Raw genomic sequence first — 57,671 nt, 5'->3', positions numbered from 1 at the left:
ATCAGTCAGTTAGAAAAAGTGATGGATAATGAAATTGCCTTTGATGGTTCATCAATTGATGGATTTGTAGATATAGATCAAAGTGATATGAAACTTCATCCAGACCTAGATACATGGTTAGTTTTTCCGTGGGAACTTGAAACTGTAAAGGGAACCATCGCTAGATTTATCTGTGATGTCTATAATCCGGACGGAACGCCGTTTGCTGGTGATCCAAGAAGTAACCTTCGTCGAGTGTTGAAAGAAATGAATGAGGCTGGATTTACAAAGTTCAATCTAGGACCAGAGCCTGAATTCTTCTTATTTAAACTAGATGAAAACGGGAAACCTAGTAAAACTTTAAATGACAATGGTGGATATTTTGATTTAGCACCAACTGACTTAGCAGAAAATTGTCGTAGAGACATTGTTTTAGAATTAGAGGCGCTTGGCTTTGAAATTGAAGCTAGTCATCATGAGGTCGCTCCTGGTCAACACGAAATCGACTGGAAATACGCAGATGCAATAGAAGCTTGCGATAATATTCAAACATTTAAACTGATTGTCAAAACGGTAGCGCGTAAACATGGCTTACACGCTACTTTCATGCCTAAACCAACAGCAAATATTAGTGGTTCAGGAATGCATTTTAATATGTCTTTATTTACCGAAGAAGGTAATGCGTTCTTTGATGAAGCTAACGTCGATCAATTAAGTAATACTGCCTATCAATTTATCGCTGGTATACTGGATCACGCCAAGTCGTATACAGCTATCTGTAATCCAATCGTTAATTCATATAAACGATTAACGCCCGGATTTGAAGCGCCTGTATATGTAGCTTGGTCTGGTACGAATCGTACACCGTTAGTACGAGTGCCTGCTTCTAGAGGCATGTCTACACGAGTAGAATTGAGAAGTGTCGATCCTAGTGCGAATCCTTATCTTGCTCTGGCTGTGTTACTCAAAGCTGGATTAAAAGGAATTAGCGAAGCGAAAACGGCTCCGGAACCAGTCAATAGAGATATTTTCAACATGGATCAAATCGAGAGAAATGAAAATAACATTGAATCTCTGCCTAGAACGCTATACGAAGCTGTTCAGAACCTCAAAGCAGACGAAACGATTAAAGATGCTTTAGGGCAACATATCTTTGAGCGTTTTGTCTCTGCAAAAGAGTATGATTGGTCTAACTACTCACTTGCAGTATCAGAGTGGGAAACAGAACGATATTTTGAGTTATACTAAGTTTTGAATCAAGATCATTAGTTAAATAAAAAGAGCGATATATTGGCTTGAGTGGTTTATAAACGAAATCACTTTAAGTTCTGATATATCGATTTTTTTGTATGTGATACAAAAAATGGTATAGTTCAATTTGGTTAATTATCGAAATTTGATAAGGCTTTCATATTTGGAATAAAAAGTAAATGACTCTTTCCCTTTTACTTATTCAGTAGCGGTTGTTTCACTAACCGTTCAATGCTATTCTTCGTAAGTAATATTTGATAGCCAAAAGAGATAAACGAACCATCTAACTATTAGGAGGAAATAAATTGACAACTATTACTAGAGAATACATAAAAGATCAGGTTAAAGAAAAAAATGTTCGTTTTTTAAGACTAATGTTTACAGATATTTTGGGAATCATTAAAAATGTAGAAGTACCAATCAGTCAGCTTGATAAGGTATTGGATGGTCAAATGATGTTTGATGGTTCATCTATTGAAGGATTTGTTAGAATTCAAGAATCTGATATGTACTTAAGTCCAGATTTGAATACATGGCTGGTCTTTTCTTGGGAAACAGATTCTTCTAAAAAAGGAAAAGTTGCTAGATTGATATGCGATATCAAAAATCCTGATGGAACATCTTTCAGTGGAGATCCTCGTACAAACTTAAAACGCATTTTAAAAGAAGCAGAAGATATGGGCTTTACAGAATTCAACTTAGGACCTGAGCCTGAATTTTTCTTATTCAAATTAAATGAAAACGATGAAGTAACAGAAAACTTAAATGACAACGGCGGATACTTTGACCTTGCACCTAATGATCTTGCAGAGAACTGCCGTAGAGATATTGTATTAGAATTAGAAGATCTAGGCTTTGAGATTGAAGCTAGTCACCACGAAGTTGCTCCAGGTCAACACGAAATTGACTGGAAATACGCAAATGCGGTAGAAGCATGTGATAATATCCAGACTTTCAAACTAATTGTTAAAACAGTTGCTAGAAAATATGGTTTACATGCAACCTTTATGGCTAAACCGATTTTTGGAATCAATGGATCTGGTATGCACTGTAACATGTCATTATTCAACGAAAATGGAAATGCCTTCTTTGATGAGAATGGTCCCATGCAATTAAGCGATACAGCGTACAAATTTATGGCTGGTCTAATGGAACATGCTTCAGCTTTCACTGCCGTTACAAATCCAACAGTGAACTCATACAAGCGTTTAGTTCCAGGATACGAAGCACCTGTATACATTGCATGGTCTGGAAGAAACAGAACACCAATGATTCGTGTTCCAGAATCAAGAGGATTGTCTACTCGTTTAGAGGTACGTTCAGTGGATCCTACGACTAACCCATACCTTGCGTTAGCTGTCATGTTAAAAGCTGGCTTAGATGGTATTAGACGCGATTTGAAAGCTGTCGATCCAACAACGGATAATATCTATGAAATGGATACTACAGAACTGGATGATAAAGGGATTGAATCTTTACCAGGCAGTCTACATGAAGCTGTACAAAACCTTAAAAAAGATCCAGTGATTATCGAAGCATTAGGTGAGCACATCTTTAACAACTTTGTAGCGACTAAAACAGTAGAGTGGGATCAATACAAAGCCACAGTAAGCCAATGGGAAAAAGAACAATATTTGAACCTATATTAATTGAAGAGTTCTGATGGGAAAGAGGATGCTGAAAAGCATCCTCTTTTTGCGATGAATTAAAATCCAAATATAGAAAGTTTGTGGATACGTAAAAGTTTCTAAATAGATAATACCCTCAACGGATTTAGAAATAGTTTAAAGTTTAAGCATAGTATATAGATAGGAAATGACTATAAGTTGAAAGAAGGTTAGGAAAGTGAAAATGGATATTGAGAAACTGTTCAGTATATGTCTAATAACTTCACTTCTGAGTATAATGATTGGCTATTTCCTGTGGAGTATTTTGATACCGATTCAGGATTATAACCTATCTACAGATGAGCAATTGAGAGAGGCGCAAAAAGAAGCTGCGATAAATGCTCCTTTAGGGAAGCTTCTTCTGTTTTTAGGATTTATTGGATTAGCTTTTACAATTTTAGGATACATATGGATGTACATACATATGTATAAAAGCAGACATAGATAGTATAACTTATGTTTGGGACAGTGAAAGATAAGGTTACAATTTATTTTAAATTTTATAAAAATAAAAAAAGTCTACTACTTTTTAAAAGTAATAGACTTTTTTATACAATTATTTATACATAAACAATTATCGAGTAAATCTTACGTTCTGAGAGGGATTCGAACCCCCGACCGTTCGCTTAGAAGGCGAATGCTCTATCCAGCTGAGCTATCAGAACAATAACAGCAACAGAGATTATTATATAAGGTAATTGGATAAAAGTCAACAGATATTCAATAATTTTATTTTATTATACAAGCCTTCTTGTTTGTTGGACTAAAATTACTTTGATACTATTGGATTAATAACAGTATTAGGAGGAAACAATATGAAAATCATTTCAACATTTCAACTAGAAGAAGATGTTTCTAAAAAAATCAATGATCTTGAAATTGAAAATCAACTGATCCAAAAACATTTAACTGTATATACAAAAGAAGAACAAGTTCAATCTTTAAGTGAAGAATTAGAAGTCAAAGTAGAGGGCATCAATGAAAATGAAGTGTCCGTTGCCAATGCATCGGATGTTTATGAGCTGAATGATTCAGATGCAACACTATTTGCAGACACGATCCAACGTGGCGGATATGTGATTCTTCAAGATGATTCGAATAAGAACACAAAAAGTCATAATGACAAAAAAGAGCCTGCTAGAGAAGATGAAGACGAAAAAGGCGATTTCGAAAAATCAATCGATGATCATCTTTCAGCACCTGGTTTCGGAGTCGATTTCAAAGAACCAGGAACGGATGCTGAAACACATGAGGATAACTTTAATCCTGACAATCACAGCCAAGATCTGAAGCCAGAAAACTAAGACCAGCTCATTTCGATCTGAATGAGCAACATTTTTGAAGAAGGATTTAGTATAGTAGTAGAAAAGAAGGATCCAAGTGCGGGTTCTTCTTTTTTCTATTTTCATAAAAAGAGGTGAAGGATTAGTATGAAAATCGACAGAGGAGACTGGCTAAAAATTCCTAATCTATTATCTTACTTTAGAGTGTTACTGATTCCAGTATTCAGCTATATTTATTTAACAGCTATTACGATCGAAGATTATATGATAGCAGCAGGAATTTTATTTATATCGGGTTTAACAGATGCTCTTGATGGATATATTGCACGCCATTTCGATCAAGGAACGCAGCTTGGAAAACTTATAGATCCAGTTGCAGATAAACTCACTCAGTTGGCTGTAGCAACTATGTTGTTTATCAAATGGCCTATTGTAATGTACTTACTTTTATTATTCATCATAAAGGAATTCAGTATATTTTTAATGAGTTATCTACTATTCAAAAAGAGAAAGATCATAGACGGAGCAAAATGGTTTGGGAAAATTGGTACAATTGTTTTCTATAGTTGTATGTTCATACTCGTTATCATGCCAGAAATGTCAGAAAGAAATATCATCGCATTGATTCTACTAACTAGTATTTTTCAAGTCATTGCATTTATAGGATATATCAATCTATTTTTCAGTATGCATAAACAGGTGCAATAAAAACTGCTCAGGGTTATACTTTTATAAATTTTACAATGAATGATATAATGTAGGCGATTAAAAGAGGAGGAATTTTTTTGTTAAAGATTGGTATAGTGACAGGAACCATCAGAGAAAATCGAGTAAACTTAGATGTTGCAAAGTGGGTGAAACAATTAGCTGTAGAGCAAGATGATGCGGAATTCGAAATTGTAGATATAAAAGACTATGACCTACCTGTATTTGCAGAACCAACTTCTCCGGCTTTTACTGATGAATTAGTCGAACGTGAAAAGCAACTTCCATGGTCTAGGAAAATGGAAGAAAAAGATGGTTATATTTTTATCACACCAGAATATAATCATGGTATTCCAAGTGCTTTGAAAAATGCACTGGACTTTCTATATGAAGAGTTAAACGATAAAGCAGCTGGAATTGTGAGTTATGGATCATCTGGTGGGGTTCGCTCTGCAGAGCAGCTAAGAACAGTTCTATCAGAGTTTCAAGTAGCGCATGTTCGAACGAATCCAGCTTTATCCATTTTTTACGATTTCGATTATCCGAAACTCAATCCGACCGAAGCACAAACAAAAACAGTAAAAACGATGATTGAACAGTTATTACCCTGGACAGAGGCTATGAGAGGTGTCCGAGATAAGAAACATGCATAATTTAAAAAGCATAAGGTAAAGCCGAAATAAATGTTGTGAAGTAATACGAATTCATATATTATTAAGAATAAACAAGTAGGTGATGATATGACAAGAAATGAAGACTCGTTAAAAGCATTAACAACGATATTAAGAGCAGCTTCGAGTGTAGAGAGAGTTGTGAAAGAAGACATGGTATCTTATGGATTGAACGCAACTGAATTTACAGTTATGGAGTATCTTTACAACCGTGGTAAACAGCCGATTCAAATGATCGGGAAGAAAATTTTATTGGCTTCAAGCAGTATCACTTACGTTATTGATAGACTTGAGGAAAAAGGACTTGTGCAACGAGTCGCCGATGTGAAAGATAGAAGAGTCACTTTTGCTGAATTGACAGATGAAGGTCAACAGAAAATGACAGAAATTTTTCCACAGCATGCTGAAACAATCGAAAAGCTATTCAAAGAACTGTCTGATAGTGATTTGAACAAGTTGAGAGCATTACTTAAAGAAGTAGGATACAAAGCAACCAAGTTAATCAAATAAGTAGTGAGAGGATTATTTTAATGTCTATGTATTCTTTTAAACATATATACAACGAACCATTGATGGGAAATAAAACCATTTTCTTACTTTTGCATGGTACCGGTGGAGATGAGAACGACTTAGTTCAACTTGCAAAACTCATTGATCCTCAAGCAGGTATTTTAAGCCCTAGGGGAAATATCGACGAAAATGGTATGAACCGATTCTTTAAAAGAAAAGCAATGGGTGTTTTAGATGAAGACAGCTTAAAAGAAGAAACGGTTAAGATGTATGATTTTTTAAATACTGCTTCAAAAGAATATGATTTTAATAAAAAACAATTAGTCATCCTGGGTTATTCTAATGGTGCAAATATTGCTGGAAGTTTGCTATTTCATTATAGTGATGCTTTTTATCAAGGTATGTTACTACATCCAATGGTGCCATTAAGATCTGTTCAATTACCAGATTTATCCAACCAGAGAATTTTTATTGGTGCTGGTGAAAATGATCCGATTTGTTCGCCGGAAGAAACAAAAGAGCTTGAGCAATTATTGAAACAAGCGAATGCAAGTGTACAAATGTATTGGGGGAGAGACGGACACAGTCTTTCTAATGCAGAACTTGAAGCAGCTTCAATGTGGTATGAAAACCTGTAAGGCATCTTAAAACAGCTGATTCATGCTTTAGAATGACATTAATCGATTAAATGACGAATTTATGTTATAATAGATTAGAAACATTTAATATAGATCTGAAATTCTAAGACTAAGGAGATTTTTATGGCTAAAGAAAAAATTACCGATGAAGTTCAAATTTTAGTTGAAACCGAACTTCGAAAAGGTGCCAGCAACTCCCGAATTGCTAATTTACTGGATTTGCCTTATAAAGAAGCTGTCGAGATTATTGAATCGATAAAAGAAGATCTGAGACCGGATATTGGAGACGAAATCGTCTTTTTCTTTAGAGATGAACCAATGGAAGGTGTCATCGAAAAGTTGCTTATGAATAGCGCAATTGTTAAAATCAACTGGGATCAGTCAGCAGAAAGAATGCATGACTTGATGGAAGAAAAAACAGTTGTAAACTTCAAGGATATTGAAGGATTTAAAAAGCAAGTAAGCGATGAAACAGAAGAATTAGATTAAATAGTGTAATCAAATAACTTGAAGACCTACTCATATAGAGCCGGTCTTCAAGTTATTTTGTTTATTAAATTAAAATATTCTTATTTTAAATTTTAGTAAAGCTTGATATTACGGGATATGCGTGAGCAAAACTTAAGAAATAAATTTTTTCTTGACACTAATTCAAATGTATATTATATTTTGATAGTCAAATAATTTGATAATCAAAGTATATTGACTGAGTGAAGAAATGGAGGAGTTGGTGTGGACCCATTAGTTAATGAAATCAATAAATATCTCGTTACGATATTCAATGATGTATTGATGATTGAAGAGAAAACACTACAATCCAGTAGGTTTAAAGATGTTTCTATCAAAGAGATGCACACGATTGAGGCAATAGGCATGTACGAGCAACTTACAACCAGTGAAGTAGCAAAAAAACTGGGTGTAACAGCTGGGACATTAACCGTTTCGGTCAATAATCTAGTGCGAAAAAATTACGTAGAAAGAGTACGTACGGATCACGATAGAAGAGTTGTAAAACTATCTCTTAGCCCTACAGGACGTTTACTGTATAGACTTCATGATAAGTTCCATAGAGATATGGTAAAGGAAACCATTGCAGAGATGGACAAGGATCAATCAGAAATTCTAATGCTAGGCTTGAAAAATTTACATGATTTCTTAGAGCGTACAAAGGAGCAGTTACCGAAGTGAGTAATCAAGCGAAAGTTAAAATTTGTTCAGTTGGAAAATATATTCCTGAAAAGATTCTTACAAATGAGGATCTGACAGAGTGGTTGGATACTTCTGACGAATGGATTAGTTCACGTACAGGTATAAAGCAAAGACATATTAGCACAACTGAGAATACCTCTGATCTAGGCACAAAAGCAGCTGAGAATGCATTAGCTAATAGTGGTGTAGACGTAAGTGAAATTGGATTGATTATTGTCGCAACAATGTCACCTGATTCACAGTCACCGTCAGTAGCGTGCAAGATACAAGCAAACATTCAGGCTACAAATGCAATAGCATTTGACTTGAACGCTGCTTGTTCTGGATTTGTGTATGCCAGTTCGGTTGCTGAGAAAATGTTATCGGTTGGTTCTTATCGTTACGCGCTAGTTATTGGTGCAGAAGTGATGTCTAAAGTAGTGAATTGGTCGGATCGTTCTACCGCAGTACTTTTCGGAGATGGAGCAGGAGCTATGTTACTTGAAAGAAACGAACATACTCAAAGCTTTATCAATGAAGACATTCATGCTGACGGATCTAGGGGAAGCGCGCTTACTTCTGGAGAAAGTTCGGTTCAGAATCCGCTGACTCCTGAAAAAGAAACGGATGCTCACCTGAAAATGAGCGGACGTGACATTTTCGATTTTGTTGTCAGATCTGTTCCAAAGAGTATTAGCGATGTAGTTGAAAATAGTCAACTTCAACTTGAAGACGTCGATTACTTTTTATTACATCAGGCGAACGCTCGATTGATCAAAGCAGTGTCTAAGAAATTAAAACAGCCATTAGAGAAGTTTCCTCAAAATATCCAGCACTATGGAAATACATCGGCGGCTAGTATACCGATATTATTGGAAGAATTAATAGAAAATGGAGACATCCAGCTCGGAAATAATCAAACTATCGTGCTGACCGGCTTTGGTGGCGGGTTAGCATGGGGATCACTGTTAATCAAACTATAAAAAAATTTGGAGGAACAAATAATGTCAACTTTCGAAACTATTCAAGAAATCATCGTGGATCAATTAGATAAAGAAAAAGAAGAAGTACAATTAAACACAAACTTCCGTGAGGAATTAGAAGCAGACAGCTTAGACTTATTCCAAATCATTAACGATATCGAAGATGAATTTGATATCAAAATTGAAACTGAAGAAGGATTAAACACTGTTCAAGATATCGTTAAATATGTAGATGAGCAACTAGCTTAATCAATATTTAGAAGGGAGCTCCTATATGAATCAAGCACTAATGGAAAAAATTGGAATCAACTATCCTATTATCCAAGGAGCAATGTCATGGGTGGGAACACCTAGCTTAGCGGCTGGGGTCTCCAATGCTGGTGGATTAGGCATGATAGGGGCTGGTCATGAACCGGGAGAATTCGTACGTAAACTAATCCGTGAAACTAAAGAAATGACAGATAAACCCTTTGGAGTAAACGTTCTTCTTCTATCACCTTATGTTGATGAAGTGGTTGAAGTCGTTTGCCAAGAAAAAGTTAAAGTCATTTCCACAGGTGCGGGTAGCCCGGGTAAATACATGAAAAAGTTCAAAGAAGCTGGTATCGTGGTCATTCCAGTTGTTGCTTCGGTTGCTCTTGCAAAACGAATGCAAAATGAGGGCGCGGACGCAATTATCTGTGAAGGAATGGAAGCCGGTGGACATATCGGTAAATCTACAACTATGACACTTGTTCCTCAAGTGGTTGATGCAGTTACGATTCCTGTAATCGCTGCAGGCGGTATTGCGGACGGAAGAGGCGTTGCAGCTGCCATCATGTTAGGAGCTTCAGCTGTCCAGCTAGGTACTAGATTCGTTGTAGCTACTGAAAGTATCGCCCATGAGAACTTCAAGAAGAGAGTCATAAAAGCTAGAGATATCGACACTGTTGTAACAGGTCTCATCACCGGTCACCCAGTTCGTGTTTTAAGAAATAAACTAACACGAGAATATCTGCAAGTCGAAAAAGAAATCACAAGTGACGAGAATCCAGATTTTTCTAGGTTAGAAGAATTAGGAAAAGGCGCACTTAGACGAGCAGTTGTTGAAGGGGATAAGGATACAGGTTCTTTCATGGCAGGACAGAGTGCTGGACTAGTCAAAAAAGAACAGTCGTGTAAAGAAATTGTAGAAGAACTCATGCAAGAATACAAAGAGTTAACATCCAATCCTGTAGTATTTGCATAACAAAAAAAGACCATCTATACTTTGAAAAATTCAAAGTATAGCGGTCTTTTGATTATAAGGGGAATGTAGAGTGTATAAGCAGGATTAATGCTTTATGACATTCCCTGGAAATAATCAATAAAAGAACGATAAAGCTTCGTAGTAGAAAGGATATCTGTAATATGTCTACAGCATTTTTATTTAGCGGGCAAGGCGCTCAATACGATGGTATGGGTAAAGAATTATATGATCAATATGGAATTGTAAAGCAAACCTTTGATAAAGCAAGTGAAGCACTATCGATAAATATAGCTGAATTAGCTTTTAATCAGAATGAGAAATTACATTGGACACCATTGACGCAGCCAGCCATTTTAACGTTAAGTCATGCGATTGAACAATTGATGCAAGAAGCCGGAATCAAACCCGATATGGTAGCAGGATTGAGTTTAGGTGAATATACTGCACTGGTTTCCTCAGAGGTTTTTACATTTGAAGATGCAGTAAAGCTTGTTCATAAAAGAGGACAGTTTATGGACGAAGCCGTCCCAGAAGGTGTCGGTGCAATGGCCGCAGTTATGGGATTAGAATCTGAAGTCGTTGAAAAAATATGTGACGAGATCAGTGAGACGCATTATGTTCAAGTAGCAAATTATAATATGCCAGGTCAAATTGTTGTAGCTGGAATACAAGCTGGTGTCACTCAAGCCATTAAAGAGCTTGAAGAGGCAGGTGCTAAAAAAGTGATTCCGCTTAACGTAAGTGGCCCATTCCACACAAAATTACTTGAGCCCGCAGCGAAAAATTTGGAAGTAGAGCTAAAAAATATTAGAACAAAAGAATTTCTCTATCCTGTATACAGCAATACGAATGCGAGAGCTTATGAAAATATAGATGAAGTTATACCGACACTAGTTCAACAAGTAATGTCTCCAGTAAGGTTCGAACAGATGATTCGTCAGATGATCAAAGACGGAGCGGATACTTTTGTAGAATTAGGACCAGGCAAAACGTTGAAAACATTTGTCAAGAAAATAGATCGTAGTGTTTCAGTTATGAATGTAGAGAATGACAAGCAATTGCATAAAGCAATTGAAGCGCTTGCGCGTACCAACTAATAATTAGAGGTGAAAAAGTGGTAGATAAGATTAAAACGGTTATCGTTACGGGAAGTTCACGAGGCATTGGAAAAGCGATTGCTTATGCTTTTGCTAAAGAAGGCCACAATATTGTATTGAACGGCCGTAAAGAAATTTCAGAAGAACAAATTTCTGAATTAAGTGCGTTCGGCGGAGAGATCTTTGCTTGCGCTGGAGATATTAGTGATCCTGAGTTTGCAACAAAACTTATTAAAGACACGAAGAAAAAATTTGGTAGTGTGGATGTTTTAGTCAATAATGCAGGCATTACGAGAGATAACTTACTTTTAAGAATGACCGAAGAAGAATTTGATCAAACGATTGATATTAACTTAAAGGGTACATTCTATACAACTAAAGCCGCTTCAAGATTTATGCTTAAGCAAAAAAGCGGAAGTATTATTAATCTAGCGAGTGTTGTAGGACAAACTGGGAATGCTGGACAAGCTAATTATGCTGCAAGTAAAGCAGGCATTATTGGTTTCACTAAATCCGTAGCTAGAGAATTAGCGCCAAGAGGGATTACAGTCAATGCAATCGCTCCGGGGTTTGTTGAATCTGACATGACCGATGTATTAGCAGATACGGTTAAAGATACGATTATGACTCAAATTCCACTACAAAGATTAGGTCAACCAGAAGAAGTGGCAGAAGCTGCTTTGTTCTTAAGTAAACAAAACTATATTACCGGACAAGTCATCAATGTTGATGGCGGAATGGTAATGAACGGATAATTAGGAGGATATTAAAATGCGTAGAGTCGTTATAACAGGTTTAGGTGCAGTAACACCTTTAGGAAACAACGTCAATGAATTTTGGGATGGTTTGAAGACAGGTAAAAACGGAATCGGACCTTTAACAAAATTTGACGGAACACCAATCAATGTCCATGTCGCTGGAGAAGTTAAAGATTTCAAAGCGAAAGATAGAATGGATGGCAAACTGGCTAAGAGAATGGATGTATTTTCTCAATATGGTGTAGTAGCAGCTCTTGAAGCGATGGAAGATTCTAAGTTAGACGTTGATTCTATTGATGTAAGTCGTCTTGGCGTAATGGTAGGCTCTGGTATCGGTGGATTGAATGCGATGCAAAACCAAATCATTAAAATGCATGAAAAAGGATTAGACCGTGTAGCACCTTTCTTTGTACCAATGGCAATTGGTAACATGGTAGCAGGAAATATTTCAATTGCTACTGGTGCCAAAGGACCAAACTTATCGATTGTTACAGCATGTGCTTCTGGAAACAATTCTATTGGTGAAGCCTTTAGAAATATCAAACATGGCTACGCAGATTATATGCTTGCGGGTGGTGCTGAAGCGAGTATCAACGAAATCGGAATGTCAGGTTTTGCTGCCTTAACTGCCTTATCAAATGCTGAAGATCCAGATAGAGCTTCAATGCCATTTGATAAAGATCGTCAAGGATTTGTTATGGGTGAAGGTGCTGCGGTACTATTGCTTGAAAATCTAGAGAGCGCTCAAGAGCGTGGCGCAAAAATCTATGCTGAAATTGTAGGTTATGGCGCAACTGGAGACAGCTATCACATGACTGCTCCGACACCAACTGGTGAAGGTGCTGCTAATGCGATGATTCATGCAATGAAAGAAGCGAATATTGAGCCTGCTCAAGTAGGATATATCAACGCTCACGGAACATCTACTCCTGCAAATGATTCTTCTGAAACAGTAGCACTTAAAAGAGCGCTTGGAGAAGAAGTAGCATACAATGTACCGATTTCAAGTACAAAAGGTAGTACAGGTCACCTTTTAGGTGGAGCGGGAGCCATTGAAGCAGTAGCTTGTATTAAAGCATTGCAAGAAGGTATACTTCCTCCAACAATTGGTCTTGAAACAGCAGATGAAGATTGTGATCTAGATTATATTCCCAAAGAAGCAAGACATAAAGAGATCATGTATGCTTTAAATAACTCATTAGGCTTCGGAGGGCATAATGCAGTTACTCTTTTCAAGAAATGGGAGGATGCTTAACACATGGACTTTGGACAAATCAAAGAACTTATTGAAAAAATAGATGCTTCAAGTTTGAAAATCTTTGAATTATCGAACGAAGCGGTATCCATCAAGATGAGTAAGAATGATACAGCAGCAGTTTCTAATGAAGCGCCGCGACCAGCAGAAGTTGTTGCGCCTAAACCAGTGAGCAACGCATCAAACGCGACTGACACCGTTTCGACAGTTAAAGAAGAAGTTACACCAGTCAGTGAAGATTTAGAAGGCGTTCATGAAGTAACAGCCCCTATCGTGGGGACGTCTTATCTTGCTTCTTCTCCAGACAAGCCTGCTTTTGTTAAGGCTGGAGATATTATCGAAAAAGGCCAGCCTTTAGTCATCATTGAAGCGATGAAAGTCATGAATGAAATTAAAAGTGATGTGAGTGGGACAGTCTACAAAGTCTTAGTCGAAGATGGTCAGCCAATCGAATTTGGTCAACCGCTCGTTCAAATTAAAGACGTAAAATAGAAACACTTATGTAAAAAACAATCCAAACTAACTATTCGAGGAGCACTTATAAATGACTACTATGAACATCAAAGAAATCCAAGAACTAATTCCAAACCGTTATCCAATTTACTTTATTGATAAAGTAACTGAAATGATTCCTGGTGAACACGTTACAGCAATCAAAAATGTTACAATCAATGAAGAATTTTTCCAAGGACATTTCCCTGGCGAACCTGTAATGCCAGGTGTCCTAATTGTTGAGAGTCTAGCTCAAGCTGGATCTATTCCTTTACTTAAATTAGATCAATTCAAAGGTCAAACAGCTTATCTTGGTGGACTAAACAAAGTTAAGTTCAGAAAAAAAGTTGTTCCAGGTGACATCTTGGAATTAAAAGTAGACATCGTTAAACTTAAACAATATGCTGGTATCGGAAAAGGTGTTGCATATGTTGATGGGAAAAAAGTTTGTGAAGTTGAAATGACGTTCATTATTGGCCGTTAAGAAACTTTGTTTAAAACACCTTACAATCTATTTTATATAGATGTACAATTTTGATTTTAAGGAAGGTCATATAATGTTTCAAAAGATATTGATTGCCAATCGAGGAGAAATAGCCGTTCGAATTATCAGAGCCTGTCAAGAAATGGGCATTCAAACTGTTGCTGTTTATTCAGAAGCAGATGAAGATGCACTTCACATGCAACTGGCTGATGAAGCAGTTTGTATAGGACCAGCAAAAGCAAGCGACTCTTATTTGAATATGCAAAACATTTTAAGTGCTGCTGTGATTACTGGAGCACAAGCCATTCACCCGGGATTTGGATTTCTTTCTGAAAATAGTACCTTCGCAGCCATGTGTGAAGAAGTCAATATTGTTTTTATTGGCCCTGATAAAGAAACCATTGATCAAATGGGGAACAAGGCAAATGCACGAGAAATGATGCGTAAAGCAAATGTACCGATTGTACCTGGTAGTGATGGATTCTTGGTCACTGACGAAGAAGTTCTTGAAACAGCAGAGGAGATTGGGTATCCTGTTATCGTTAAAGCCGTAGCCGGCGGTGGCGGTAAGGGTATGCGTGTTGTCGAATCTGAAGCACAATTGATCCAAGCTTTCAATCATGCTAAATCTGAAGCGAAAGCTGCTTTCGGTGATGACCGTATGTATATGGAAAAAATCATTTCTCCTGCTAAGCACATTGAAATTCAATTACTTGGCGACCATCATGGTCATGTGATTCACATTGGAGAAAGAGATTGTTCAATGCAGCGTAACCACCAGAAAATTCTTGAAGAAGCACCTTCTCATGTACTTACAGAAGAACAAAGACAAGAAATTGGTGCAGCTGCGGTAAGGGCTGCTGAATATGTAGGATACAAAAATGCTGGTACAGTAGAGTTTCTAATGGATGATAGTGGGGCTTTTTATTTCATGGAAATGAACACTAGAATTCAAGTAGAGCACCCAATCACCGAAATGATTTCAAATTTCGATATCGTACAAGAACAGATAAAAATAGCAAATAACGAACCATTGTCAATAGATCAGGATACACTTCAGTTAAGCGGTCATGCATTAGAGTGCCGTATCAACGCTGAAAATCCTGCGTTCAACTTCGCACCCTCACCAGGTGTTATAAGCTACTTAAACCTGCCTTCTGGAGGGAATGGATTAAGAGTTGACACTGCTTTATTTGCTGGTGGAGAGATCCCACCTTATTATGACGCTATGATCGCTAAAGTCATCACGCACGGTAAGACAAGAGAAATTGCCATTGCTAAGATGAAAAGAGCTCTAAAAGAAATGATCGTTGAGGGAATACAGACCAATTTACAATTCCAGCTTGATCTGCTTGATGACGAAACATTTTTAAGTGGTAAGTATGATACAGAGTATCTTGAAAAAAGTTTTATTCCTAAATGGCAGAATGAGTTAGAGGAGGGATAAGTATGCGCCTTTTTAAAAAGCGTCCTTACATTTCTATACAAAAAGCAACACAGGACTCTGAAAGAGCGCCATTTGTTCCTGATGGTATGTTCGTTAAATGTCCCAACTGTAAACAATCCATCTATTCAAAAGATCTAGGAAACGAAAGAATTTGCCCTAACTGTCAGTATGCTTTTAGAATCAGTGCACAGGAGAGAGTAAACCTGACAATTGATGAAGGAACTTTTGTGGAGTGGGATGAAGATATCGTTTCGATAGATCCACTGAATTTCCCAGGTTATGAAGAAAAGCTGAAGAAAGTTCAAATCAATTCTGGATTAAGAGAAGCGATTTTGACTGGTGAGGCTAAAATCAGTGATCATAAATTAGCAATCGGTATTATGGATTCTAATTTTATTATGGGAAGTATGGGTCAAGCTGTTGGTGAGAAAGTCACCCGTTTGTTTGAAAAAGCAGCAAAAGAACAGTTACCCGTCGTGTTGTTTACAGCATCGGGTGGAGCTAGAATGCAAGAAGGGATTTTATCCCTGATGCAAATGGCTAAAACGAGTGCTGCAGTTAAGAATCATTCAGATAAAGGCTTGTTGTATTTAACTGTCCTTACAGATCCTACAACTGGTGGCGTAACGGCTAGTTTTGCAATGCAAGGCGATATCATCCTGGCTGAACCGGGTGCTTTGATTGGTTTTGCTGGAAGAAGAGTCATCGAGCAGACTATCAAAGAATCTGTACCTGATGACTTTCAGTCAGCTGAAAAAGTGCTGGAAAATGGGTTTGTTGATCATATCGTACCTCGTAAAGAATTAAGAGACATGATCGGTAAACTATTAAACATGCATGTACCTTTAACTCGCTAAGCCGATTCTTATAAACAATTGATTCGAGTGCAAGAGAGTATATATTTAAGAAAAAGAGGTGGTCATATGGCAGAGGCAATAGATATCGTATCCATTGCTAGACAAACAGACCGCATCACGACGACTGAATTGATCGAAGCGATATTTGACGACTTTGTAGAACTTCATGGGGATCGCTCCTATAAAGATGATGTTGCAATCGTTGGTGGAATCGGGATGTTGAATGGACAAGCCGTCACTATTATCGGTAATCAAAAAGGTCACGATCTTGAAGAAAACATGAAAAGAAACTTCGGTTCTCCACATCCTGAGGGATATAGAAAATCTCTTAGACTGATGAAACAAGCTGAGAAGTTTAATAGACCGATAGTGACATTTGTCAATACTTCAGGAGCTTACTGTGGTGTAGAAGCTGAAGAAAGAGGTCAGGGCGAAGCGCTAGCTAGAAATCTTCTTGAAATGAGTAATCTTTCAGTACCTATATTATCTATTATCATCGGTGAAGGTGGTAGTGGGGGTGCGCTCGCTTTAGCAGCGGGAGATCAAGTTTGGATGATGGAATTTTCAATCTATTCTATATTATCTCCAGAAGGTTTTGCTTCAATACTATGGAAAGATTCAAAACGTTCTGGCGAGGCAGCTGAAATTATGAAGTTAACTTCATATGATTTACTGGATTTAGGCGTAATTGATCGAATTGTTTATGAAAATGATGATCAAGGCAAGATAGACAGTAGCCAAGTTTTAGCGTCAATGAAGGAAGAAATCATCAAAGAACTTGCGACATTATCTCAATTGCCAAAAGATGAATTGATTCAAAAAAGGTATGAGCGTTTCCGAAAATTTTAATGAACATTTGTTTAAACCGATGAGTATTCGACACTCATTGGTTTATTTTTTTAAATGTTTATTTTGAGAAAGCAACACATTCTGATTATAATAAAGAAACAGAAAGAAGGGATAGCCTATTGGTGAGAAAATAGAGTTTCCAAAAAACTATGATCGGTATCTATTTAAAGCAGAAAATCATCTGAAACTTAATGAGTTACCAAAAGCGTTAGAAGCCATCGAACGGGCCTATGAACTAAAAAGAGAAATCGAGGGTAATTTACTGTATGTAACCATTTTAATACAAGCGGAAAAGTACGATGAAGCATACGACATGACAGCTGATTTCGAAGAACAGTATACGCAAGATCCCGAGTATGGATCATTATTTATGTATCTTCTGATCAAAACCAACCAATTAAAAGAAGCTGAAAGGTTTCTTAACCAGTTAAATCAACTAGATTCTATACAGGAATCAGAGAAAAGCAGTTTAAGAGAACAATTGGATGAAGCACTTCTTCTTGAAGAAGAAAAAGGTAACGCTAAAAAATTAGAAGTACTCAAAAAGCTATACGCCTTTTCAGAATATTCTATAGAGGAACAGCTAAACTTAATTGGAGAATCTGTAATTATCGAAAACAAAGAATTGTCTGGCGTTGTAAATAGTTTGTTCGGGAATCCCTTTGTAGATGAACACATCAAAGCATTGTTTCTGCAGCGATTGATTCAAAGTGGATACGAAAGTAGCGTCACATTAAATGTATTAGACCAAGAAGTCACGGTAAATCCGAACACCTTGGAAGAATTTGATCAAAATCCACTTATCAAAACCTTAAATTTAGAGCTTGAGAGCGCTCTTGAAAAAGATCCTAGCTTAATGATGATGATCAAACCAGAACTTAATGGACATCTTTTAAGATTATATCCAGTGATTGATACAATCATTGAAGATATCAAAGTCTGGGTGGATATTTATGTGGATCGTTATGCTTTTGAAGAATCTGTTAAATCTGCTGAATCAAACAGACCAGATGAAAAGATAAGAATGAAGAAATGGATTGATGCAATTACTTTTGAAAACACTTGATTTGTGCGGTTTGTATTTACTTTTAGTCTAAACTATTGTATGATAACCTAGTATGCGTAATATGCTAAGTGAATAAGATGTCAAAATAATTCGAGTTCGATTTTATATCGATCTTGAAGAGTATAGGTTAAATTTTATTGAATTTGACAAGTATCTCACTTAATTACAGATAATAAAAAAGAATTTCGGAGGGTAAAATAGTTATGGCAACTAATTTTGAAAAAACAGGTGCTACATCTGGACGTTTAACATTTTCAATTGATCAAGAAACAGTAAAAAATGGATTGGATCAAACATTCAAGAAAGTTCAGAAAACTCTTAATGTTCCAGGATTCCGTAAAGGCCGCGTTCCACGTAAAATGTTCAACCAAATGTACGGAGAAGCTGCGTTGTATGAAGATACATTAAACGATTTATTACCTGATGCTTACTCTAAAGCAGTTGAAGAAGCTGGAATCGATCCAGTAGCTCAACCAAACATTGATATCGAATCAGTTGAAAAAGGTCAAGACTGGAAATTAGTAGCAGAAGTTACTTTGAAACCAGAAGTAGAGCTTGGACAATATAAAGAATTAGAAGTAACTAAACAAGACCGCGAAGTTACTGACGAAGCAGTTGAAAAAAATCTTGAAACTCGCCGTGAAAACTTAGCGGAATTAACAGTTAAAGATACTGCTGCTGAAAATGGCGATACTGTTGTAATCGACTTTGAAGGATTCAAAGGAGATACTGCTTTTGATGGTGGAAAAGGAGAAAACCATTCATTAGAATTAGGTTCAAACTCATTTATTCCAGGATTCGAAGAACAACTTGTAGGCGTTAAAGCTGGAGAAGAAAAAGACGTAACGGTTACTTTCCCTGAAGAATATCAAGCAGAAGACCTAGCTGGTGAAGAAGCTGTATTCAAAGTTAAAGTTCACGAAGTTAAGTCTAAAGAACTTCCAGAATTAGATGACGAGTTTGCTAAAGATGCTGACGAAGAAGTTGAAACTTTGGATGAGCTTAAAGCTAAAATTCGTAAAAACCTAGAAGAAGGTCGCACAAATTCTGCTAACGATGCCCGTGATGACGAAGCTATCCGTAAAGCAGTTGAAAATGCTAAAATTGAAGAGATTCCTCACGAAATGGCACATGACGAAGTACACCGTCAAATGGACATGTTCTTGAACAATCTACAACAACAAGGCATTTCTCCTGAAATGTACTATGAAATGACAAATTCAACTGAGTCTGATCTTCACAAGCAATTTGAAGGCGAAGCAGAATTTAACGTTCGTACAAACCTTGTTTTAGAAGCAATCGTTGAAGCTGAGAAATTAGAAGCTGACGAAGCTGATATTGAAAAAGAAATCAAAGATTTAGCTGGTCAGTACAATATGCCTGAAGAACAAGTACGTAGCGTACTGTCTCCAGACTTATTGACTAGAGATATTTCACTTAAAAAAGCAATCGATTTGATTACTTCTACTGCGAAAGAAACTTTAGAGCCAACTGAAGAATCAGCTGAATAATCAATAAAATTAGATTAGTTGATCTTACAATCAGTTTCTCTGTAAATGAGACAACTGATTGTAACTATATGAAAAGGGAATGCTATTGCAGCATTCCCATTTTTCATAATAAAAGTAGTCTTTATATAGAGTCACAGTATTGGCAAGCACACATGTTCTATGTTACTATATGAAAAGTGAGAAGATTTTGAAGAATTGAGGTGAACCTGCCATGTTTGATAATGATGAAGAACAATCTGGAAATATCTCTTGTTCATTTTGTGGTAAATCACAAGATCAAGTTAAGAAGATTGTTGCAGGTCCAGGAGTATACATTTGTAATGAATGTATAGATCTTTGTAAAGAGATTATGGATGAAGAATTTAATAAACAAGTTTACACTGAAGATACTGAGGTTCCTAAACCTCAAGAAATTAAAGCAATTCTAAATGATTATATTATTGGCCAAGATGCAGCCAAAAAAGCTTTGTCCGTTGCTGTGTATAATCATTATAAACGCGTCAACAACTTATCAAATCAAGAAGATGATGTTGAATTGCAAAAAAGTAATATCTGCTTAATTGGCCCTACAGGATCTGGTAAAACTTATCTTGCTCAAACGCTAGCTCGTATCTTGAATGTACCATTTGCTATTGCAGATGCTACGAACTTAACAGAAGCGGGTTATGTTGGTGAAGATGTAGAAAATATCCTATTAAAACTACTTCAATCTGCTGACTATGATGTTGAACGTGCACAGTACGGTATTATCTACGTCGATGAGATTGATAAAATTGCCAGAAAATCTGAGAATGTATCGATTACTCGAGATGTAAGTGGTGAAGGTGTTCAACAAGCTTTGCTGAAAATCTTAGAAGGAACAACTGCAAGCGTTCCTCCTCAAGGTGGACGTAAACATCCTCATCAAGAACTGATTCAGATCGATACAACAAATATCCTCTTTATCGTTGGTGGCGCTTTTGATGGAATTGAAACGATGGTCAAAAATCGTCTTGGGGACAAAGTGATTGGATTTGGTGCTTCAAATACTCGCAAAGGATTCGATGAAAATGCTAGTATGATGCAACAAATCATTCCAGAAGACCTGCTAAAATATGGTTTAATACCAGAGTTTATCGGTCGTCTTCCAATTACTGCTGTTCTTGAGAAACTGACGGAAGAAGATCTAGTCGAAATTCTGACCAAACCTAAGAGTGCATTAGTTAAGCAATACATGAAGTTGATGCAACTTGATAATGTGGAGTTAGAGTTTGATGACCAAGCATTAATAGAGATTGGTAAGAAAGCAATAGAACGAGATACAGGTGCTAGGGGTCTACGCTCGATCATTGAAAGTATCATGATGGAAATCATGTTTGAAGTACCAAGTCGAGACGATATTCAAAAAGTAATCATTACGCCAGAAGTAGTCGTTGGAACGGGTAGTCCCGTCTATTACGATCATGATGGAGAACTGGTCACTGTTTAAGATGTTTAGGAAAGATGTCTCTTATTAGGGGCATCTTTTTTTACATTAATAGTTCGATCTTTGTCACACGTTTGTAACATAAGAGAGGTGTGTGACACACTCTTTAAATAAGTTCTTTAAAATATTTTTGATTATGATATACTTATACAGGATTATATCAATCGAAATAAATTATATTTAGGAGAAAAATAGATGAATACAGATAAAATTCATTATGCAGAAATCGTAATCAGCGCAGTTTCTCCGCTTCAATATCCAGACGATGGACTTCCAGAAATTGCATTAGCTGGACGTTCTAATGTAGGTAAATCTTCTTTTATCAATACAATGGTAAATCGAAAAAAATTAGCGAGAACCTCTGGTAAACCAGGAAAAACGAGAACGTTAAATTGGTTCAATATTGAAAACTCTTTATTCTTTGTAGACGTTCCGGGATACGGCTATGCCAAAGTCTCGAATGCGGAACAAAAAAAATGGGGAGACATGATGAATATCTATTTCTCAAGCAGAGAAGAACTGACTTTAAGTATTCTGCTCGTTGACTTAAGACATCATCCAACAGAACTTGATATTCAAATGTACGATTTTTTGAAGTACTATGATTTACCTGTATTAGTTGTAGCGACTAAAGCAGATAAAATCAAGAAGTCAAGACGAAATAAACACATCAACCAAGTTGTTCAGACTCTTCAATTAGCTACTGAAGATAAAGTCATCATGTTTTCTTCCGAAACACGGGAAGGAAGAGAAGAAGTCTGGAATGAAATACTTGCTAGTACAAGGAATGATCATAATTGAAACTATTAATGTATGGTGTAAATCAAGATACCGTATCTATTGATGATATCGATCGATATAAACTTAGTGAGCAAGAAAAGATGACGCATCTAGAAGATATTAGTGCATTTTCAGGAGTACAGGAAGTGTGTATCATATCTTCAGAGGTCCGTAGCGAGTACTATTTGAATGTTGACGAAAAGAGTTTCAAGCATGGTGATCTTTTAAGGTATCTTTCTAAACACACAGATAAACCTTTAAAAGAAATCATTTTGGAAACTTATAGTAAATTCAATAAAGATGTTATCAACCACTTATTATCAACTTTAAGTGGAATGGAGACTAAAGCTAAAGGTTCTCTCGCGACGCTAAAATATGCTGAAGCCGCTATGAAATCAGCTGATGAAAAACAGGTTCTAGGCAATGTCCTTAGAAAACTATTCCAAAAAGCTATTGATTTTTCAAAAAAAATGCGTATTTCTGAAGCCATGCGTCCTCTCTATCTTACAGATCCTTCTAAAACGATTGAGATACTTAAAGATAGAATGGATTCACTTTCAGAACAGAAATTTGTGTTGTTTGGGACAGATTATGATACGGTTCATCTAGCTAAGTTACTACTGGATTTGGATGCAGAATCGATTACAGTGATCCATCAGGATGCTGAAATCAGTCAAAAAATGATTTCTACGCTAAAAGATTGGGTACATTTAACAAATTCAGAAGAAAAACAGACCCGTCTACATGCTGCAGATTTAACTTCTGTCGGTTTTAGATTTTGTAATGCGGATGGTATCATTGTTGCTTCTTCATTTGATAGTGAACTTTTATCCGAAGAACTTATGATGCGTATTGAAAACATACGGCAAACCGAGAAAAAGCAGGTTGTTGTAGATTTCTCAGAGGAAAAACAGGAAGCCTTTAACTTATTAGGTTCTCTAGTACAGTATGAAGCCCCGAGTACGTATCATAATAATGATTTTTCAGATGAAGAAATTTCGAATGCAGAACTCTTTTTCGAAGAAAATATGACGCAAGTAACTGAACGTTTCATGGAAGAATATCAACAAATGACTGAATTGTCTTTAAATCAGGACCCGAATCGAGCTTATTTCAATTTAGCAGTTGGTTCAGAAGGATCCTTTGACTCAATATCCAGGCCATCAAAAGCTTAATTGTTAGTTGAAAGCTGACCGGTGCTTATAATGGATTGAATTGAATACAAAGAGAAGCGGGCCTGTCCCGCTTTTATTATGCTCTCATTTAAGATGATTAGTATTATAAGATGTAATAGTGTAAAATGAAAAGTAAGAGTACTGCACAGGAGAGAAGGATTTATAGATGTCAATGTTTTTAGATCAAGTAAAAGTAAATGTTAAGGCAGGTAATGGCGGAGACGGCATGGTTGCTTTTAGACGTGAAAAATATGTACCAGATGGCGGACCGGCTGGTGGAGACGGTGGTCTCGGAGGGAACATTATCTTTGTAGTGGATGAAGGTCTTAGAACCTTAATGGATTTCAGGTACAATAGACACTTCAAAGCTAAAAACGGGGACAACGGAATGTCCAAAAGTAAGCATGGCCGCGGAGCACAAGACCTTTATGTGAAAGTACCACCTGGTACAATTGTAAAAGATGCAGAAACCGGACAGATGTATGCTGACTTAGTCAATCACGGTCAAGAAGCTGTTATTGCAAAAGGTGGACGTGGCGGACGTGGGAATATTCGTTTTGCGACACCTCGTAATCCAGCACCGGAGATCGCTGAAAATGGTGAGCCTGGTGAAGAAAAAGAAATTGAGCTTGAATTAAAAGTTCTTGCTGATGTAGGTTTGATTGGTTTCCCATCTGTTGGTAAATCTACTTTACTTTCTGTTGTTTCAGCGGCTAGGCCAAAAATTGGTGCCTACCACTTTACAACAATCGTACCAAATCTTGGCATGGTAGAGACGGATGAAGGTCAAAGTTTTGTACTGGCAGATATGCCTGGACTGATTGAAGGTGCTTCTCAAGGCGTGGGTCTAGGAATTGAGTTCCTTAGACACATTGAGCGTACAAGAGTACTCCTTCATGTTGTCGATATGAGCGGAATCGAAGGAAGAGTTCCAATCGATGACTATATTACAATCAACAATGAACTAGAAGAATATGATCTTAAGTTAAGAGAAAGACCGCAAATCATTATCGCCAATAAAATGGATATGCCAGACTCTGCCGAAAATCTTCGTATTTTCAGAGAAAAATTAGATGAACTTGAAGGGTCATATGAACTCTATGAAGTCTCAGCTTTATCTAAACGTGGATTAACGGCTGTATTATCTAGAACTGCTGAGTTACTTGAAACGACACCTGAATTCCCACTTTATGATGAGGAAACTGAACAAGAAGAAAGAGTATTGTACAAACACACTCCTTCAGTTGATCACTTCAATATCATGAGAGAGCCTGATGGTACTTGGGTACTTTCAGGAGAAAAACTTGAAAAACTATATAAAATGACGAACTTTGCCCACGATGAATCGATCATGAGATTTGCTCGTCAGATTCGTGGAATGGGTATAGATGAAGCACTTAGATCAAAAGGTGCTAAAAATGGCGATATCGTTCGAATTGATAACTTTGAATTTGAATTCGTCGAATAAAAATCATCAAGTTTGAATTAGAAATAGGGGACAGTTATGGATTTATTATTTTTAGGAACTGGGTCCGGGGTTCCGGCTAAACACAGAAATGTTTCAAGTATCGCATTGAAGCTGCTTGAAGAAAGAAATAGTATTTGGATGTTTGACTGTGGAGAAGCTACTCAGCACCAGATTCTGCATACTACCTTAAAACCTAGAAAAATCGAGAAAATATTTATTACGCATATGCATGGAGACCATATCTTTGGTCTCCCGGGTTTGCTCAGTAGTAGAGCTTTTCAAGGTGGAGAAACACCATTAACAATATATGGTCCAGTAGGCATTAAGCAGTATGTTCTGTCAAGTCTGAGATTTTCAGCTACTCATATAAAATATCCAATAAAATTCGTTGAATTTAGCGATAATGAATGCATTTTTCAAGACACACAATTTAAAGTAACGGTTAAAAAGTTAAAACATGGTATTCCTTCTTATGGATTTAGGATTGAAGAATCTGATCATGAAGGTACATTACAAGCGGATGCATTGAAGGCTGCTGGTGTACCTTTTGGTCCTATGTTTGGTAAACTTAAAAATGGCGAAAAGGTCATACTTGAAGACGGTACGGTTATTGATGGAAAAGATTTTGTAGGACCTTCCCAAAAAGGAAGAGTGGTTACAATTCTTGGAGACACAGTGAGAACAAGTGCGAGTATCGAGTTGGCAGAAAATGCCGATGTGCTAGTTCATGAGAGCACATTCACGCATAAAGATGTTAAACTGGCAACAAGTTATAATCATTCAACGAATGTCCAGGCTGCCGAGACCTCTAAACAAGCAAATGCAAAAAAACTTTTATTAACGCATATTAGTGCTCGTTATTTGAGTAATGACGTCTATGAAATGCAAAAAGAAGCACAGACTATTTTTTCGGAAACTTATGTTATGCAGGATCTTAAAGAAATCTCTATCCCACTTGCAAGAGAAGGAGACGAACTTAAATGATGGAACTTAAAGATAAAGTCGTTTTGATTACTGGTGCTTCATCAGGAATTGGTGAAGAAATGGCATATGCTGCTGCTAATAAAGGTGCAACCTTAATTTTATGTGCAAGACGAAAAGATAAACTTGAAGAAGTCAAAAATCGATGCTTGAGTACGACGACTTCGGATGTGTATATTTATCCTTTAGATGTTTCTGATCCTGATGCAATTGAAGAAACAATGAATAAAGTGAAAACAGAAGTTGGTACGGTAGATGTATTAATTAACAATGCTGGTTTTGGTCATACAGAAGAATTCATTAAATACGACTTAAACAAAGCAGAAAACATGTTCAGAGTAAATGTTCTGGGCGTTATGTACTTAACTCAACTAGCGGCTTTGCAAATGGCTGAAAAACAAAGTGGACATATCATAAATGTTGCTTCGATTGCTGGTAAAATAGCTACACCTAAATCTGCTGTCTACTCTGCTACTAAATTTGCTGTAATCGGCTTTAGTAACGCACTGAGGCTCGAATTAGCACCACTGAATATCAAAGTAACAACAATCAATCCGGGACCAGTAGATACTGCCTTTTTTGATGAATTTGATCCATCTGGAAGTTATCTGGAGAAGATCCAAGCTTTTGTACTGACTAGCCAAGAAGTAGCTGAAAAAACCATCGATATCATTGGTATCAATAAAAGAGAAGTCACTTTACCATTAAGTTTGAATATTGCTTCTAAATTTTATTCTATGTTCCCTAGACTGGGAGATTACATCATTTTGAACAATTTCGATATGAAGTAATTCACTATAAATGAAATAATTTACTTAACATGTTATTCTTCAATTAGAATAGGTTAAAAGGGGACAAGAATAATGAAAAAACAATGGAGTTTTGTTGGTGCGTTTATTTTATTTTTATTGGTTGCGATCTTATCTGTATTGAATGTTGATCCAGTACCCATTAATTTTGGTTTCGCAACATACGAATGGCCTTTGATTATCGTCATTTTAGGAGCTCTTCTTTTAGGAGCGCTTATTGCAACATTACTGTCAACTGTTAAAATTTACCAAGAATCTAAAACACGTAAAGAAGCAGAAAAATCTTCAACTCAAGCTAAAGAGCACGAAAACGCTAGAGTAAATGAGCTAGAAGATAGATATAATAAAGAAATTGATCAGCTTAAACAAGAAATTAGAGTTAAAGAAAAAGCGCTTCAAACAGAAAAGTCTAAAAGCACGATGAATACAACACCTACATCTGTTGAAGATGAAACTTTATAATATAAGATAGGAGAACCCTATGAATAAAGAAAAAATTGCCATTATGGCAGATTCCGGAGCAGATGTTCCTGAGGAGATTAAAGAGAAATATAATATTAAAGTGATCCCCTTAAAGATTATCTTCAAAGACGGTGAATATACTGATAAGGTAAACATCACAGCTGAAGAAGTCTATAAACGTATGGAAAATGAAATTCCTAAAACGTCTCTTCCGGACGGAGAAATCATTAAAGGGATTTTCGATGAAATCAAAGCTGAAGGATACGAAAAACTTCTAGCCATTACGATTTCAAGTGGTCTTAGCGGAACAAATAATATGGTTAGATTAGTTGCAAAAGACTATAAGGGGCTTGATGTTTTTGTTTTAGATACTAAGAATATTGGTATCGGCTCCGGTCTATCAGTTGTTGAGGCTGCTCATCAAGTTGAGAAGGGATTAACGTTTGAGGAAATCAAACAGAACCTTCAAAAAAGTGCAAATAAAGCAAAAGTTTACTTCCATGTTCCAACACTTGAGTATCTTCAAAAAGGTGGGAGAATTGGATTGGTTCAATCAGTACTAGGAAGTGTATTGAACCTTAAGCCAATCATTACTTGTAATGAAGATGGTATCTATACTACAATCGCTAAAGTACGAGGGAAAGCCAAGTCTATTAACAAAACAATTGAGTTAGTTGAGACTTATGCTGCAAACTCTACTAAATACAATATAGGCGTTGCTTATGGTGGAGAGACAGCAATAGAGGAAGCCAAAGCTATTCGGGAAGATCTTAAGAAAAGATTGCCAAACTATGAACATATCTTTTTCGATCAAGTTAGTCCAGCACTCGGTGTGCATACAGGACCAGGTTTGATCGGGATAGGCGTCCAGCTTCTAGACGAAAAATAGAACTAAAAGCAAGAGCTCTGGAGTAAGTATTGCCATTGCTCATGCTTTTTTTATTGTGAGAGTAATCGATTCAAGGAGTGGATATATTGACTTTTAAACAATCAAAGAAATGGATCATTAATTCTAAAAACGACTCAGAAAAAATACAGGAGCTTTCTGAACAATTAAATCGTTCACCCTTTTTTATTAATTTGTGCCTCAATAGAGGGTTGGAAACCAAGGAAGAAATCCTTAGATTTATCAGTCCAGATGAGTCTTGGTTTCATGATCCATTTTTATTGCATGGTATGCAAAAAACTGTAGATAGAATTTCTGAAGCGATTGAATCTGGCGAAAAAATTATGATATACGGAGATTATGATGCAGATGGTGTAACTAGTACAGCAATCATGTACGAAACACTGGAATCCATTGGTGCAAACGTGGAGTACTTTATTCCTGATCGCTTCGTCGATGGATATGGTCCCAATGTAAAAGCCTTTACCTATTTTCAAGAAAACGGAACGCAACTGATTATTACAGTAGATAATGGAGTCGCAGGACACGAAGCCATTCAAAAGGTTCAAGAAAATGGTGTAGATGTTATTGTCACTGATCATCATGAAATACCTGATTCGCTTCCAGCAGCTTTTGCGGTCATTCATCCAAATCACCCAGAAGGCACTTATCCATTCAGAGATTTGTCTGGAGCCGGAGTAGCTTTGAAGCTAGCTACAGCGCTTTTAGGAGATTTACCAATCGAACTACTAGATTTAGCGGCAATTGGAACAATCGCTGATTTGGTCTCCTTAACAGATGAGAATAGAGCCATTGTGGACTTTGGATTAAAAGCACTCAAGCAAACTCAAAGAGTAGGTGTTTTGAGTCTTTTTAATGCTTTGTCACTTTCTCTTAAGGAAATTGACGAAACAACTATCGGTTTCAAAATTGCTCCGCCTATCAATGCAATTGGTCGATTAGGAGACGCAACGCCCGTTGTAGAATTACTGACAACTTTTGATGAGGAAAAAGCACAAGAAATTGCGACCTTACTGAATACTAAAAACAAAGAAAGAAAAGAGATTGTATCTAAAATATCAGGAGAAGCACTTGAGCTTTTAAAAGAACAAGAAACGTCTTCCGTTTATGTTTTAGCAAAAGAAGGATGGCATGAAGGTGTATTGGGCATCGTCGCTAGCCGAATTGTCAGTGAAACTGGGAAACCAGCTGTTATATTGAATATTAATCCTTCCACTCAAGAAGCTAAAGGTTCTGCTAGAAGCATTAAAGCCTTTAACCTCTATGAAAGTGGCAACAAAATAAGAGGTTTATTCAAACACTTTGGTGGACACCAAATGGCAGCAGGGATGACTTTACCAGTTGAGAATATACAAGCTTTAAAACAGGCATTGAACGAAGAAGCAGAAAAACTTCAAGAAACAACTGATTTTATGGACGAATTGGCTGTAGAAGAAGAAAGTAAGATAAAAGATATCAATGTGGAGGCAATCAAAGAGATTGAACTGCTGAAACCTTTTGGAACAGATAATCCAAAACCAGTATTCCTTTTTTCAGAGGTTACACCCATAGATGCTAGAGCCATTGGAGCAGATCGCACGCACTTGAAATTAAAAGTAGATCAAGAGGGTACACCTCTAGATGTTATTGCCTTTAATTATGGATCAATCGCGGATGCATTAAAATCAGATACACCAATTTCAGTAGTTGGTACAGTAGAAATCAATGAATGGAACGGAAATAAAAAACCTCAAATGCAGTTAACGGATATGAAGTTCTTGAATCAAGTCATCATAGACAAGAGAACCACTGATCTAAAGAAATCAGATCTACTGATGGAAGGCGTTACGTATCTTTTTTATGATAAGCAGAATTTTACTAAGTATAGTCCCTTTGTGACGGATAAATCGGATAGCTTATTGATTGCAACAACGGAAGATGCTTTGAATTTTGATGCTCAAAGAGCTTATGTCATTGTAGATTGTCCTGAGTCGTTGGAACTAGTTAAAAATACGGTACTTCATAATGAAGAACAAACCTTATACTGTATCTTTTATACAAAAAGTAAAGATTATTTACTTGGTATGCCTTCAAGAGAACAGTTTGCTAAATTATATAAATTTTTAGCAAAACATAAGAATATTAACCTTAAAGAAAAAGGAACATTACTTGCAGATTATCTAAAAATGGATAAAACGATTCTAAAGTTCATAATCAGGGTGTTTTTAGAAGCCGGATTTGTTACAATAGAAGGCGGACTGCTCAGTGTGAATTCTGAGGCGAGTAAAATGGCTATTGAAGAGACAAAAGTTTACAAGCAGAGACTTGAAAATATCGCTGTTGAAGAAACCGTTGTTTATAGTTCATTCAAAGAACTGACAGAGGCACTGAAAAATATAAAATAAATGCGTTTGTATAATAAAAGGAGACTTATAATGGATTTAAAAAATTATGTAGCAGATGTTCCCGATTTTCCACAGGAAGGTATTACTTTTAGAGATATCTCCCCATTGATGGCTGACGGAAAAGCGTACAGTGAAGCGACTCAAAAAATCGTAGAATACGCTAAAGACAAAGAAGTGGACATGATTGTTGGACCAGAGGCAAGAGGCTTTATTGTTGGTTGTCCTGTAGCTTTTGAATTAGGGATAGGCTTTGCTCCATGTCGTAAAAAAGGCAAACTACCGAGAAAAACTATTGAAGTGAACTACGGTTTGGAATATGGTAGTGATGTCCTTCAACTACACGAAGACTCAATCAAACCTGGACAAAAGGTTTTAGTGTGTGATGACCTGTTAGCTACTGGTGGAACAATTGCTGCTACGATAGAGCTTGTTGAAAAGCTTGGCGGCGAAGTTGTTGGAACAGCATTCTTCATCGAATTGAAAGACCTTAAAGGTCGAGATAAAATTAAAGGTTACGATATCTTCACTCTAATGGAGTACTAAAAGTAAAAAGTACTGTATATGTCTTAAGACTGGAAGTTGAAATCAGTCTACGACAGTACAGTACTTTTTTATTGATTTTCAAGTAATTTCTTTTTGTGTGCATTTCCCCATTGATGAAGGGCATCAAGAATGGGTTCCAAGGTTCTACCATACGTAGTAACGGAATACTCGACTCTAGGGGGAACTTCTGGAAAAACTTCTCTGGTAATAATCATTTGGGATTCTAGTTCACGTAATTGCTTAGTCAACATTTTTTGTGTGATTTCCGGAATAGCTCTCTTGATTTCACTGAAACGCATTGGGCTGGTGTGCATCAAATTCAATAAAATAACAGGGGTCCACTTACCAAACAAGATGTCTAAAGGTTCGTTTACTTTGCAATGTTCCGGTTCTAAATCAGATATCATCTGTACACCTCCAATAGTATATTAAGTATACTATAGCACTATAAAGTACCTACTTCAATAGATAGAGAATCATGATATAATTAACTTACTAATTATAAGAGGAATGATTAAATTATGATCAACAATCGAATCTTACCAAAAATTGATGAAAGCAAAGGGCTTGAGTTTGGTTTATACACACTTGGAGACCACTTACCAAATCCACATACAGGAAAAAGAATTTCTGCTCAACAAAGAATCAAAGAAATTATAGAGACAGCTGTACTGGCTGATGAAGCAGGCTTAGATATTTTTCAGCTTGGGGAATCTCATCAGGATCATTTCGTATCGCAAGCACATATGATTATCTTATCAGCTATAGCACAAGCAACAAATCAGATAAAAATATCATCAGGGTCAACCATTATCAGTACGTCTGATCCGGTTCGTGTTTTTGAAGATGCAGCAACAATTGATCTATTATCTAATGGTCGCATGGAAATCGTAGCGGGCCGTGCTTCAAGAGTTGGATTATACGATTTACTAGGATATGATCTTAGGGACTACGAAGCGTTATTTGAAGAAAAGTTCGACTTATTACTAGGAATCAATGAAAATGAAAGATTGAGTTGGAAAGGGGAATACCGTGCACCTTTAAATGATGCACACGTTATACCTAGACCAGAAAACGACCAGAATGGCCTACCAATATGGAGAGCAGTGGGCGGCTCTTATGCTTCTGCACAAAAAGCAGGATTAATAGGTGTTCCGATGTATCAAGCTCACTTGGGCGGACCGGCATCTGAATTCAAGAAGCCGATTGATCTTTACAGAGAAACGGCAGCAGAAGCTGGGTACGATATTAAAACATTACCAGTAGCAACAGCAGGCTTCTTTTATGCCAGCACTAATAAGATGGATGCATTTAGAGAATACTATCCCCATGTTAATGAAGGAATGAAGAAAACAAATGGACAAGGATTTCCTAAGCAAGCATTTGCTCATGGACAAGACTATAGAAGTGTCATAAACGTAGGAGATCCTGAATTGATTATTGAAAAAATACTTTATCAGCATGAATTGTTTGGGAACCAGCGCTACATTGCCCAACTAGATTTTGGTGGTGTTACCATGGATGATATTAAGAAAAATATTGATATTATTGGTGAAAAAATCTTACCAGCGATTAGAAAGTACACTAAAAAATAAGGAGTAGATTAGATGGATATCGTCGTATTAGCAGGTTCAAACGTAGGAGAGAAGTCTTCTATAGTGGCTGAAAAGGTCATGACTGAACTTAGAGTAAAGTATGGCGGAGATCATTTATACACGCTATTAGATCTTAAAAATTATGAGATGCAATTTAGTGATGGAAGAAATTATCTTGATTATACTGGAGATAATAAACTGATCACAGAAACCATTATGGCAGCGGATATCCTTATTATCGCGACACCGATATTTCAAGCATCCATACCCGCAGTACTAAAAAATGTCTTTGATTTACTACCACAAAGCGCTTTACAGAATAAAGTTTCGGCAATCATTGCAACAGCAGGGTCAAATAGACATTATTTGATACCAGAACAGCAACTTAAGCCAATCCTCAGCTATATGAAATCCAATATTGTTCCAAATTATGTTTTCTTGCTGGATACAGACTATACAGCTGGAAAAATTAATAACGACGATATCCATTTCAGACTTGAAAAACTGATTGAGGATACAGTTATACTGGCAACCGCTTATAAAGGAATCTGGGAATCTCAAGAAGAAGCATACGGATTCTAAAAAAGGCAGACATGACTATGAAGTGTTTTACCTTCATAGCATGACTGCCTTTTCGTTTTAATCTATTTTAGTAGATATGGGATCTGTATAAAGAAACAACCTTACCTAAGATAGAGACATCAGATAATATAATCGGATCCATCGTATCATTTTCTGGTTGAAGGCGAATGTAGCCTTGTTCTTTATAGAATCTTTTACAGGTTGCTTCTTCTTCATCGGTCATAGCAATAACGACGTCACCATTCTGAGCAGATTCTTGTTTTCTAACAATAACTTGATCACCATCAAAGATTCCGGCATTAATCATACTATTACCACGAATCGTTAACATGAAAAGATTGCCTCTTTCAATTTCTAAATCATTAGGAATTGGGAAATAATCGGTTGCTTCTTCAACAGCTAAGATCGGTTCTCCGGCGGTAACAACACCTAATAATGGAATATGATTTTCAAATTCATCAATTCCAATTTTGATTAACCCTTCTTTAGTGAATTCAATTGCTCTAGGTTTTGAAGGATCCCTTAAGATAAAACCATTTTTTTCTAGTCTAGCTAAATGGCCATGCACAGTAGAAGTGGAAGACAATTCAGTGGCAGACCCAATTTCTCGAACGGTAGGTGGATACCCTCTTTTGTTTACTTGTTCATGAATATAACGTAAAATTTCGATTTGCTTTTCGCCTTTACGGCCTCTAGTAGTCATATCGTAACACCTCATCCCTTCAAATTATCGTTTAAATTAAGTATAATAGTAGTCTAGTGTATGATTCAGTGAATATGAGTTCACAATGTTCGTAAACTTTAGTAAAATTATATCATATACCGAACATCTAATCAAACGAATGTTCGAAATAAGCGAGCATTTCCCTAGGAAATTAGATTTTCAAGCAATTTTGTATTACAATGGTTGTTCGCAATAGGATGTACTGAAAGAAAAAGTCTAGGCTAGAAAGCCTAATAGGAGGATATAAAATGTTAGCAAAAGACCAATTAGATAGAATCAATGAGCTAGTTAGAAAACAAAGAAGTGAAGGATTAACACCGGAAGAAGTATCTGAACAGAAAGACCTAAGAGAAAAATATATCAAAGCTTTTAGATCTGGTATGAGAAATCATATAGAAGGAATGAAAATTGTAGATCCAGAGGGCCAAGACGTTACCCCTGAAAAACTCAAGGGAATTCAAAAGGACAAAGGGATCCATAATAGAGATTAATCTACTACTAATTGAAGATGTACGGACAAATTTAAGTATGTTCTATGAAAGCGTTGAATAAAATTAATTTAAATAGTACAATGATTAAGAGCGTTACCACTTTTAGCAACAGGAAGGAATGAGTTACTTGTTTGATAAAACTGATCAAATGGCTGTAGATACAATTCGAACTCTTAGTATTGACGGCGTTCAAAAAGCAAATTCTGGACACCCTGGATTACCAATGGGTGCTGCACCAATGGCTTACACACTATGGACACGTCACTTAAATGTTAATCCAAAAAATTCGAAATGGTTCGATCGCGATCGCTTCGTTTTGTCTGCTGGACACGGATCAATGTTACTTTATAGCTTACTGCACTTAGCAGGATACGATGTAACAGTTGATGATTTGAAAAATTTCCGTCAGCTAGGTAGTCGTACACCAGGACACCCTGAAGTACATTATACTGATGGTGTTGAAGCAACGACTGGTCCTTTAGGGCAAGGTGTAGCGAATGCAGTAGGTATGGCTATGGCAGAAGCGCACTTGGCTTCAACTTATAATCAAGAAGATCACAACATCGTTGATCACTACACGTATGCACTATGTGGAGATGGAGATTTAATGGAAGGCGTATCTCAAGAAGCAGCTTCTCTTGCGGGACACCTTAAATTAGGTAAAATGATCATGCTTTATGATTCCAACGATATTTCTTTGGATGGACCTACTTCAAAAGCTTTCACTGAGAACGTTGGGAAACGTTTTGAAGCTTATGGATGGGAACATATTCTTGTTGAAGATGGTAACGATCTAGACGCTATCGACAAAGCAATCACAGCTGCTAAACAATCAACGGATAAACCAACTTTAATTGAAGTTAAGACTGTTATCGGTTTTGGTGCTCCTAATGCAGGAACACATACTGTTCACGGCGCTCCTCTTGGAGCAGAAGGTGTAACGGCTGCTAAAAAAGCTTATGGATGGGAAGGCGAAGACTTCTTTGTACCAGAAGAAGTTGCCCAAAGGTTCAAAGAACTTATGGTTGAAAAAGGCCAAAAAGCAGAAGAAAACTGGAACAAAGCGCTTGAAGATTATACAAGTGCGCACTCAGAACTCGCTGAGAAATTTAAACTAGCCTTAAGTGGAAATCTTCCAGAAAATTGGGATGAATCATTACCAGTTTATTCTATAGATGACAAAGCTTCTGCTACAAGAGCAACAAGTGGAGAAGTATTGAACGCATTGTCTGATTCAATTCCAAACCTTTGGGGTGGATCTGCTGACTTATCAGGTTCGAACAACACGATGATGAAAAATCAAACTGATTTCCAACCTGGTCAATATGAAGGAAGAAATATCTGGTATGGTGTTAGAGAATTTGCTATGACAGCTGCCTTAAACGGTATTTTATTACACGGAGGAACAAAATCATACGTAGGAACATTCTTCGTATTCAGTGATTACCTTCGCCCAGCTGTACGTCTTGCGGCTCTTTCTAGAATTCCTGCGATTTATGTATTGACACATGACTCAGTTGCTGTAGGAGAAGACGGTCCGACACACGAACCCGTTGAGCAGTTGTCTAGTTTCAGAGGTATGCACAACCTTTCTCTAATCAGACCAGCGGATGGTAATGAAGTAGCGGCTGCTTGGGAGATTGCTTTGAAATCTACTGACAGACCTACAATGCTCGTGTTAACTCGTCAAAACCTGCCTGTTTTAGAGAACTCTAAAGAAATGGCTAGAGAAAATGTTAAAAAAGGTGCGTATGTTATCTCACCTGCTGAAAACGAAACACCTGAAGGTATTTTGATTGCTACAGGTTCTGAAGTTGCCCTAGCAGTTGAGGCTCAAAAAGAGTTGAAAGCTCAAGGCAAAGACGTTTCTGTTGTTTCTATGCCAAGTACAGACTTGTTCGACATGCAATCTTCTGAATATAAAGAATCAGTATTGCCTGCTTCAGTAACAAAACGTGTTTCTATTGAAATGGGCTCATCATTTGGATGGGACCGTTACACTGGAACTTATGGTAAGAGTGTCGCAATCGACAAATTTGGTGCAAGCGGCAATGGACCAGCTGTAGTAGAATCATATGGCTTCACACCAGATAACGTTGTTCAAACGTATCTATCATTAGGCTAATCAAAATAACAAATCAAACTAATAGAGATCAAGATTGATCTACCTTAAAGAAGAGAAAGGCTGCTGCCTTTCTCTTCTTTAATATCAGTAATTAGTTGTCTCATTTGAGTGTTTTGAAATATAAAATTCACTTTTGGTTTATTTTTCTGTCTAAGTTGTGTAGAATAGTTGAGTGAGTGTTTCGAATCATACTTGCTTTTATAGAAGTCCAAAAGATGATTCTGAATATACTAGAACGTATAGAAAGGAGTTAATGAAATGAATACAGGACTTGCAATAACTTTAATTATCCTAGCTTTAATTGTTGGACTGGTTGGAGGATTCTTCATCTCTAGAAAATATATGATGGATTACTTTGAAAAAAACCCACCAATTGATGAAAATATGCTACGAATGATGATGCTGCAAATGGGTCAAAAACCTTCTGAAAGAAAAATCAATCAGATGATGAGCCAGATGAAAGCACAAAACAAAAAGAATCCAAAAAATAAAAATAAGAAGTAATAAGTTTTGACTAATGAGCTTATTTAGTCAATAATCACATTACGAATCAATTATGTGTAGCGGGCAGCGTCTTTGCCCGTTCTTTTTTTCAACACGTATGACACGGTGTCATAATTAGTTATATTGGGTAAAGGGGTAAAAAACTAGAGAATAGGAGAAAAACGTACATGGATATATTCAAGCGGTTAGGATGGTTTTTCCGTAGAGAAAAAAAATCATACATGATTGGGATTTTTTCCCTCGTTACAGTGGCATTACTCCAACTGATCCCTCCTAGAATCATAGGAATCGTAGTGGATGAGATTGAGACAAATAGTATTACGAGCCAGTCATTAACATTTTGGCTGGGTATTCTGGCGGCGTCTGCAGTTGGACAATATGTATTTAGGTATATTTGGCGCATGAAAATTTGGGGAAATGCTGCAAAACTGGAACAGTTAGTAAGAGAGCAATTATATAATCATTTTACCAGTATGGACAGCCAGTTTTTCCAGAAGTATCGTGCTGGAGACTTAATGGCACATGCTACAAATGACCTAAGAGGTTTGCGAATGGTCGCGGGTGGCGGTATTTTGACAATGGCGGATGCCATTAGTGTCGGGTTGACAACATTACTGGCAATGATTTTCCTCGTTGATTGGAGACTGACGCTTTTAGCGGTATTCCCATTACCTTTACTAGCAATCACTTCAAGAATTTTAGGTCGAAAACTACACCTACGATTTAGAGACGCTCAAGCTTCTTTTTCACAATTAAATGACAAGGTACAAGAAAGTATTCAAGGTGTGAAAGTCTTGAAAACATTCGGACAAGAAAAAGAAGATATCGAAGAATTTAAGATTCAAACAGACAACGTTGTCGCTAAAAATAGATTGGTTTACAAAATAGACTCCCTGTTTGATCCGGCCATTACGCTTATTATGGGGGTGTCTTATTTCCTTACCATACTAGTCGGTGGAATTCTGATTACTGGAAATGAAATTACAATTGGTGATTTTGTCACGTTCATCAATTATATAGGGATGCTCGTCTGGCCAATGTTCGCCATAGGTAGATTGTTCAATATTATTGAAAGAGGGTCAGCTAGTTACGACCGGATAGAAAACCTTTTAAGAGAAGAATCTTCTATTGTAGAAAGAGATGGATCGATAGAAACACCTATAAACGGTGATCTTGATTTTGATATCAAAAAATTCTCTTATCCAGATGATGAGACAGTTACTTTACAAAATGTTCACTTCAAGTTAAATAAAGGTCATACAATGGGGCTTGTCGGTAAGACTGGAGCAGGTAAAACAACCATATTAAAATTACTGCTGAGAGAGTATGATGCTTACAAAGGGCATATTCAGTATGGCGGTCATGATATTAGAGATTACACGTTAAATGCTTTACTCCAACAAGTTGGATACGTGCCTCAGGATAATTATTTATTCTCAACAACGATCAGGGATAATATTCGATTCGCTGATCCTACCATGCCTCAAAGTGTTGTAGAAGAAGCTGCTAAGCTTGCGGATATACATGAAGATATTCTTAACTTACCAAATGGATATGACACGCAAGTAGGTGAGCGTGGTGTTTCACTTTCAGGTGGTCAGAAACAAAGGATTTCCATTGCGAGAGCGATTATTACAAATCCAGAACTCATGATACTTGATGACTCGCTTTCAGCAGTAGATGCGAAAACAGAGGAAAGTATTCTTTCTGGATTAAAACGTAAACGCCACAACCAAACGACAATTATCGCTGCTCACAGAATAAGCTCTGTTATGCATGCGGAAGAAATCATTGTAGTAGAACAAGGGACCATTGTAGAGCGCGGAACTCATAAAGAATTACTAGAGTTAGACGGTTGGTATAAAGACATGTATCAACAGCAACAACTTGAACAAAAACTGGAAGGGGAGGATATATAATGGAGCAGCAAGAAACCGCAAAGAACACAACGATGCCTTTTAAGCAACAGATGCATGTGCTTAAAAGAATTCTAAAATACGCTCATCCTTATAGATTCCAGTTTGTATTTGCCATTGGGTTAAGTATTATACTGGCAATCATCAATGCCATTCTTCCTAGAATCATACAAGTATTTATAGATGATCATATTACACCAGGTACAGCCACCTTGAGAACAATTATTTTCTTTGCAGCACTTCATTTTGGTGTTACATTGATTAGAATGATTGTATGGTATTTTGAATTGTACATTTTCAATATGGCTTCTGAAAAAACGGTTAAGAACATTAGAGAAAGTCTCTACACCAAATTACACAGTCTTGGCATGCGCTTTTTCGATCAGACGTCTACTGGATGGATCATTACAAGAGCAACAAATGATACAGAAGCGATGAAAGATTTTTGGAATGTTTTCTTGACCATTATGCAAGGTGTGTTCGGTGTAGTTATTTCATTAGGCGCAATGTTTTTCCTAGACGCATCGGTCGCTATATGGATTTTACTCTTTGCACCCGTTTTATTATTAGTTATCAGATTCTATCAAGTCTATAGTTCAAAAACCTATATTGAAATGAAATCTAAGTTAAGTTCTTTGAATACGAAACTTGCTGAGACCATCAATGGTATGTCAATTATTCAGCAATTCAGACAGGAAAGACGACTGCAGAAAGAGTTTGAGGAGACGAATCAATCTTACTATGATTCGAGATATTCAATGGTTAGAATCAATGCGATTCTGTTAAGCCCAGTGATTAACTTCTTATATACTTTGGCAGTTGTCCTGATACTCGCTCTTTTTGGAGTCAATGCACTGCAAAGTCCTGTAGAAGTTGGGATTATTTATGCTTTTACGTCCTATGCAAATGACTTCTTTAGACCATTAACAAGACTGATGGATAGTTTAAGCTTGTTCCAAGACGGGATTATTTCAAGTAGCCGTATCCTGACTGTTATGGACAATGAAGAATATGTACCTGAGCAAGAGGACAAACCTGATGCAACCATCGAAATAGGGAAAATCGAATTCAAAGATGTTTCATTTTCATATGATGGAAAGACAAACGTCCTTAAAAATATCAACTTCACAGTTAACCCAGGAGAGACGGTGGCTTTAGTGGGTCATACGGGGAGTGGAAAGTCCTCAATCATCAATGTCTTGATGCGATTCTACGATTTCCAGAGCGGGGAAGTTCTGATTGACGGTCGATCCATTAGAGAATACCCGATGAGAGAATTGAGACATAAGACAGGATTAGTCCTACAAGACTCCTTCCTTTTCTACGGAACAATCAAAGACAATATTAGAATTAAAAATGATCAAATCAAAGATCGGGAGATTATACAAGCAGCAAAATTTGTCCAAGCAGATCAATTTATTGAAGATTTACCTGGACAATACGATGCGAAAGTGGTTGAGCGTGGTGCAAGTTTCTCAAGTGGACAGAAGCAATTGATTTCGTTCGCGAGCACCATTGTTAGAGATCCAAAAATTCTAATATTGGATGAAGCAACAGCTAACATTGACACTGAAACAGAAGCTCTTATACAAGAAGGGTTGAACCGTATGAGAAAAGGGCGGACTACAGTCGCTATTGCCCACAGACTCTCAACAATTAGAGATGCCGATCAAATACTTGTATTAGATAACGGCAGAATTATCGAACGTGGTTCTCACGATGAACTGATTGCCAGCGGTGGAAAATATAAAGATATGTATGAACTACAAAATATTGGATTACAGATGAGTTAGAAAAAAGAATGGCCCTCAACATTAGAGGGCCATTCTTTTTTGTTATTTCTTTAATTGGTCAAGTGCTTCAAAGGACTGTTGGATTTTGTCTGAATAATACTGATTGATATCTTCAATGCCTTCAATCTTTCTTTCTACACAAAAAGGGTCACCAATTTTAACGACAGCTTTTTTTCGAGTGAAAATTTCTTTGATTGAATAAGGGCCTTCGTAAACAACAGGAACGATTTGACGTTTACTCATTCTCGCGATTGTTACAGCACCACCTTTAAGTTCTTGGGAGTGTCTTGTACCGGTCGGGAAAATCACTAAACTTAATTTGTTTTCTTTCAATATTTTAACCGGTTGTTTTATCGCACTTGGTTTTGGATTATCTCTATCTACGGGAAACGCATTTAACTTGGAGATAAACCAACCAAAAAATTTATGATCAAATAATTCTTTTTTAGCCATAAAACAGAATTGACGCGGACTAGCCGCCAATGCGATAAAAATAGGATCAATTAATGATCGATGGGGTGCAATGATCACGTAGGTTTCATCTTTAGGCAATTTCTCACGATTGATATAAGTTGGCTTACCATTAAAAATCAATATCAGAATTCGTACAAAGCCACGAACAAAAGAAAAGAACACGGATAAACACTTCCTTTAACAATTTCACTGAACCTCATTAGTATGCGATAATCATATAGAAGAATCAAGTTTTATTTTTTTGATTTGCAATTTGTATTTCTAATGTGTATACTTAAAGACGGTGTAAAAATACATCAAATTTCACACTTTGTTGGATGTAATGAAAGGTGCTCTGTAGCCATGGAGTCTTCATACAAGTGAAAACAGAGGAAGAAAAAAACCATAATGGAGGAATGTACAAATGGCAGTAGTATCAATGAAACAACTATTAGAATCAGGAGTTCACTTTGGACACCAGACACGTCGCTGGAACCCGAAAATGAAACGTTATATCTTTACAGAAAGAAACGGTATCTACATCATCGATTTACAAAAAACAGTTCGTATGATCGATCAAGCATACAACTATGTTCGTGAAATCGCTGAAGATGGTGGAACAGTTCTTTTCGTAGGAACTAAAAAACAAGCTCAAGATGCTATCAAAGAAGAAGCAATCAGAGCAGGCGCTTACTACATCAATCACCGTTGGTTAGGTGGAACACTTACTAACTGGGATACAATCCAAAAACGTATTACTCGCTTAAAACAACTTGAAAAAATGGAAGAAGATGGAACTTTCGAAGCACTTCCTAAAAAAGAAGTTGGTCTTTTGATCAAAGAACGCGATCGTCTAGAAAAATTCTTGGGCGGAATCAAAGATATGCCTAAACGTCCTGACGCTCTATTTATTGTTGACCCTCGTAAAGAGCACATCGCAGTAAAAGAAGCTCAAAAATTAAACATCCCTATCATCGCTATGGTAGATACAAACTGTGATCCAGACGAAATCGATGTAATCATCCCTTCAAATGACGATGCAATCCGTGCAGTTAAATTATTAACTAAAACTGTTGCTGACGCTATTATTGAAGGTAACCAAGGTGAAGAAGGATTTGAAGAAGAAGTTAAATCTGACTCACTTGATGAAATTGTAGAAGTTGTAGAAGGCGACAACGCATAATTTTTAATCTAACTACTAAAAATTAGGTACAATTCGATTAGGAGGAAAAACATTGGCAAACATTAAAGCAGCTCAAGTAAAAGAATTGCGCGACAAAACAGGCGTTGGAATGATGGACGCTAAAAAAGCACTTGTAGAAACAGACGGAGATTTAGACGCAGCGGTAGATTACCTACGCGAAAAAGGTGTTTCTAAAGCAGCTAAAAAAGCGGACCGTATCGCGGCTGAAGGTTTAGCAAACGTTTATGCAGCAGGAAACTCTGCAGCAATTGCTGAGATTAACTCAGAAACTGACTTTGTTTCTAAAAATGAAAAATTCCAAAACCTTGTTAAGGGTATTTCTAAAGCAATCGTTGAAAACAACCCTGCTACTGTTGAAGAAGCATTGGAAGTTGAAATGAATGGTGAAACTGTTGGAGCTGTCATTACTGAAGCAACTCAAACAATCGGAGAGAAAATCACTCTACGTCGTTTCGCTCGTTTAGAAAAAACTGACAACCAAGTTTTCGGTGACTATGAGCACATGGGTGGACGTATTACAGTTCTTGCACTTGTTGAAGGAACTGACAACGAAGAGATCGCTCGTAATGTTGCTATGCACATTGCAGCAATCAACCCTAAATACATCACTCGTGATGAAGTGCCTCAAGAAACACGCGATCACGAATTAAGCGTGCTTTCAGAACAAGCTAAAAACGAAGGAAAACCAGCTAATATCGTTGAAAAAATGGTCCAAGGCCGTTTAAGCAAATGGTTAGCTGAAATCAGTCTTGTAGATCAGCCTTACGTTAAAGATTCAGACAAAACTGTTGGTCAATACTTGAAAGAGAATGGCGCAACAATCAAATCATTCATCCGCTATGAAGTTGGAGAAGGAATTGAAAAACGTTCTGAAGATTTTGCTGCTGAAGTACAAAGCCAACTAGCTAAAAAATAAGGCATAGTCTTTAAAATGGGTGGGAACGTAGTAATTAGCGTTCCTGCCTTTTTTAGAGTCTGATACATACAAAAGCCTTTTTTTGTAATGACCAGCAAGATGGAATATGGTAAAATAATCCTGTATGACTGATGGAGGGAATAAGATGTTAGAACCTAAATATAAAAGAATTATTTTGAAATTAAGTGGAGAAGCATTGGCTGGAGACTCCGGTTTTGGTATACAACCTCCAACTATTGATGAAATCTGCCAAGAGATCAAAGAAGTACACGATCTAGGTATTGAAATGGCCATCGTTGTTGGGGGCGGAAACATATGGAGAGGCCATGTAGGCTCTGAAATGGGTATGGAACGTTCTCAAGCTGATTATATGGGTATGATTGCTACAGTGATGAACGCTTTAGCCTTACAAGATTGTCTTGAAAACAATGGCGTACCGACACGTGTTCAGACTTCTATCGAAATGAGACAAGTTGCTGAACCTTACATCCGTAGAAAAGCGATTCGTCACCTTGAAAAAGGTCGTGTGGTTATTTTTGCAGGTGGAATTGGTAGTCCGTATTTTTCAACAGATACCACTGCAGCTTTAAGAGCAGCCGAAATCAATGCTGATGTAATCATGATGGCTAAGAACAACGTTGACGGTATTTACTCAGCTGATCCGAATAAGGATGCGAATGCTGTTAAATACGAAAAACTGACTTATCTAGAAATCATCAATCAGTCACTACAAGTAATGGACACAACAGCTTCATCGTTAAGTATGGATAATGATATGCCACTAGTTGTATTCAATTTGAATGAAACAGGAAATATCAAAAGAGCAGTATTAGGAGAAAATATCGGAACAACCGTTAGGAGGACACATGATGAGTGATGCAATATTAAAAGACACACAATCAAGAATGAAAAAAGCAGAACAATCTTATGTACGTGAATTGGGTTCAATTAGAGCCGGAAGAGCGAATCCAAGCCTACTGAATAGAGTGAATGTTGAATATTATGGTGCAGAAACGCCATTGAATCAATTAGCTCAAATTTCAGTTCCTGAAGCTAGAGTACTGTTGATCACACCTTATGATCAAAGTTCAGTTGGAGACATTGAAAAGGCATTGAATCAGTCTGACATCGGTATTCCACCTTCAAGTGACGGAACAGTGATTCGTCTGGTTGTTCCAGCGCTTACTGAAGAGCGAAGAAAAGAAATTGCTAAGCAAGTAGGGAAAGAAGCAGAAAATGCTAAAATCTCTATTCGCAATATCCGCCGCGATGCAATAGATGCATTGAAAAAAGCAGAGAAAAATGGAGAGTTAACTAAAGACGATCTTCATGACTATGAAGAAGAAGTTCAAAAAGTTACCAATAGCAGTGTAGCTGCAATCGACAAATTATCTGCAGAGAAAGAAAAAGAAATTTTAGACGTATAAAAAAATGCAAGGAGATTTTTTATAAATCTTCTTGCATTCTTTGTTTTATTTACATAAAGTGAAGAACGGTTTATAGTTTATCAATAATATACTTATTGACTAATTTAGTCACAACGGTCGTAATAATTAACCCAATAATATATTTTTTAAGATTCTGTTTCATGCTAAAATGCCTCCTTAAGATTGTTCAAAGATATATTATAAATAGTATATCAAATAAAGAGCTGATTTAATAATCTAAAGATTCATAAAGGTGTTTGACCTTGTGTTTATGCTTAAATCTGTACGACAAAAAGAATCCTTATAGTAATTTTATATATTTGATGTGGTAATTTAAAGGATTATTTACTACAATAGAATAGATGTATATTGAATACTTGGAGGTTTTGATGTGGGAGATCAACCACAATTCATTAAAGATAATAAATTTATTCCAGATCACGTTGCTGTTATTATGGATGGTAACGGTCGCTGGGCGCAAAATACAGGGAAAGACCGTAAAGAAGGTCATCAAGAAGGTATGGAAGCGATTAGACGTGTCTCAATACGCGCGAGTGAAAGAGGCGTCAAAGTCTTGACCTTGTATGCTTTTTCTACTGAGAACTGGAAGAGACCACCACAAGAAGTGAAATTTCTTATGCAGCTGCCTGTTAATTTCTTTGATCGCTTTGTTCCTGAACTTCAGGAGAACAATATTAAAGTAAATATGATAGGATTCAAGGATAAAGTACCTGGTCCAACCAAACGTTCAATTGAAAAAGCAATCAGTGAGACTAAGGACAATACAGGTATGATTCTAAATTTCGCCTTCAACTATGGTGGAAGATCGGAGATTGTTGAAGCCACTAAATCTGTAGTAGATAAAGTCTTGAGCGGAGAATTGAGTAGAAAAGATATCACAGAAGACGTATTGCAAGGTGAACTGCTTACACGTTCGATACAGCCTTATGATGAGGTTGATTTGTTGATCAGAAGTAGCGGAGAACAAAGGTTAAGCAATTTTCTACTCTGGCAAAATGCCTATAGTGAATTTTATTTTTCAAAATTATTCTGGCCAGATTTTACAGGAGATATTCTAGATGAAGCTTTACTAGACTATCAAAATAGAAGCCGTCGCTACGGAGCACTTTAAAAAAAGAAATTCAGGAGGAGACGGATGGTACAACGTTCTTTAACAGCCATTATCGCATTATTATTTTTTGTACCGATCATCTGGATCGGTTCATGGGTATTAGAAGCATTCATTGTTTTATTAGCCATTACAGCTCTAATAGAAATACATCAGATGAAAGGGATTGATCCAATATCGATTCCGACAGGTGTATCTTCACTAGCTCTGATTTACATTATCTTATATTCACGTATCCATGAGCTTTTGCCGGAATTGTCTCAGAGCGGTTCAGTTTTCGCATTATTCATTGTTCTTTTATTAGGACTCACCTTGATCATTAAAGATTATACGATTGAAGATGTCGGTGTTTCTTTCATGGGCATACTCTATTTAGGTACAGGATTCCATTCTTTTATATTGACTAGAGAAAACAATCTTCACTTACTCATTTTATCTTTGATTATCATCTATTCTACAGATACAGGAGCATATCTGGTTGGTAGAAAAATAGGGAAGCATAAATTAGCGCCGTCTATTTCGCCTAATAAAACTGTAGAAGGATCTATTGGCGGGGTAGTGATTTCACTACTAATATCTATTATTTACTTGTTGTTTTTCCCTTCGGCGTATTCATTAATCGTCGTCATTCCATTAATTGTTATTCTTTCTGTAGCTGGTCAGATTGGTGATTTAATTGAATCTGCAATCAAACGACACTTTGGAACAAAAGACTCTGGGAATATTCTTCCCGGACACGGTGGGATTTTTGATCGATTTGATAGTTTGATATTTGTTTTATCCGTGATATTTATTATGGGATTGGTTTAATCGTAGATCTTAAAGGAGAATAGAGATGATTCAAAATATATTGGTCTTTTTACTAGTATTCGGAATAATCGTTGTTGTTCATGAATTTGGACATTTTTACTTTGCCAAAAGGGCTGGTATTCTGGTCAGAGAATTTTCGATTGGATTTGGACCAAAAATCTTTTTCCATAGAAAAGGAGAAACAACCTATACAATCAGACTACTACCAGTTGGTGGATATGTCAGGATGGCTGGATATGAAGAAGAGGCCGACCTAAGAGCAGGTATGCCGGTTTCTCTGTTTATGAATAAACAGAATCAAGTTGAAAAAATAGATATACAAAATAAAGTTCAAAACGTAGACAGTTTGCCAATCGAAGTCACTAGCTTTGATCTTGAAGATCAGTTGTTTATTGCTGGGAGAGCCGAAGGACAAGAAGACATTCAAACTTTTGCTGTTTCTGAAACAGCTCTTTTAGTAGAAAAAGATGGAACGATTCTTCAGATAGCACCTAGAAAACGTCAATTCCAATCAGCGTCACTTCCTAATAGAATGTTGACCAACTTTGCTGGACCATTAAATAACTTTATCTTGTCAATCGTAGCCTTTATACTGCTGGCCTTTATACAAGGAGGCGTACCATCACAAGAAGCTCTCATCGGAAACGTTTCACCTGATACGCCAGCTGCAGAAGCGGGACTTGAGGATGGCGATAGAGTGCTCTCAATCGATGGAACAGAAGTAGAATCATGGAGAGAAATGGTAACGGTGATTTCAGCTTCACCTGATACTGATCTTGATTTCGAAGTAGAAAAAGCTGACGGAACAATTTCAGAAACAATCGTTACGCCTGAAGTCAGAGAAGGTTCGGAAGGTGCTTTGATTGGAATTGAAGCTTCTTTTGATTCATCTTTTTGGAGCAAAATTCGTTATGGATTCACACAACCCTTGTCTATTGTGATACAGATTCTTACGATTCTCGGTTCATTTTTAACCGGTGGATTCAGTCTCGACCAATTAGGAGGACCGGTTGCAATTTATGCGACAACTCAGACAGTTGTTCAAAATGGCTTATTTGGTATTGTAAGCTGGATAGGATTCTTGAGTGTTAACTTAGGTATTATGAACCTTTTACCAATACCCGCTTTAGATGGCGGTAAGTTGCTACTCAATATTGTGGAAGGCATCCGGAAAAAGCCGATCAGCGAAGAAAAGGAAGGCATTATTACGCTTATTGGCGTAGGCTTCTTACTTGTTCTGATGTTAGCTGTCACGTGGAACGATATTCAAACATTTTTCTTAAATTAGTATTTGAAGGAGACAAAAATAATGAAACAATCAAGGATTTTTGCGCCAACACTTAGAGATACACCAAATGATGCGGATGTTATCAGTCATCAATTATTACTCAGAGCAGGATATATCAGACAGATCTCGTCTGGTATTTATACTTATCTTCCACTAGCGAACCGTGTTCTTGAAAACATCAAGTCTATTATTAGAGAAGAAATGGATAATATCGATGGATCAGAGATGCTACTTCCAACCTTAATTCCTGCAGATCTATGGAAAGAGTCAGGAAGATACGAAACTTATGGAGAAGACCTGATCAAATTACAGGATCGTCACGAAAGAGACTTTATCCTGGGACCTACGCATGAAGAAACGTTTACGAGCTTGATCAGAGATGAGATCAAGTCATATAAAAAACTACCTTTAATGCTTTATCAATTCCAAACGAAATTCCGCGATGAAAAAAGACCGAGATTTGGCTTAATGCGTGGTCGTGAGTTTATCATGAAAGATGCTTACACATTCCACGATAGTTATGAAAGTCTGGATGAGTCGTATAATGCAATTTCTCAAGCCTACTCTAATGCGTTCACAAGAATTGGATTAAACTTCCGTTCAATCATCGGTGATGCTGGAGCAATGGGTGGAAAAGATTCTATCGAGTTTATGGCTTTAGCTGATTCTGGTGAAGATGTTGTTGTGTATTCAGATTCCAGCGATTATGCTGCAAATCTAGAGATGGCTACAAGCTTGTACAAATCTGCTCCTAAAACAACTGTCCAACATGGAAAAGAATTAGTTGATACACCAGATACAAAAACAGTAAGTGATGTTGCAGCGTTCTTAGGTGTCAACTTGGATCAAGTATTGAAATCTGTTCTTTACGTAACCAACGATGAAAGACCTGTTTTAGCGATTGTTCGTGGAGACCATGAAGTGAATGAAGTGAAATTACGTACGGTTGTAGAAGCTCAAGAAGTGGAGCCAGCTTCAGAAGAGCAGATCACCACAATCTTCAAGACAGTAGCGGGTTACGTTGGACCGGTGGATTTGACGGAAGAAGTAACTGTCGTAGCTGATTTGTATGTTCAAGATATTTCAAATGCTGTTTCTGGAGCGAATCAAGAAGGCAAACACTATAAAAACGTTAATCCTGGAGAAGATTTCAAACCAGATCACTACGCCGACATTCGAATCGTAGCTGAGAATGAATTAGCCCCTGACGGCGAAGGAAGACTACAATTCACAAGAGGAATTGAAATTGGTCACATTTTCAAGTTAGGTACACGTTACTCAGAATCAATGAATGCAACTGTGCTTGATAATAACGGAAGACAAACGCCTGTAATCATGGGTAGTTACGGTATTGGGGTCAGTCGTCTTTTATCTGCTGTTGCGGAACAGTATGCAGATGAAAAAGGACTTGTATGGCCAAAAGCCATCGCACCGTTTGATGTACACATCATTCCGATTCAAATGAAAGATGACGCGCAAAGAGAATTAGCGCAGGAATTGTATGAAGTTCTTGAAAAAGAACAGTTATCTGTACTGATTGATGATAGAATAGAACGTCCAGGCGTTAAATTCAAAGATGCTGAACTGATTGGTATTCCTGTTAGGATAACTGTTGGTAAAAAAGCTTCTGAAGGGATCGTAGAAGTGACTTTCAGAAAAAGTGGAGAAATGGTTGAAATCATGAAAGATGATCTTATGGACACATTAAGTATTTTAAATCATAATAAATAAAAATATATCAGGAGAAACCAGAGTAGTTGTTAAAGACTTTCTACTACGAAGAGAGTGTCTTATAGGATTTTGGCTATAAGACACCTACTTTTCGGTGGAAAGGATTTTAAACTTATGAAAGGATTCTCCTTTTATTTGTCACTACGTTTCAGGAAAGAAGGCAAGTATTTTGAGTTTAAATCAATCGGAATTATTCAAGACACTTCTTGAACAAATCAATTTTCATCCTACACCAGATCAGAATCTTGTTCTTGGTAATGGAGAAGTCGAATCAGTCGTTGTCCGCAAACAGTCGAAAGTATGGCACATAACCTTAAAATTTCCAGATATTTTACCTTTTGAGACGTTTATTCAATTAAAAGATAATCTTCAAAGAGGATTCAAAGAAATCGCAGAAATTCAATTGTCTATTACAACAGAGAATCCAAATATTACGGAAGAAAAGTTGGTTCAGTACTGGAAAGCTGCTTGTCAAGCCAGTGAAATCGACTCTCCTTTGTGTAATGATATGTTTGAAAATGGCTATCCCGTTTTAAATGGTAAAAAAGCTTTATTTTATATTGAACATGAGCTGACTAAAGAAAAATTCTCAGAAGAGTTTTTCCCTAAAATCGAAGCACAATATATCAAAATGGGTTTTCCTAAACAGTTCAAAATTGTGCCTATGGTTGATGAAAAATTAAGCGATGAAAAGTTAACTGCATTTAAACTTCAAAAAGAAGAAGAGGACTTACAACTTGCTGAACGACTAACTAAAAATATCGAACAGGCTACAATCAATAAAGAAAAGAAAAAAGATTCTGCTCCTTCAGGTCCAATCAAATTAGGTAGAAATATTCAAAATAATGAACCTGTTAAACAAATGAGTGAAATTTTTGAAGAAGAACGAAGTGTGACAATAGAAGGATACGTGTTTGATGTTGAAGTAAGAGAACTCAGATCTAAACGTAAACTACTGATATTTAAAGTAACAGATTATACTTCTTCTTTCACTTGTAAGAAATTTTCCAATAATGCCACTGATGAAGAAATTTTTGAGAGTTTCAAAAAGGGTATGTGGTTAAAAGTCAGAGGGAGTGTTCAAGAAGATACCTTCATGAGAGATCTTGTGGTGAATGCTCAAGATATACAGGAGACAAACCATGAATCACGAAAAGACACGGAACCAGCTGACGAAAAAAGAGTTGAATTACACGCGCATACGACGATGAGTCAGATGGATGCTACTGTTAGTGCTACAGACTTAGTTGAACAAGCAGCTAGATGGGGACATAAAGCCATTGCTATAACGGACCACGGCGTTGCCCAGTCTTATCCAGATGCCCATTCTGCAGGTAAGAAAAACAATGTCAAGGTCATCTACGGGTTAGAAGCTAATTTAGTAGATGATGGTGTTCCAATTGCTTACAATGCTGTCGAGGAAGACCTTCAAGAAGCTACTTATGTTGTATTCGATGTGGAGACAACAGGTTTGTCGGCTATCTACGATAATATTATTGAGTTAGCTGCTGTGAAGTTGCATAAAGGAAATGTCATTGGAGAGTTCCAGGAATTCATAGATCCAGGACACCCTTTGTCAGATACGACAATTAATCTGACCGGAATCACGGATGATATGGTTAGAGGATCAAAAACAGAAGCCGAAGTTTTAGAAGGCTTTAAGGCGTTTAGTGAAAACACCATACTTGTCGCACATAATGCAAGTTTCGATATGGGCTTCTTGAATACTGCGTATCAGAAAAATGATATGCCCGTAACTAAACTACCTGTAATCGATACGCTTGAACTTTCTAGATTTCTTCACCCAACATTTAAAACACATCGACTAAATACTTTAGCTAAACGTTATGGTGTCGCGCTAGAGCAACATCACCGTGCAATCTATGATGCCGAAACAACGGCTCATTTACTCTGGGCGTTTTTAAAAGAAGCAGCCGAAGAATTTTCAATCGAGTCTCATCATCAATTAAATGATTATATGGGACAAGGGGACGCGTATAAAAGAACGAGACCTAGCCATGTAACCATACTGGCTCAATCTCAAAAAGGATTAAAAAATCTCTTCAAACTGATTTCAGCTTCACTTACAGAGTATTTTTATCGTGTACCACGAGTACCACGTTCTTTACTAGAAAAGTATAGAGAAGGACTGATCGTTGGTTCTGGATGTGCGCAAGGTGAAGTATTCGAGGCTATGATGCAAAAAGGTTATGACGAAGCTAAAAAGTTAGCACATCATTATGACTATCTTGAAATCATGCCGAAAGGTGCTTATGATCATTTACTAGATAGAGAAATGGTTAATAGTGAGAAAGATTTGGAGGATATTTTATCGAATATCGTTCAAATTGGTAAAGAACTAGATATTCCTGTAGTTGCTACAGGAAATGTTCACTATTTAAATCCAGAAGATTCTATTTATAGAGATATTTTACTGGAAACTTTAAATAAGGGCGGATTCAAGAAGTCAAAAAATCCAACTGTTCATTTCAGAACCACCGGTGAAATGTTGGAAGACTTATCGTTCTTAGGAAAAGATATTGCGAAACAAGTTGTTGTAACCAATAGTCAAATGATTGCGGATAAAGTTGAAGACGGTATTTCACCAGTAAAACAAGACTTGTTTACTCCAAAAATGGAAGGATCAGAGCAAGAAATTCGTGATATGAGTTATAACGAGGCGCATCGGTTATATGGAAACCCACTTCCAGAGATTATAGAAAAACGTCTTGAAAAAGAGCTGGATAGTATTATCGGAAATGGATTTTCCGTCATTTATTTGATTTCACAAAAACTGGTTCATAAAAGCGTGAGCGATGGATACTTGGTAGGTTCTAGGGGGTCAGTAGGGTCAAGCTTTGTAGCGACGATGACAGGGATAACAGAAGTAAATCCTATGCCACCTCATTATCGTTGCCCAGAATGTCAGTATTCTGAATTCTTCACAGAAGGAGAAATAGGTTCTGGCTTCGATTTACCTCCTAAAAAATGTCCGCACTGTGAAGCTCAACTCGTTACCGATGGTCAAGATATCCCATTTGAGACGTTTTTAGGTTTCAATGGAGATAAGGTACCCGATATTGATTTGAACTTTTCAGGAGAATATCAGTCTAAAGCGCATCATTATACAAAAGAACTTTTTGGAGATGAATATGTCTACAAAGCGGGAACAATTGGAACGATTGCAGACCGAACTGCTTTCGGATTTGTAAAAGGGTATGAACGAGATAATCAGATGACGATTCGTTCGGCTGAAATCGATAGACTGGCTAAAGGTGTGACAGGTGTTAAAAGAACAACGGGTCAACACCCTGGAGGTATCATCGTTATTCCGGAATATATGGATGTGTATGACTTTTCTCCAATCCAATATCCAGCAGATGATCAAGATGCTAATTGGAAAACAACGCATTTCGATTTCCATTCTATCCATGACAATGTATTGAAACTCGATATACTTGGTCATGATGATCCGACAATGATCAGAATGCTACAGGATTTGTCAGGAATTGATCCTGTTACCATCCCACCAAATGATCCTGGCGTCATGAAATTGTTCAGTGGTACAGAAATTCTTGGTGTAGATGAAAGTCAGATCTTTTCTAAAACAGGAACGTTAGGTGTACCAGAATTTGGTACGAGATTTGTTCGTCAGATGCTTGAACAGACGAAACCGACGACCTTTGCAGAATTATTACAGATATCCGGACTTTCTCATGGTACGGATGTGTGGCTCGGTAATGCTGAAGAATTGATTAGACAACAAGACATTCCTTTAGCAGATGTTATCGGATGTCGGGATGACATCATGGTTTATCTGCAGCATAAAGGGATCGAAGACAGTATCGCGTTCCAGATCATGGAGCATGTGCGTAAAGGTAAAGGTATACCCGATGAGTGGCAAGTGATCATGAGAGAGAACAACGTTCCCAAATGGTACATTGATTCTTGTTTGAAGATCAAGTATATGTTCCCGAAAGCCCATGCGGCAGCCTATGTCTTAATGGCACTTCGAGTCGCTTACTTTAAAGTTCATCACCCACTTTATTATTATGCAGCTTATTTTTCTGTTAGAGCCAGCGATTTTGATCTTCAGGCAATGACACAAGGAAAAGCTTCTATAAAAGCAAGAATGAAAGAAATTACGGATAAAGGTTTGGACGCATCAACAAAAGAGAAAAACTTGTTGACGGTGCTTGAACTCGCAAACGAAATGGTAGAGCGTGGCTATGAATTCAAAATGGTTGATGTTGAAAGATCACATGCTTCAGACTTTTTGATTGAAGATAATGCTTTGCTTGCACCCTTTAGATGTATTCCATCTTTAGGTGGTAACGTCGCAAATGCAATCGTGGATGCTAGACAGGCTAGTCCATTTCTATCCAAAGAAGACTTGTCTAAGAGAGGGAAAGTCTCTAAAACGGTCATTGAATATATGGATGTTAATGGCGTCTTAACTCATCTTCCTGATGAAAATCAATTGTCTTTGTTTGATATCTAGTAAGATAAGAAAATGAGCAAGCTGTTGAAACCGCTACTTGTTCTCTACAGAGGAGCGCACACAAGTTGCGTGAGCAATCTATTTATGCTAAAATAACTAGTGTGTAAAGGAATATTCTTCGAGAGTGAGCGTATCCCGCTCACTCTTTTTAATGAAAAATTTAACAATCAACTATTGAGAGGAGATGCTTTTTGAGTACAGTAGATAAAGTAACAGCTATTGCCGATCCAGTTGCTGCAGAATTGGGTTATGAATTAGTAGATGTGGAGTATGTCAAAGAAGGTAAGAACTGGTTTTTACGGTTATATATCGACAAAGATAGTGGCATAGATCTCGACGATTGTACTCGTTTCAGTGAGAAGATCGGCGAAACTCTGGATTCACAGAAAACGGATCCTATTCCGCATCCATATTATCTAGAAGTGTCTTCACCTGGTGCTGAGCGCCCTTTGAAAAAAGACCAAGATCTAAGAGATGCTGTTGAAAAATATGTTCATGTATCATTGTATCAGCAGATCGATGGAGAAAACATCTTTGAAGGGACTTTGAAAGAAGTTACAGACGATAGTATTAAACTTGTAATCAGAATCAAGACAAGAGAAAAAGAACTCACTATCGAAAGAGCCAATATTGCGAAAGCAAGATTAGCAATCAAATTTTAACACCAGATGATCTATAACGGAATTCAGATAAATCATTCATAAGTAAGGGAGTAGTAAAATGAGTAAAGAATTAGCGGCAGCCCTAGAAACGCTTGAAAAAGAAAAAGGCATTTCCAAGGAAATCGTAGTAGATGCATTAGAAGCCGCATTGGTTTCTGCTTACAAGAGAAACTACGGGACTTCTCAAAACGTAGAAGTTGTTTTTGATGATGACAATGGTGAAATCAAAGTATATCAAGTTAGAGAAGTATCTGAAGAAGTTTACGATTCTCAGTTAGAAATCAGTTTGACAGATGCTTTGGAAATAAACAAAGCTTACGAAGTCGGAGACGAGATTCGCTTTGAAGTCACACCAAAGAATTTCGGTAGAATTGCAGCTCAAACAGCAAAACAAGTCATCATGCAGAGAATGCGCGAAGCAGAACGTTCTATCGTTTATAACGAGTACATTGAATATGCTGATGATCTTATGACAGGAACAGTTGAAAGACAAGATAATCGCTTTATTTATATCAACCTAGGTAAAGTTGAAGCTGTTTTATCTAAGCGTGATCAAATCGAGAATGAGCGTTACAACACACACGACAGAATCAAAGTTTATGTGAGTAATGTAGAAAATTCTACTAAAGGACCTCAAGTCTTTGTAAGTAGAACACACCCAAATCTGATCAAACGTCTATTTGAACAAGAAGTTCCTGAAATATTTGATGGAACAGTAGAAATTATTTCAATTGCACGTGAAGCAGGAGACCGTTCTAAAATTGCTGTGATGTCACGTGACGAAAACGTTGATCCAGTTGGAACTTGTGTTGGACCTAAAGGTGCTCGTGTACAAGCAATCGTAAACGAGTTAAATGGTGAAAACATGGATATCGTCGAGTGGGACGAAGATCCAGCTGTCTTTATTAAAAATGCATTGAACCCAGCGCAAGTTGTTGAAGTCATGTTTGATAAAGAAAACAAAAGCTGCGTGATCGTTGTTCCAGATTACCAACTGTCTCTAGCCATTGGTAAAAGAGGACAAAATGTTCGTTTAGCTGCTAAACTGACTGGTTTCAAGATTGATATCAAATCAGAAAGTGATATGGAAGAAGTATCAGAAGAACTGACAAATGATTCATTCTTTGAAGCGCTAAACGAAGGTGAAGAAGTTGCAGAGCAAGAAGTGGATGCATTGGAAAATGCTGAAGATTCGTTTTTTGAAGCGACTGAAGGTGTTGAAGTTGAAGATATCGACGATATTCAAGCATCCGCATCTGAAACGGTTAATTCTGATGTTTATGCTAACGAAGCACCAGATATGGATCAGCCGGGGGAACCTGTCGAAGATACTGATTTTGAAGAAGGCGAATTAAATCCAGAAGACATGGAAGATATGATTGAATACGCTGAACAACGTGACGGCATGGATGAAGAGTTAGACTCTACTGCGTCAATGGAAGAAATTCAGGAAATAACTCAAGATACTGATGAAGATGAAGAATCGTTTTAATTTATTCGACTGAAAAGCTTGTTTGAGTTATGATATAGATAATATTAATGATTTAAAGAGTTATCATTAAAGGTGGGATGACTATGCGGCAACGTAAAGTACCAATGAGAAAATGTGTTGCATCCAATGAAATGAAACCAAAAAAAGATATGGTACGTGTTGTCAGAGACAAAGAAGGAACAGTGTCTCTTGACCCTACTGGCAAGCAGAATGGAAGAGGTGCCTATATCTCACTTGATCCTGAATTAGTGAAAAAGGCTCAAAGCAAACAAATGCTGAACCAGGCACTGAATGCTAAGGTTGAAGACACTTTTTACGAAGAACTGCTTGAGTATGTAGAGTATCAGAAGGCTAGAATGGAACTGAAAAATGGATAATGTACAAAAAAGTCTAAACTTATTAGGCTTGGCACAGCGTTCGGGTAACCTGATTTCAGGGGAAGCGATCGTTCTCAATGCAGTTAGAAGTCGTCAAGCAAAGATTGTCATATTGGCATCTGACGCTAGTGAAAATACCAAAAAGCAATTTTTGAATAAATGTGAGCACTATAGTATCCCAGTACGAGAAGATTTCGATAGAAACGCGATATCAAACGCTATTGGGAAAATACGAACAGTCGCTGCCATTACAGACGGAGGATTTGCACGGTCCCTTCAAAAATTGCAATAATAGGAATAGGAAGGTGATTGCATGGGCAAAAAACGCGTCTATGAATTCGCAAAAGAAAAGAATATCGAAAGTAAGCAGATTATCGAAAAAGCAAAAGAGCTTGGTATCGATTATAAAAGTCATATGTCTTCTATGGATGACGGAGATGTTGATAAATTGAGTAAGGCTTTCACTCAAACAAGTCAACCATCTGCTTCAAGCAAGCCAGCAAATAATCAAGCAAATAAAGTACCGAAACAAACAAACCGTTCTAATTCAAACAATACTAACAACTCTGTCAGAAAACCAGCTGCTAATCAGAACGGAAACCAGAATGGTACTGACAAATCTCAGAACAGTAAAGGACAAAACAAAATACAATCTCAAAATAGAGCACCAAAAAAATCGAATACTGATTCGAAGAAATCAACTACTGATAACAAAAAATCAGCACCACAAGCTAAGGCGGCTCCAGCAGTTCAAAAGAGAACAACTGATGAGCAACAAAAACAACAGTTCCAGCAATCTAATAAAAGAAACTCTCGTCAGCACCGCGGCATTAACGGTGGACCAGCAGGCGGAAGAAGACGTAAAGGCAAGAAAAATCATCAACCTTCACAAGTTCCAGCGACTCCACGTAAAAACAAAGAGTTGCCTAAAGTACTTGAGTATACAGATGGAAATACAGTAGCGGAAATTGCTAAAAAAATTCACCGTGAACCAGCTGAAATCGTGAAAAAACTGTTTATGATGGGTGTAGTCGCAACACAAAACCAATCACTTGATA

56 protein-coding genes and 1 tRNA gene (2 of these 57 cut by a window edge) are annotated in these 57,671 nt (G+C 37.1%); 53 read left to right on the top strand and 4 right to left on the bottom strand.

The features are described from left to right. Together glnA (LG377_RS08210) and glnA (LG377_RS08205) are read left to right on the top strand one after the other, a co-directional pair. Positions 1-1,227, top strand: partial view of a type I glutamate--ammonia ligase gene (gene glnA / locus LG377_RS08210; protein WP_225744182.1) — the 3' portion only. It extends 114 nt beyond the left edge of the window; only the last 1,227 of its 1,341 coding nucleotides appear in the window; its start codon lies beyond the left edge, outside the window; it ends in the stop codon at positions 1,225-1,227. Positions 1,228-1,535: 308 nt separating this feature from the next. After that, positions 1,536-2,879, top strand: coding sequence for a type I glutamate--ammonia ligase (gene glnA / locus LG377_RS08205; protein WP_225744181.1), 1,344 nt, complete (start codon positions 1,536-1,538; stop codon positions 2,877-2,879). Positions 2,880-3,488: 609 nt separating this feature from the next. On the opposite strand, the gene LG377_RS08200 is transcribed toward glnA (LG377_RS08205), so the two are convergent. Then, a tRNA-Arg gene (locus LG377_RS08200) sits at positions 3,489-3,562 on the bottom strand. A 150-nt stretch (positions 3,563-3,712) separates the two neighbouring features. On the opposite strand from LG377_RS08200, the gene LG377_RS08195 reads away from it, so the two are divergent. The 30 genes from LG377_RS08195 (at position 3,713) to LG377_RS08050 (ending at position 30,893) form a co-directional block, all read left to right on the top strand. Beyond that, the gene (locus LG377_RS08195; protein WP_225744180.1) at positions 3,713-4,201 is read left to right on the top strand and encodes a hypothetical protein; all 489 of its coding nucleotides are present in this window, start codon (positions 3,713-3,715) and stop codon (positions 4,199-4,201) included. Positions 4,202-4,327: 126 nt separating this feature from the next. After that, positions 4,328-4,888 carry a CDP-alcohol phosphatidyltransferase family protein gene (locus LG377_RS08190; RefSeq protein ID WP_225744179.1) on the top strand — a complete coding sequence of 187 codons (561 nt, stop codon included), beginning with the start codon at positions 4,328-4,330 and terminating at the stop codon, positions 4,886-4,888. A gap of 77 nt (positions 4,889-4,965) precedes the next feature. Then, positions 4,966-5,538 (top strand): NADPH-dependent FMN reductase, encoded by a 573-nt coding sequence (locus LG377_RS08185; RefSeq protein ID WP_225744178.1) that lies wholly within the window; start codon positions 4,966-4,968, stop codon positions 5,536-5,538. An 87-nt stretch (positions 5,539-5,625) separates the two neighbouring features. After that, positions 5,626-6,066, top strand: coding sequence for a MarR family winged helix-turn-helix transcriptional regulator (locus LG377_RS08180; protein ID WP_225744177.1), 441 nt, complete (start codon positions 5,626-5,628; stop codon positions 6,064-6,066). Between the two features lie 20 nt (positions 6,067-6,086). Further along, complete coding sequence (locus LG377_RS08175) at positions 6,087-6,704, top strand: alpha/beta hydrolase (RefSeq protein ID WP_225744176.1); 618 nt, start codon at positions 6,087-6,089, stop codon at positions 6,702-6,704. A 123-nt stretch (positions 6,705-6,827) separates the two neighbouring features. Further along, complete coding sequence (locus LG377_RS08170; RefSeq protein WP_225744175.1) at positions 6,828-7,193, top strand: DUF2187 domain-containing protein; 366 nt, start codon at positions 6,828-6,830, stop codon at positions 7,191-7,193. Between the two features lie 243 nt (positions 7,194-7,436). Continuing rightward, the gene (locus LG377_RS08165) at positions 7,437-7,892 is read left to right on the top strand and encodes a MarR family winged helix-turn-helix transcriptional regulator (protein WP_225744174.1); all 456 of its coding nucleotides are present in this window, start codon (positions 7,437-7,439) and stop codon (positions 7,890-7,892) included. Then, positions 7,889-8,875 (top strand): beta-ketoacyl-ACP synthase III, encoded by a 987-nt coding sequence (locus LG377_RS08160; RefSeq protein ID WP_225744173.1) that lies wholly within the window; start codon positions 7,889-7,891, stop codon positions 8,873-8,875. Before LG377_RS08165 ends, LG377_RS08160 begins: the two co-directional genes overlap by 4 nt. Positions 8,876-8,896: 21 nt before the next feature. After that, a complete protein-coding gene (locus tag LG377_RS08155; protein ID WP_225744172.1) occupies positions 8,897-9,124 on the top strand; it encodes an acyl carrier protein in 228 nt (75 codons plus the stop codon). Between the two features lie 25 nt (positions 9,125-9,149). Next, positions 9,150-10,103 carry an enoyl-[acyl-carrier-protein] reductase FabK gene (gene fabK / locus LG377_RS08150; protein ID WP_225744171.1) on the top strand — a complete coding sequence of 318 codons (954 nt, stop codon included), beginning with the start codon at positions 9,150-9,152 and terminating at the stop codon, positions 10,101-10,103. 161 nt (positions 10,104-10,264) lie between these two features. After that, complete coding sequence (gene fabD / locus LG377_RS08145; RefSeq protein WP_225744170.1) at positions 10,265-11,200, top strand: ACP S-malonyltransferase; 936 nt, start codon at positions 10,265-10,267, stop codon at positions 11,198-11,200. A gap of 17 nt (positions 11,201-11,217) precedes the next feature. Next, positions 11,218-11,955 (top strand): 3-oxoacyl-[acyl-carrier-protein] reductase, encoded by a 738-nt coding sequence (fabG, locus tag LG377_RS08140; protein ID WP_225744169.1) that lies wholly within the window; start codon positions 11,218-11,220, stop codon positions 11,953-11,955. 16 nt (positions 11,956-11,971) lie between these two features. Beyond that, a complete protein-coding gene (fabF, locus tag LG377_RS08135; protein WP_225744168.1) occupies positions 11,972-13,213 on the top strand; it encodes a beta-ketoacyl-ACP synthase II in 1,242 nt (413 codons plus the stop codon). Positions 13,214-13,216: 3 nt separating this feature from the next. Then, the gene (gene accB / locus LG377_RS08130) at positions 13,217-13,705 is read left to right on the top strand and encodes an acetyl-CoA carboxylase biotin carboxyl carrier protein (RefSeq protein WP_225744167.1); all 489 of its coding nucleotides are present in this window, start codon (positions 13,217-13,219) and stop codon (positions 13,703-13,705) included. A gap of 61 nt (positions 13,706-13,766) precedes the next feature. Beyond that, positions 13,767-14,189: a 3-hydroxyacyl-ACP dehydratase FabZ gene (fabZ, locus tag LG377_RS08125; protein ID WP_225744653.1), complete on the top strand. Its 423-nt coding sequence runs from the start codon at positions 13,767-13,769 to the stop codon at positions 14,187-14,189. 73 nt (positions 14,190-14,262) lie between these two features. Then, on the top strand, positions 14,263-15,636 hold the full coding sequence (locus LG377_RS08120; protein ID WP_225744166.1) for an acetyl-CoA carboxylase biotin carboxylase subunit: 1,374 nt from the start codon (positions 14,263-14,265) through the stop codon (positions 15,634-15,636). A 2-nt stretch (positions 15,637-15,638) separates the two neighbouring features. Then, positions 15,639-16,493, top strand: a complete 855-nt coding sequence (gene accD, locus LG377_RS08115; protein WP_225744165.1) for an acetyl-CoA carboxylase, carboxyltransferase subunit beta — start codon at positions 15,639-15,641, stop codon at positions 16,491-16,493. A 66-nt stretch (positions 16,494-16,559) separates the two neighbouring features. After that, complete coding sequence (locus tag LG377_RS08110; protein WP_225744164.1) at positions 16,560-17,342, top strand: acetyl-CoA carboxylase carboxyl transferase subunit alpha; 783 nt, start codon at positions 16,560-16,562, stop codon at positions 17,340-17,342. 313 nt (positions 17,343-17,655) lie between these two features. Next, a complete protein-coding gene (locus LG377_RS08105) occupies positions 17,656-18,408 on the top strand; it encodes a hypothetical protein (protein ID WP_225744163.1) in 753 nt (250 codons plus the stop codon). A gap of 203 nt (positions 18,409-18,611) precedes the next feature. Next, on the top strand, positions 18,612-19,919 hold the full coding sequence (gene tig / locus LG377_RS08100; protein WP_225744162.1) for a trigger factor: 1,308 nt from the start codon (positions 18,612-18,614) through the stop codon (positions 19,917-19,919). 211 nt (positions 19,920-20,130) lie between these two features. Next, positions 20,131-21,387 (top strand): ATP-dependent Clp protease ATP-binding subunit ClpX, encoded by a 1,257-nt coding sequence (gene clpX, locus LG377_RS08095; protein ID WP_225744161.1) that lies wholly within the window; start codon positions 20,131-20,133, stop codon positions 21,385-21,387. Positions 21,388-21,579: 192 nt separating this feature from the next. Then, the gene (yihA, locus tag LG377_RS08090) at positions 21,580-22,185 is read left to right on the top strand and encodes a ribosome biogenesis GTP-binding protein YihA/YsxC (RefSeq protein WP_225744160.1); all 606 of its coding nucleotides are present in this window, start codon (positions 21,580-21,582) and stop codon (positions 22,183-22,185) included. Continuing rightward, entirely contained in the window at positions 22,182-23,339 is a 1,158-nt protein-coding gene (locus LG377_RS08085; protein ID WP_225744159.1) for a hypothetical protein, read from the top strand. The genes yihA and LG377_RS08085 overlap by 4 nt, the downstream gene beginning before the upstream one ends. Positions 23,340-23,505: 166 nt before the next feature. Continuing rightward, the gene (gene obgE / locus LG377_RS08080) at positions 23,506-24,807 is read left to right on the top strand and encodes a GTPase ObgE (RefSeq protein WP_305067556.1); all 1,302 of its coding nucleotides are present in this window, start codon (positions 23,506-23,508) and stop codon (positions 24,805-24,807) included. 36 nt (positions 24,808-24,843) lie between these two features. Beyond that, on the top strand, positions 24,844-25,791 hold the full coding sequence (rnz, locus tag LG377_RS08075) for a ribonuclease Z (RefSeq protein ID WP_225744158.1): 948 nt from the start codon (positions 24,844-24,846) through the stop codon (positions 25,789-25,791). Continuing rightward, on the top strand, positions 25,791-26,579 hold the full coding sequence (locus LG377_RS08070) for an SDR family oxidoreductase (RefSeq protein WP_225744651.1): 789 nt from the start codon (positions 25,791-25,793) through the stop codon (positions 26,577-26,579). Before rnz ends, LG377_RS08070 begins: the two co-directional genes overlap by 1 nt. 72 nt (positions 26,580-26,651) lie before the next feature. Continuing rightward, complete coding sequence (locus LG377_RS08065) at positions 26,652-27,059, top strand: lipopolysaccharide assembly LapA domain-containing protein (protein WP_225744157.1); 408 nt, start codon at positions 26,652-26,654, stop codon at positions 27,057-27,059. A gap of 19 nt (positions 27,060-27,078) precedes the next feature. Continuing rightward, positions 27,079-27,948 (top strand): DegV family protein, encoded by an 870-nt coding sequence (locus tag LG377_RS08060; protein WP_225744156.1) that lies wholly within the window; start codon positions 27,079-27,081, stop codon positions 27,946-27,948. A gap of 86 nt (positions 27,949-28,034) precedes the next feature. Then, positions 28,035-30,350, top strand: a complete 2,316-nt coding sequence (gene recJ, locus LG377_RS08055; RefSeq protein ID WP_225744155.1) for a single-stranded-DNA-specific exonuclease RecJ — start codon at positions 28,035-28,037, stop codon at positions 30,348-30,350. A gap of 30 nt (positions 30,351-30,380) precedes the next feature. Continuing rightward, positions 30,381-30,893, top strand: coding sequence for an adenine phosphoribosyltransferase (locus LG377_RS08050; protein WP_225744154.1), 513 nt, complete (start codon positions 30,381-30,383; stop codon positions 30,891-30,893). Positions 30,894-30,961: 68 nt separating this feature from the next. On the opposite strand, the gene LG377_RS08045 is transcribed toward LG377_RS08050, so the two are convergent. Further along, positions 30,962-31,300, bottom strand: a complete 339-nt coding sequence (locus LG377_RS08045) for a helix-turn-helix domain-containing protein (protein ID WP_225744153.1) — start codon at positions 31,298-31,300, stop codon at positions 30,962-30,964. Between the two features lie 114 nt (positions 31,301-31,414). Between LG377_RS08045 and LG377_RS08040 the strand changes: the two genes are divergently transcribed. Together LG377_RS08040 and LG377_RS08035 are read left to right on the top strand one after the other, a co-directional pair. Next, positions 31,415-32,488, top strand: a complete 1,074-nt coding sequence (locus tag LG377_RS08040; RefSeq protein WP_225744152.1) for an LLM class flavin-dependent oxidoreductase — start codon at positions 31,415-31,417, stop codon at positions 32,486-32,488. 12 nt (positions 32,489-32,500) lie between these two features. Further along, the gene (locus LG377_RS08035) at positions 32,501-33,070 is read left to right on the top strand and encodes an NADPH-dependent FMN reductase (RefSeq protein ID WP_225744151.1); all 570 of its coding nucleotides are present in this window, start codon (positions 32,501-32,503) and stop codon (positions 33,068-33,070) included. 67 nt (positions 33,071-33,137) lie between these two features. Here LG377_RS08035 and lexA read toward each other — a convergent pair whose 3' ends face one another. Further along, entirely contained in the window at positions 33,138-33,773 is a 636-nt protein-coding gene (gene lexA / locus LG377_RS08030; protein WP_225744150.1) for a transcriptional repressor LexA, read from the bottom strand. Positions 33,774-34,042: 269 nt separating this feature from the next. Here lexA and LG377_RS08025 point away from each other — a divergent pair, with 269 nt between their 5' ends. From LG377_RS08025 to LG377_RS08005, 5 genes are all read left to right on the top strand, one after another. Then, a complete protein-coding gene (locus LG377_RS08025; protein ID WP_225744149.1) occupies positions 34,043-34,285 on the top strand; it encodes a DUF896 family protein in 243 nt (80 codons plus the stop codon). A gap of 127 nt (positions 34,286-34,412) precedes the next feature. Next, the gene (gene tkt, locus LG377_RS08020; RefSeq protein WP_225744148.1) at positions 34,413-36,410 is read left to right on the top strand and encodes a transketolase; all 1,998 of its coding nucleotides are present in this window, start codon (positions 34,413-34,415) and stop codon (positions 36,408-36,410) included. A gap of 258 nt (positions 36,411-36,668) precedes the next feature. Further along, on the top strand, positions 36,669-36,914 hold the full coding sequence (locus tag LG377_RS08015) for a YneF family protein (protein WP_225744147.1): 246 nt from the start codon (positions 36,669-36,671) through the stop codon (positions 36,912-36,914). Between the two features lie 167 nt (positions 36,915-37,081). Continuing rightward, entirely contained in the window at positions 37,082-38,833 is a 1,752-nt protein-coding gene (locus tag LG377_RS08010) for an ABC transporter ATP-binding protein (protein ID WP_225744146.1), read from the top strand. Next, positions 38,833-40,623 carry an ABC transporter ATP-binding protein gene (locus LG377_RS08005; protein WP_225744145.1) on the top strand — a complete coding sequence of 597 codons (1,791 nt, stop codon included), beginning with the start codon at positions 38,833-38,835 and terminating at the stop codon, positions 40,621-40,623. Before LG377_RS08010 ends, LG377_RS08005 begins: the two co-directional genes overlap by 1 nt. A 42-nt stretch (positions 40,624-40,665) precedes the next feature. On the opposite strand, the gene LG377_RS08000 is transcribed toward LG377_RS08005, so the two are convergent. After that, entirely contained in the window at positions 40,666-41,259 is a 594-nt protein-coding gene (locus LG377_RS08000; RefSeq protein ID WP_225744144.1) for a 1-acyl-sn-glycerol-3-phosphate acyltransferase, read from the bottom strand. 241 nt (positions 41,260-41,500) lie between these two features. On the opposite strand from LG377_RS08000, the gene rpsB reads away from it, so the two are divergent. The 14 genes from rpsB to infB all read left to right on the top strand — a co-directional run. Further along, positions 41,501-42,259, top strand: coding sequence for a 30S ribosomal protein S2 (gene rpsB / locus LG377_RS07995; protein ID WP_225744143.1), 759 nt, complete (start codon positions 41,501-41,503; stop codon positions 42,257-42,259). 52 nt (positions 42,260-42,311) lie between these two features. Further along, the gene (tsf, locus tag LG377_RS07990; protein WP_225744142.1) at positions 42,312-43,196 is read left to right on the top strand and encodes a translation elongation factor Ts; all 885 of its coding nucleotides are present in this window, start codon (positions 42,312-42,314) and stop codon (positions 43,194-43,196) included. Between the two features lie 145 nt (positions 43,197-43,341). Further along, complete coding sequence (gene pyrH, locus LG377_RS07985) at positions 43,342-44,073, top strand: UMP kinase (protein ID WP_225744141.1); 732 nt, start codon at positions 43,342-43,344, stop codon at positions 44,071-44,073. Further along, positions 44,066-44,623, top strand: coding sequence for a ribosome recycling factor (gene frr, locus LG377_RS07980; RefSeq protein ID WP_225744140.1), 558 nt, complete (start codon positions 44,066-44,068; stop codon positions 44,621-44,623). Before pyrH ends, frr begins: the two co-directional genes overlap by 8 nt. A gap of 391 nt (positions 44,624-45,014) precedes the next feature. Continuing rightward, positions 45,015-45,755: an isoprenyl transferase gene (locus LG377_RS07975; protein WP_225744139.1), complete on the top strand. Its 741-nt coding sequence runs from the start codon at positions 45,015-45,017 to the stop codon at positions 45,753-45,755. A gap of 24 nt (positions 45,756-45,779) precedes the next feature. Next, a complete protein-coding gene (locus tag LG377_RS07970) occupies positions 45,780-46,562 on the top strand; it encodes a phosphatidate cytidylyltransferase (protein ID WP_225744138.1) in 783 nt (260 codons plus the stop codon). A gap of 28 nt (positions 46,563-46,590) precedes the next feature. After that, positions 46,591-47,850: an RIP metalloprotease RseP gene (gene rseP / locus LG377_RS07965; RefSeq protein ID WP_225744650.1), complete on the top strand. Its 1,260-nt coding sequence runs from the start codon at positions 46,591-46,593 to the stop codon at positions 47,848-47,850. A 21-nt stretch (positions 47,851-47,871) separates the two neighbouring features. After that, a complete protein-coding gene (locus tag LG377_RS07960; protein WP_225744137.1) occupies positions 47,872-49,581 on the top strand; it encodes a proline--tRNA ligase in 1,710 nt (569 codons plus the stop codon). Between the two features lie 169 nt (positions 49,582-49,750). Then, on the top strand, positions 49,751-54,082 hold the full coding sequence (locus tag LG377_RS07955) for a PolC-type DNA polymerase III (RefSeq protein WP_225744136.1): 4,332 nt from the start codon (positions 49,751-49,753) through the stop codon (positions 54,080-54,082). A 191-nt stretch (positions 54,083-54,273) separates the two neighbouring features. Then, on the top strand, positions 54,274-54,744 hold the full coding sequence (gene rimP / locus LG377_RS07950; protein ID WP_225744135.1) for a ribosome maturation factor RimP: 471 nt from the start codon (positions 54,274-54,276) through the stop codon (positions 54,742-54,744). Positions 54,745-54,802: 58 nt separating this feature from the next. Continuing rightward, complete coding sequence (nusA, locus tag LG377_RS07945) at positions 54,803-56,236, top strand: transcription termination factor NusA (RefSeq protein WP_225744134.1); 1,434 nt, start codon at positions 54,803-54,805, stop codon at positions 56,234-56,236. A gap of 83 nt (positions 56,237-56,319) precedes the next feature. After that, positions 56,320-56,613 (top strand): RNase P modulator RnpM, encoded by a 294-nt coding sequence (rnpM, locus tag LG377_RS07940; protein ID WP_225744133.1) that lies wholly within the window; start codon positions 56,320-56,322, stop codon positions 56,611-56,613. Next, the gene (locus tag LG377_RS07935) at positions 56,606-56,905 is read left to right on the top strand and encodes a ribosomal L7Ae/L30e/S12e/Gadd45 family protein (RefSeq protein WP_225744132.1); all 300 of its coding nucleotides are present in this window, start codon (positions 56,606-56,608) and stop codon (positions 56,903-56,905) included. The genes rnpM and LG377_RS07935 overlap by 8 nt, the downstream gene beginning before the upstream one ends. A gap of 21 nt (positions 56,906-56,926) precedes the next feature. After that, a protein-coding gene (gene infB, locus LG377_RS07930; protein ID WP_225744131.1) for a translation initiation factor IF-2 crosses the window boundary here: on the top strand, positions 56,927-57,671 show its 5' portion. The gene runs 1,625 nt beyond the window's last position; only the first 745 of its 2,370 coding nucleotides appear in the window; the start codon lies at positions 56,927-56,929; its stop codon lies beyond the right edge, outside the window.

Source organism: Marinilactibacillus sp. Marseille-P9653 (assembly GCF_916618885.1).
Lineage (GTDB): Bacteria > Bacillota > Bacilli > Lactobacillales > Carnobacteriaceae_A > Marinilactibacillus.
The sequence above is the reverse complement of the archived record's forward strand: the minus strand, read 5'-3'. Positions and strand labels throughout refer to the sequence as shown.

What these genes read in the sequence shown, in the direction of transcription:
- LG377_RS08195 (WP_225744180.1), top strand. Translation starts at nt 3,713, where the DNA reads ATGAAAATCATTTCAACATTTCAACTAGAAGAAGATGTTTCTAAAAAA.
- LG377_RS08190 (WP_225744179.1), top strand. Translation starts at nt 4,328, where the DNA reads ATGAAAATCGACAGAGGAGACTGGCTAAAAATTCCTAATCTATTATCT.
- LG377_RS08180 (WP_225744177.1), top strand. Translation starts at nt 5,626, where the DNA reads ATGACAAGAAATGAAGACTCGTTAAAAGCATTAACAACGATATTAAGA.
- LG377_RS08175 (WP_225744176.1), top strand. Translation starts at nt 6,087, where the DNA reads ATGTCTATGTATTCTTTTAAACATATATACAACGAACCATTGATGGGA.
- LG377_RS08170 (WP_225744175.1), top strand. Translation starts at nt 6,828, where the DNA reads ATGGCTAAAGAAAAAATTACCGATGAAGTTCAAATTTTAGTTGAAACC.
- LG377_RS08155 (WP_225744172.1), top strand. Translation starts at nt 8,897, where the DNA reads ATGTCAACTTTCGAAACTATTCAAGAAATCATCGTGGATCAATTAGAT.
- fabK (WP_225744171.1), top strand. Translation starts at nt 9,150, where the DNA reads ATGAATCAAGCACTAATGGAAAAAATTGGAATCAACTATCCTATTATC.
- fabD (WP_225744170.1), top strand. Translation starts at nt 10,265, where the DNA reads ATGTCTACAGCATTTTTATTTAGCGGGCAAGGCGCTCAATACGATGGT.
- fabF (WP_225744168.1), top strand. Translation starts at nt 11,972, where the DNA reads ATGCGTAGAGTCGTTATAACAGGTTTAGGTGCAGTAACACCTTTAGGA.
- accB (WP_225744167.1), top strand. Translation starts at nt 13,217, where the DNA reads ATGGACTTTGGACAAATCAAAGAACTTATTGAAAAAATAGATGCTTCA.
- fabZ (WP_225744653.1), top strand. Translation starts at nt 13,767, where the DNA reads ATGAACATCAAAGAAATCCAAGAACTAATTCCAAACCGTTATCCAATT.
- LG377_RS08120 (WP_225744166.1), top strand. Translation starts at nt 14,263, where the DNA reads ATGTTTCAAAAGATATTGATTGCCAATCGAGGAGAAATAGCCGTTCGA.
- accD (WP_225744165.1), top strand. Translation starts at nt 15,639, where the DNA reads ATGCGCCTTTTTAAAAAGCGTCCTTACATTTCTATACAAAAAGCAACA.
- LG377_RS08110 (WP_225744164.1), top strand. Translation starts at nt 16,560, where the DNA reads ATGGCAGAGGCAATAGATATCGTATCCATTGCTAGACAAACAGACCGC.
- LG377_RS08105 (WP_225744163.1), top strand. Translation starts at nt 17,656, where the DNA reads ATGACAGCTGATTTCGAAGAACAGTATACGCAAGATCCCGAGTATGGA.
- tig (WP_225744162.1), top strand. Translation starts at nt 18,612, where the DNA reads ATGGCAACTAATTTTGAAAAAACAGGTGCTACATCTGGACGTTTAACA.
- clpX (WP_225744161.1), top strand. Translation starts at nt 20,131, where the DNA reads ATGTTTGATAATGATGAAGAACAATCTGGAAATATCTCTTGTTCATTT.
- yihA (WP_225744160.1), top strand. Translation starts at nt 21,580, where the DNA reads ATGAATACAGATAAAATTCATTATGCAGAAATCGTAATCAGCGCAGTT.
- obgE (WP_305067556.1), top strand. Translation starts at nt 23,506, where the DNA reads ATGTCAATGTTTTTAGATCAAGTAAAAGTAAATGTTAAGGCAGGTAAT.
- rnz (WP_225744158.1), top strand. Translation starts at nt 24,844, where the DNA reads ATGGATTTATTATTTTTAGGAACTGGGTCCGGGGTTCCGGCTAAACAC.
- LG377_RS08070 (WP_225744651.1), top strand. Translation starts at nt 25,791, where the DNA reads ATGGAACTTAAAGATAAAGTCGTTTTGATTACTGGTGCTTCATCAGGA.
- LG377_RS08065 (WP_225744157.1), top strand. Translation starts at nt 26,652, where the DNA reads ATGAAAAAACAATGGAGTTTTGTTGGTGCGTTTATTTTATTTTTATTG.
- LG377_RS08060 (WP_225744156.1), top strand. Translation starts at nt 27,079, where the DNA reads ATGAATAAAGAAAAAATTGCCATTATGGCAGATTCCGGAGCAGATGTT.
- LG377_RS08050 (WP_225744154.1), top strand. Translation starts at nt 30,381, where the DNA reads ATGGATTTAAAAAATTATGTAGCAGATGTTCCCGATTTTCCACAGGAA.
- LG377_RS08045 (WP_225744153.1), bottom strand. Translation starts at nt 31,300, where the DNA reads ATGATATCTGATTTAGAACCGGAACATTGCAAAGTAAACGAACCTTTA.
- LG377_RS08040 (WP_225744152.1), top strand. Translation starts at nt 31,415, where the DNA reads ATGATCAACAATCGAATCTTACCAAAAATTGATGAAAGCAAAGGGCTT.
- LG377_RS08035 (WP_225744151.1), top strand. Translation starts at nt 32,501, where the DNA reads ATGGATATCGTCGTATTAGCAGGTTCAAACGTAGGAGAGAAGTCTTCT.
- lexA (WP_225744150.1), bottom strand. Translation starts at nt 33,773, where the DNA reads ATGACTACTAGAGGCCGTAAAGGCGAAAAGCAAATCGAAATTTTACGT.
- LG377_RS08025 (WP_225744149.1), top strand. Translation starts at nt 34,043, where the DNA reads ATGTTAGCAAAAGACCAATTAGATAGAATCAATGAGCTAGTTAGAAAA.
- LG377_RS08015 (WP_225744147.1), top strand. Translation starts at nt 36,669, where the DNA reads ATGAATACAGGACTTGCAATAACTTTAATTATCCTAGCTTTAATTGTT.
- LG377_RS08010 (WP_225744146.1), top strand. Translation starts at nt 37,082, where the DNA reads ATGGATATATTCAAGCGGTTAGGATGGTTTTTCCGTAGAGAAAAAAAA.
- LG377_RS08005 (WP_225744145.1), top strand. Translation starts at nt 38,833, where the DNA reads ATGGAGCAGCAAGAAACCGCAAAGAACACAACGATGCCTTTTAAGCAA.
- rpsB (WP_225744143.1), top strand. Translation starts at nt 41,501, where the DNA reads ATGGCAGTAGTATCAATGAAACAACTATTAGAATCAGGAGTTCACTTT.
- pyrH (WP_225744141.1), top strand. Translation starts at nt 43,342, where the DNA reads ATGTTAGAACCTAAATATAAAAGAATTATTTTGAAATTAAGTGGAGAA.
- frr (WP_225744140.1), top strand. Translation starts at nt 44,066, where the DNA reads ATGAGTGATGCAATATTAAAAGACACACAATCAAGAATGAAAAAAGCA.
- LG377_RS07970 (WP_225744138.1), top strand. Translation starts at nt 45,780, where the DNA reads ATGGTACAACGTTCTTTAACAGCCATTATCGCATTATTATTTTTTGTA.
- LG377_RS07960 (WP_225744137.1), top strand. Translation starts at nt 47,872, where the DNA reads ATGAAACAATCAAGGATTTTTGCGCCAACACTTAGAGATACACCAAAT.
- nusA (WP_225744134.1), top strand. Translation starts at nt 54,803, where the DNA reads ATGAGTAAAGAATTAGCGGCAGCCCTAGAAACGCTTGAAAAAGAAAAA.
- rnpM (WP_225744133.1), top strand. Translation starts at nt 56,320, where the DNA reads ATGCGGCAACGTAAAGTACCAATGAGAAAATGTGTTGCATCCAATGAA.
- LG377_RS07935 (WP_225744132.1), top strand. Translation starts at nt 56,606, where the DNA reads ATGGATAATGTACAAAAAAGTCTAAACTTATTAGGCTTGGCACAGCGT.